48 protein-coding genes, 1 tRNA gene and 2 pseudogenes (1 of these 51 only partly in view) are annotated in these 56,889 nt (G+C 72.2%); 25 read left to right on the top strand and 26 right to left on the bottom strand.

The features are described from left to right. Positions 1-412: 412 nt before the first annotated feature. Positions 413-4,090, bottom strand: coding sequence for a DNA polymerase III subunit alpha (locus tag ACYQ02_RS10735; RefSeq protein WP_460040415.1), 3,678 nt, complete (start codon positions 4,088-4,090; stop codon positions 413-415). A 441-nt stretch (positions 4,091-4,531) separates the two neighbouring features. Here ACYQ02_RS10735 and ACYQ02_RS10740 point away from each other — a divergent pair, with 441 nt between their 5' ends. Beyond that, positions 4,532-5,422, top strand: coding sequence for a sulfite exporter TauE/SafE family protein (locus tag ACYQ02_RS10740; protein ID WP_460040416.1), 891 nt, complete (start codon positions 4,532-4,534; stop codon positions 5,420-5,422). Positions 5,423-5,650: 228 nt separating this feature from the next. On the opposite strand, the gene ACYQ02_RS10745 is transcribed toward ACYQ02_RS10740, so the two are convergent. The 5 genes from ACYQ02_RS10745 to ACYQ02_RS10765 all read right to left on the bottom strand — a co-directional run bounded on the left by ACYQ02_RS10745 (position 5,651) and on the right by ACYQ02_RS10765 (position 9,377). Further along, positions 5,651-6,115, bottom strand: a complete 465-nt coding sequence (locus ACYQ02_RS10745) for an OsmC family protein (RefSeq protein WP_460040417.1) — start codon at positions 6,113-6,115, stop codon at positions 5,651-5,653. 109 nt (positions 6,116-6,224) lie between these two features. Beyond that, positions 6,225-6,650, bottom strand: coding sequence for a BrxA/BrxB family bacilliredoxin (locus tag ACYQ02_RS10750; protein WP_460040684.1), 426 nt, complete (start codon positions 6,648-6,650; stop codon positions 6,225-6,227). Positions 6,651-6,832: 182 nt separating this feature from the next. Beyond that, positions 6,833-7,903: a uroporphyrinogen decarboxylase gene (gene hemE / locus ACYQ02_RS10755; RefSeq protein WP_460040418.1), complete on the bottom strand. Its 1,071-nt coding sequence runs from the start codon at positions 7,901-7,903 to the stop codon at positions 6,833-6,835. Positions 7,904-8,582: 679 nt separating this feature from the next. Continuing rightward, on the bottom strand, positions 8,583-9,017 hold the full coding sequence (locus ACYQ02_RS10760) for a type II toxin-antitoxin system VapC family toxin (RefSeq protein WP_460040419.1): 435 nt from the start codon (positions 9,015-9,017) through the stop codon (positions 8,583-8,585). Between the two features lie 3 nt (positions 9,018-9,020). Continuing rightward, a complete protein-coding gene (locus ACYQ02_RS10765) occupies positions 9,021-9,377 on the bottom strand; it encodes an AbrB/MazE/SpoVT family DNA-binding domain-containing protein (RefSeq protein WP_460040420.1) in 357 nt (118 codons plus the stop codon). 599 nt (positions 9,378-9,976) lie between these two features. Between ACYQ02_RS10765 and ACYQ02_RS10770 the strand changes: the two genes are divergently transcribed. Further along, the gene (locus ACYQ02_RS10770; protein WP_460040421.1) at positions 9,977-10,309 is read left to right on the top strand and encodes a hypothetical protein; all 333 of its coding nucleotides are present in this window, start codon (positions 9,977-9,979) and stop codon (positions 10,307-10,309) included. Between the two features lie 681 nt (positions 10,310-10,990). Here the strand turns inward: ACYQ02_RS10770 and ACYQ02_RS10775 are convergent. The 4 genes and pseudogenes from ACYQ02_RS10775 to ACYQ02_RS10790 all read right to left on the bottom strand — a co-directional run bounded on the left by ACYQ02_RS10775 (position 10,991) and on the right by ACYQ02_RS10790 (position 12,805). Next, positions 10,991-11,278: a PIN domain-containing protein gene (locus tag ACYQ02_RS10775; RefSeq protein WP_460040422.1), complete on the bottom strand. Its 288-nt coding sequence runs from the start codon at positions 11,276-11,278 to the stop codon at positions 10,991-10,993. Then, positions 11,275-11,589 (bottom strand): AbrB/MazE/SpoVT family DNA-binding domain-containing protein, encoded by a 315-nt coding sequence (locus ACYQ02_RS10780; protein WP_460040423.1) that lies wholly within the window; start codon positions 11,587-11,589, stop codon positions 11,275-11,277. Before ACYQ02_RS10780 ends, ACYQ02_RS10775 begins: the two co-directional genes overlap by 4 nt. Before the next feature lie 207 nt (positions 11,590-11,796). Then, a pseudogene (locus tag ACYQ02_RS10785) lies at positions 11,797-12,264 on the bottom strand (transposase); the annotation flags it as partial. Continuing rightward, the gene (locus ACYQ02_RS10790; protein ID WP_460040424.1) at positions 12,254-12,805 is read right to left on the bottom strand and encodes a VanZ family protein; all 552 of its coding nucleotides are present in this window, start codon (positions 12,803-12,805) and stop codon (positions 12,254-12,256) included. The pseudogene ACYQ02_RS10785 and the gene ACYQ02_RS10790, both read right to left, overlap by 11 nt. Before the next feature lie 756 nt (positions 12,806-13,561). On the opposite strand from ACYQ02_RS10790, the gene ACYQ02_RS10795 reads away from it, so the two are divergent. Continuing rightward, entirely contained in the window at positions 13,562-14,425 is an 864-nt protein-coding gene (locus tag ACYQ02_RS10795) for an aminoglycoside adenylyltransferase domain-containing protein (protein WP_460040425.1), read from the top strand. A gap of 118 nt (positions 14,426-14,543) precedes the next feature. Here the strand turns inward: ACYQ02_RS10795 and ACYQ02_RS10800 are convergent. Then, a pseudogene (locus tag ACYQ02_RS10800) lies at positions 14,544-15,203 on the bottom strand (transposase); the annotation flags it as partial. Positions 15,204-15,397: 194 nt separating this feature from the next. Further along, a complete protein-coding gene (locus ACYQ02_RS10805; protein WP_460040426.1) occupies positions 15,398-16,756 on the bottom strand; it encodes a winged helix-turn-helix domain-containing protein in 1,359 nt (452 codons plus the stop codon). Positions 16,757-17,161: 405 nt separating this feature from the next. On the opposite strand from ACYQ02_RS10805, the gene ACYQ02_RS10810 reads away from it, so the two are divergent. Then, positions 17,162-17,521, top strand: coding sequence for a YtrH family sporulation protein (locus ACYQ02_RS10810; protein WP_460040427.1), 360 nt, complete (start codon positions 17,162-17,164; stop codon positions 17,519-17,521). Between the two features lie 440 nt (positions 17,522-17,961). After that, positions 17,962-18,453 (top strand): hypothetical protein, encoded by a 492-nt coding sequence (locus ACYQ02_RS10815; protein WP_460040428.1) that lies wholly within the window; start codon positions 17,962-17,964, stop codon positions 18,451-18,453. Between the two features lie 28 nt (positions 18,454-18,481). Here the strand turns inward: ACYQ02_RS10815 and murD are convergent, their stop codons facing one another. From murD to ACYQ02_RS10835, 4 genes are all read right to left on the bottom strand, one after another. Further along, positions 18,482-20,236, bottom strand: a complete 1,755-nt coding sequence (murD, locus tag ACYQ02_RS10820) for a UDP-N-acetylmuramoyl-L-alanine--D-glutamate ligase (RefSeq protein WP_460040429.1) — start codon at positions 20,234-20,236, stop codon at positions 18,482-18,484. Next, positions 20,233-21,423: a pyridoxal phosphate-dependent aminotransferase gene (locus ACYQ02_RS10825; RefSeq protein WP_460040430.1), complete on the bottom strand. Its 1,191-nt coding sequence runs from the start codon at positions 21,421-21,423 to the stop codon at positions 20,233-20,235. Before ACYQ02_RS10825 ends, murD begins: the two co-directional genes overlap by 4 nt. Before the next feature lie 101 nt (positions 21,424-21,524). Beyond that, entirely contained in the window at positions 21,525-22,265 is a 741-nt protein-coding gene (locus tag ACYQ02_RS10830; RefSeq protein ID WP_460040431.1) for an MBL fold metallo-hydrolase, read from the bottom strand. Between the two features lie 42 nt (positions 22,266-22,307). Then, on the bottom strand, positions 22,308-22,982 hold the full coding sequence (locus ACYQ02_RS10835; protein ID WP_460040432.1) for an alpha/beta-type small acid-soluble spore protein: 675 nt from the start codon (positions 22,980-22,982) through the stop codon (positions 22,308-22,310). Positions 22,983-23,403: 421 nt separating this feature from the next. Between ACYQ02_RS10835 and spoIIP the strand changes: the two genes are divergently transcribed. After that, positions 23,404-24,324, top strand: a complete 921-nt coding sequence (gene spoIIP / locus ACYQ02_RS10840) for a stage II sporulation protein P (RefSeq protein ID WP_460040433.1) — start codon at positions 23,404-23,406, stop codon at positions 24,322-24,324. A 162-nt stretch (positions 24,325-24,486) separates the two neighbouring features. After that, complete coding sequence (locus tag ACYQ02_RS10845) at positions 24,487-25,689, top strand: SpoIID/LytB domain-containing protein (protein WP_460040434.1); 1,203 nt, start codon at positions 24,487-24,489, stop codon at positions 25,687-25,689. A gap of 88 nt (positions 25,690-25,777) precedes the next feature. On the opposite strand, the gene ACYQ02_RS10850 is transcribed toward ACYQ02_RS10845, so the two are convergent. After that, positions 25,778-26,344 (bottom strand): hypothetical protein, encoded by a 567-nt coding sequence (locus ACYQ02_RS10850; RefSeq protein WP_460040435.1) that lies wholly within the window; start codon positions 26,342-26,344, stop codon positions 25,778-25,780. A gap of 398 nt (positions 26,345-26,742) precedes the next feature. On the opposite strand from ACYQ02_RS10850, the gene ACYQ02_RS10855 reads away from it, so the two are divergent. The 3 genes from ACYQ02_RS10855 (at position 26,743) to ACYQ02_RS10865 (ending at position 29,553) form a co-directional block, all read left to right on the top strand. After that, a complete protein-coding gene (locus ACYQ02_RS10855; protein ID WP_460040436.1) occupies positions 26,743-27,348 on the top strand; it encodes a DedA family protein in 606 nt (201 codons plus the stop codon). 32 nt (positions 27,349-27,380) lie between these two features. Continuing rightward, positions 27,381-28,451 carry a DUF1002 domain-containing protein gene (locus ACYQ02_RS10860; protein WP_460040437.1) on the top strand — a complete coding sequence of 357 codons (1,071 nt, stop codon included), beginning with the start codon at positions 27,381-27,383 and terminating at the stop codon, positions 28,449-28,451. A 178-nt stretch (positions 28,452-28,629) separates the two neighbouring features. After that, entirely contained in the window at positions 28,630-29,553 is a 924-nt protein-coding gene (locus ACYQ02_RS10865) for an alpha/beta fold hydrolase (RefSeq protein WP_460040438.1), read from the top strand. A gap of 38 nt (positions 29,554-29,591) precedes the next feature. Here the strand turns inward: ACYQ02_RS10865 and ACYQ02_RS10870 are convergent, their stop codons facing one another. From ACYQ02_RS10870 to ACYQ02_RS10885, 4 genes are all read right to left on the bottom strand, one after another. After that, entirely contained in the window at positions 29,592-30,272 is a 681-nt protein-coding gene (locus ACYQ02_RS10870; protein WP_460040439.1) for a TIGR00266 family protein, read from the bottom strand. A 215-nt stretch (positions 30,273-30,487) separates the two neighbouring features. Further along, a tRNA-Sec gene (locus ACYQ02_RS10875) sits at positions 30,488-30,581 on the bottom strand. A 307-nt stretch (positions 30,582-30,888) separates the two neighbouring features. Beyond that, positions 30,889-31,350, bottom strand: coding sequence for a thioredoxin-dependent thiol peroxidase (gene bcp / locus ACYQ02_RS10880; protein ID WP_460040440.1), 462 nt, complete (start codon positions 31,348-31,350; stop codon positions 30,889-30,891). 246 nt (positions 31,351-31,596) lie between these two features. Further along, a complete protein-coding gene (locus tag ACYQ02_RS10885; RefSeq protein WP_460040441.1) occupies positions 31,597-32,814 on the bottom strand; it encodes a DUF309 domain-containing protein in 1,218 nt (405 codons plus the stop codon). A 221-nt stretch (positions 32,815-33,035) separates the two neighbouring features. Here ACYQ02_RS10885 and ACYQ02_RS10890 point away from each other — a divergent pair, with 221 nt between their 5' ends. The 6 genes from ACYQ02_RS10890 (at position 33,036) to ACYQ02_RS10915 (ending at position 41,674) form a co-directional block, all read left to right on the top strand. Beyond that, positions 33,036-34,025, top strand: a complete 990-nt coding sequence (locus ACYQ02_RS10890) for an AAA family ATPase (protein ID WP_460040442.1) — start codon at positions 33,036-33,038, stop codon at positions 34,023-34,025. 104 nt (positions 34,026-34,129) lie between these two features. Beyond that, positions 34,130-36,217: a DUF58 domain-containing protein gene (locus ACYQ02_RS10895; protein WP_460040443.1), complete on the top strand. Its 2,088-nt coding sequence runs from the start codon at positions 34,130-34,132 to the stop codon at positions 36,215-36,217. After that, positions 36,214-38,859, top strand: coding sequence for a transglutaminaseTgpA domain-containing protein (locus tag ACYQ02_RS10900; RefSeq protein ID WP_460040444.1), 2,646 nt, complete (start codon positions 36,214-36,216; stop codon positions 38,857-38,859). The genes ACYQ02_RS10895 and ACYQ02_RS10900 overlap by 4 nt, the downstream gene beginning before the upstream one ends. Positions 38,860-39,151: 292 nt before the next feature. Next, a complete protein-coding gene (gene hpt / locus ACYQ02_RS10905; protein ID WP_460040685.1) occupies positions 39,152-39,817 on the top strand; it encodes a hypoxanthine phosphoribosyltransferase in 666 nt (221 codons plus the stop codon). 97 nt (positions 39,818-39,914) lie between these two features. Further along, positions 39,915-40,148: a hypothetical protein gene (locus tag ACYQ02_RS10910; protein WP_460040445.1), complete on the top strand. Its 234-nt coding sequence runs from the start codon at positions 39,915-39,917 to the stop codon at positions 40,146-40,148. Positions 40,149-40,258: 110 nt separating this feature from the next. After that, positions 40,259-41,674 carry a tetraprenyl-beta-curcumene synthase family protein gene (locus ACYQ02_RS10915; protein WP_460040446.1) on the top strand — a complete coding sequence of 472 codons (1,416 nt, stop codon included), beginning with the start codon at positions 40,259-40,261 and terminating at the stop codon, positions 41,672-41,674. Between the two features lie 104 nt (positions 41,675-41,778). Here the strand turns inward: ACYQ02_RS10915 and ACYQ02_RS10920 are convergent, their stop codons facing one another. Further along, positions 41,779-42,294, bottom strand: coding sequence for a CBS domain-containing protein (locus tag ACYQ02_RS10920; protein WP_460040447.1), 516 nt, complete (start codon positions 42,292-42,294; stop codon positions 41,779-41,781). A 354-nt stretch (positions 42,295-42,648) separates the two neighbouring features. Between ACYQ02_RS10920 and ACYQ02_RS10925 the strand changes: the two genes are divergently transcribed. Next, on the top strand, positions 42,649-43,641 hold the full coding sequence (locus tag ACYQ02_RS10925) for a DMT family transporter (protein WP_460040448.1): 993 nt from the start codon (positions 42,649-42,651) through the stop codon (positions 43,639-43,641). A gap of 72 nt (positions 43,642-43,713) precedes the next feature. On the opposite strand, the gene ACYQ02_RS10930 is transcribed toward ACYQ02_RS10925, so the two are convergent. The 3 genes from ACYQ02_RS10930 to nrdR form a co-directional block, all read right to left on the bottom strand. Further along, the gene (locus ACYQ02_RS10930) at positions 43,714-44,460 is read right to left on the bottom strand and encodes an SDR family oxidoreductase (protein ID WP_460040449.1); all 747 of its coding nucleotides are present in this window, start codon (positions 44,458-44,460) and stop codon (positions 43,714-43,716) included. 176 nt (positions 44,461-44,636) lie between these two features. Beyond that, a complete protein-coding gene (locus ACYQ02_RS10935; RefSeq protein ID WP_460040450.1) occupies positions 44,637-47,180 on the bottom strand; it encodes an adenosylcobalamin-dependent ribonucleoside-diphosphate reductase in 2,544 nt (847 codons plus the stop codon). A gap of 101 nt (positions 47,181-47,281) precedes the next feature. Next, positions 47,282-47,908: a transcriptional regulator NrdR gene (nrdR, locus tag ACYQ02_RS10940; RefSeq protein ID WP_460040451.1), complete on the bottom strand. Its 627-nt coding sequence runs from the start codon at positions 47,906-47,908 to the stop codon at positions 47,282-47,284. 792 nt (positions 47,909-48,700) lie between these two features. Between nrdR and extP the strand changes: the two genes are divergently transcribed. The 8 genes from extP to ACYQ02_RS10980 all read left to right on the top strand — a co-directional run bounded on the left by extP (position 48,701) and on the right by ACYQ02_RS10980 (position 55,737). Further along, a complete protein-coding gene (gene extP, locus ACYQ02_RS10945; RefSeq protein ID WP_460040452.1) occupies positions 48,701-49,471 on the top strand; it encodes a selenite/tellurite reduction operon b-type cytochrome ExtP in 771 nt (256 codons plus the stop codon). A gap of 136 nt (positions 49,472-49,607) precedes the next feature. Continuing rightward, positions 49,608-50,387, top strand: a complete 780-nt coding sequence (locus tag ACYQ02_RS10950; protein WP_460040453.1) for a cytochrome b family protein — start codon at positions 49,608-49,610, stop codon at positions 50,385-50,387. A gap of 59 nt (positions 50,388-50,446) precedes the next feature. Continuing rightward, positions 50,447-51,280: a QcrA and Rieske domain-containing protein gene (locus ACYQ02_RS10955; RefSeq protein WP_460040454.1), complete on the top strand. Its 834-nt coding sequence runs from the start codon at positions 50,447-50,449 to the stop codon at positions 51,278-51,280. Positions 51,281-51,434: 154 nt separating this feature from the next. Next, complete coding sequence (locus ACYQ02_RS10960; RefSeq protein ID WP_460040455.1) at positions 51,435-51,563, top strand: hypothetical protein; 129 nt, start codon at positions 51,435-51,437, stop codon at positions 51,561-51,563. 30 nt (positions 51,564-51,593) lie between these two features. After that, on the top strand, positions 51,594-52,637 hold the full coding sequence (locus tag ACYQ02_RS10965) for a cytochrome c (protein WP_460040456.1): 1,044 nt from the start codon (positions 51,594-51,596) through the stop codon (positions 52,635-52,637). A gap of 178 nt (positions 52,638-52,815) precedes the next feature. Next, the gene (locus ACYQ02_RS10970) at positions 52,816-53,757 is read left to right on the top strand and encodes a hypothetical protein (RefSeq protein ID WP_460040457.1); all 942 of its coding nucleotides are present in this window, start codon (positions 52,816-52,818) and stop codon (positions 53,755-53,757) included. Positions 53,758-53,836: 79 nt separating this feature from the next. Then, positions 53,837-55,177, top strand: a complete 1,341-nt coding sequence (locus tag ACYQ02_RS10975; protein WP_460040686.1) for a cation:proton antiporter — start codon at positions 53,837-53,839, stop codon at positions 55,175-55,177. A 137-nt stretch (positions 55,178-55,314) separates the two neighbouring features. Further along, positions 55,315-55,737, top strand: coding sequence for a universal stress protein (locus tag ACYQ02_RS10980; RefSeq protein WP_460040458.1), 423 nt, complete (start codon positions 55,315-55,317; stop codon positions 55,735-55,737). 335 nt (positions 55,738-56,072) lie between these two features. Here the strand turns inward: ACYQ02_RS10980 and ACYQ02_RS10985 are convergent, their stop codons facing one another. Then, on the bottom strand, positions 56,073-56,889 hold the 3' portion of the coding sequence (locus ACYQ02_RS10985; RefSeq protein WP_460040459.1) for an NADH-quinone oxidoreductase subunit N. It continues 710 nt past the right edge of the window; 817 of the gene's 1,527 nt are visible here — the last part of the coding sequence; the start codon falls outside the window, past its right edge — the gene reads right to left on this strand; the stop codon is at positions 56,073-56,075.

Here is a 56,889-nt window from a genome sequence, read left to right on the forward strand (position 1 = left end):
CACCTTCGCCGCTCGCTCCGCCAACCCGTTCCCTCCTCTCCCGCCGCCCGGCCGGGCCGCCCCGCGGGAGACGGGGCGGTCACCGGCCGCCGGTTCGCATCCTGTGGTTCTGCCGCGCCAGCCTTCCGCTGGTTCTTCCACACCGTCCTTCCGCGCATGGCTGCGGGCCGGATCGTGCGCCGCTGCCCCAGGTCGCCCGGAGCCCCCACCCCGCGTCGCCCGCAGCCTCTCGCCCCAGACCGCCCGCGCCAGGCCGCTCGGATCCTTCCGCCCCGGATCGCTTGGGGCCCCGCCCCAGGTCGCCCCGGGGCCCCCCAGCCCAGGTCGCCCGGAGCTTCCCACCCCGGATCGCCCGGGCCCCCGGCCCAGGCCGCCACGAGGTTCAGGGGTTCTCAGGGGTTCTCGGGGGTACTCAGTGGTCGTCCAGGAAGAAGCCGTCGTCGCCCACCACCCGGGCCAGCTCCTGCAAGAGCTCCGCCCGCGGCGTCACCCAGTACTGGGCGTCGACCTGCAGGGCATGGCCGCGGCCGGGGAAGACCAGCACCACCGGTGACGTCCCCGGATGGCGCTGGCAGGCACCCCGCACCCGGGCCAGCACGCCCTCCACGGCGTCCGGGCCGCCGGCCGGCAGGGCGACCACCAGCCGCTTGCCGGTGACCAGCGGCCAGATCTCCTCCGCCACCACCTTGGGCGGGTCTTCTTCCTCCCGCCGGTCGACCCGGCCCCGCACGACGATCACCGCGTCCTCCTGCAGGGCCTCCGCCGCCTCGGCGTAGGTCCGGGGGAAGACCACCACCTCCACGGTTCCCTGCAGGTCCTCCAGCTGGACGAAGGCCATCAGCTCGCCGCCCCGGGTGGTGATGCGGCGGACCCCCTGGACCAGGCCGCCCACCTGGACGCGGGCGCCGTCCTCCTTCTCCGCCAGCTGGCGGGTCGTGGCCGTCACCCGCCGGGCCAGCTCCCGCTGGTAGTGGGCCAGGGGGTGCCCCGAGAGGTAGAGGCCGAGGACCTCCTTCTCCATGGCCAGCTTACGGTTGGGCGGCCACTCTTCCACCGGCGGCAGTTCCGTCGTCTCCAGCTCGCCCGCCCAGAGCAGGCCGGCCTCGGCGCCCGGCCCACCCCCGGCGGGCCCTCCCTCGGCCCCCTCGGCGGCCGGTAGCCGGGCGCCTGCCGCAGCCGCCGCCCCGGCCGGTTCCACCGCCGGTCGCCGGCCCCGGCCGCGCCCCGCCCCGCTCCGGCCCCCGCCGGTTCCGTTCCCGCCGGCAGCCCCGGCCAGCGCCGCCGAGAGGTCGAGCAGGGACACCTGGCCCGTCTCCCGCTCCTTCTGCCAGCGCTGGGCCCGGTTCATCACCTCTTCCAGGCCCGCCACCAGCCGGGCCCGGGGCTGGCCCAGGCTGTCGAAGGCCCCGGCCTTGATCAGGCTCTCCAGGGCCCGCCGGTTGACCTGGCGCAGGTCGACCCGCCGGCAGAAGTCGTCCAGGGAGCGGAAGGGTCCCCCCTCCTCCCGGGCCGCCACGATGGACTCGATGGCGCCGTAACCCACGTTCTTCACCGCCGCCAGGCCGAAGCGGATGGCCTGGCCGCCCGGCGCCGCGGGGTCGGGCACCACGGTGAAACGGGCCTGGCTCTGGTTGACGTCGGGCGGCAGCACCGGGATCCCGAGGCGCCGGCACTCGGCGATGTATTCGGCCACCCGGTCGGAGTTGCTCATCACGCTGCTCAAGGTGGCGGCCATGTAGGGCGCCGGGTAATGGGTCTTGAGGTAAGCCGTCACGTAGGCCAGGTAGCCGTAGGCGGCCGAGTGGCTCTTGTTGAACCCGTACCCGGCGAAGTACTCCATCAGGTCGAAGATGTGCTCGGCCAGCTGGCGGTCGATGCCCTTGGCCGCGGCCCCGGCCAGGAACTTCTCCCGCTGCTTCTGCATCTCTTCGGGCTTCTTCTTGCCCATGGCCCGGCGCAAGAGGTCGGCCTCGCCCAGCGTGAAGCCGGCCATCACGCTGGCGATCTGCATGACCTGCTCCTGGTAGACGATGGTGCCGTAGGTCTCCTTGAGGATCGGCTCCAGCCACGGGTGGGGGTATTCCACCGGCACCTGGCCGTGCTTGCGCTTGATGAAGTCGTCCACCATGCCGGAGCCCAGGGGGCCGGGCCGGAACAGGGCGACGGCGGCGATCAGGTCCTCGATGCTGGACGGCCGCAGGGCGCGCAGCATCTGGGTGAAGCCCGACGACTCCACCTGGAACATGGCGGCGGTGTCGCCCCGGCTCATCGCCTCGAAGGTGGCCGGATCGTCCAGCGGGATGTCGCGGACGCGGAAGCGAGGTTCGCCGGCCCGGGGGGAGGCGTCCCCGTCACCGGTCCCGGCCAGCACATCCCGCGCCCCCGTGGCGTGGATGATGGCCTCCGTCTCCTGGATCACGTGCAGGGTGCGCAGGCCCAGGAAGTCCATCTTCAAGAGCCCCAGCTCCTCCAGGGTCGTCATGGGGAACTGGGTGACGGTGGAACCGTCCTGCATCCGCTGCAGGGGCACGTGCTCCATCAACGGGTCACGGCCGATCACCACACCGGCGGCGTGGACCGAGGCGTGGCGCGGCATGCCCTCCAGCTTGCGGGCCATGTCTACCAGCTGCCGCACCACGGGCTGCTGGTCGTAGGCCTGCTTGAGCTCGGGGCTGGATTCCAGGGCCTGATCCAGGGTGATGCCCAGCTGGGCCGGCACCATCTTGGCGATCTTGTCGACCTCGCCGTAGGGCAGGCCCATCACCCGCCCCACGTCGCGGATCACCGCCCGGGCCAGCATGCGGCCGAAGGTGATGATCTGGGCCACCCGGTCGCGGCCGTACTTGCGCACCACGTACTCGATGACCTCGTCCCGCCGGTGGTCGTCGAAGTCGATGTCGATGTCGGGCATGGTGACCCGCTCGGGGTTGAGGAACCGCTCGAAGAGCAGGTTGTAGCGCAGCGGGTCGATGTCGGTGATGCCCAGCACGTAGGCCACCAGGCTGCCGGCCGCCGAGCCGCGGCCCGGGCCGACGGCGATGCCGTTGCGCCGGGCGTAGTCGACGAAATCCCACACGATCAGGAAGTAGGCCGGATAGCCCATCCGGGTGATGACCTCGAGCTCGTGGTTCAGCCGGTCCCGCACCTCGCTGCCGGCATTGGGGTAGCGCTCGGGCAGCTTGGTCTCGCACAGGTAGCGCAGGTAGGAGGCGGCGTCGTGCCCCTCCGGCACCTCGTAGTGGGGCAGGAGGAACCGGCCGAACTCGAACTCCAGCTGGCAGCGCTCGGCCAGCCGCACCGTGTTGGCCAGGGCCTCGGGCACGTCCCGGAAGAGGGCCGCCATCTCCTCCGGCGTCTTGAGGTAGAACTCCGGGCCGTCGAACCGCATCCGGCCGGGATCGTCCAGGGTCTTGCCGGTCTGGATGCAGAGCAGCACCTCATGGGCGGCGGCGTCGTCCCGGTGCAGGTAGTGGACGTCGTTGGTGGCCACCACGGGCACGTCGAACCGCTTGGCCAGCTCCAGGATGCGGTTGTAGGCGCGGCGCTCCTCCGGAATGCCGTGGTCCTGGATTTCGAAGTAGAACCGGTCGCCGAAGACCTCCAGGTACCAGCGGACGGCCTGCAGGGCCTCCTCCTCCCGGCCCTCCAGCAGGAGCCGCGGGATCTCGCTGCCGATGCAGCCGGAGGTGACGATCAGGCCCTCGCTGTACTCCGCCAGGAGCTCCCGGTCGGCCCGGGGCTTGTAGTAGAAGCCCTCGGCGTAGGCCCGGGAGACGATCCGGATCAGGTTGCGGTAGCCCGTCTCGTTCTGGGCCAGGGCCAGCAGGTGATAGGGCTGGTCGTCCAGTTTGGGCTCCCGGTCGTGACGGGTCCGCCGGGCCAGGTACAGCTCGCAGCCGATGATCGGCTTGATCCCGTGCTTCTTGCACGCCTTGTAGAAGTCGATGGCCCCGTACATGACGCCGTGGTCCGTCAGGGCCAGGGCGGGCATGCCCAGTTCCGCCGCCCGCGCGGCCAGCTCGCCCACGCGGGCGGCGCCGTCCAGCAAGCTGTATTCGCTGTGGACGTGCAGGTGGACGAAGGGTTGCATCGCCACCCCTCCGGTTTGCCGTTGGCCGCTCCCTGTTTCCACGTTCTCGCGCACGGCCCACGTTCGGTTTTGTTTCCCGCCGGTCCCTGTCCCCCTTCGCCACAGGGCAGAGCGGCTCCTGGTCGGCGGGGATTGCCCGTATCCTATAAAGTCAATTAGAATACTCGTCAATCGTGCGGCCTGGCGCCCGGCTTCCGGCCCCGCAGGACGTCGCCGCCTGCTCGGCGGGGCACCTCCCTCCGGCCCCGAAGGGGCGCCGGGACCGCGTTGGGCGCCACGGACACGCACCGCCCACCCGGGCGGTCCATAGGGTGGTCCGTGACACGCGCCCGGCCCGCCGGTTCTTCCCGCCCGGCCAAAGCGGGACGGGCGCCCGCGGGCAACGGGCGGCGGACGGACGCCATCCCGCCCGAAGCCCGTCGCCTCGGGAGGTGACACCCTTTGCACCGCTTGCTGGTCTTCGCCCTGGTCGGCCTGGTGGCCCAGCTGGTGGACGGGGCCCTGGGCATGGCCTACGGTGTGACGTCGTCGTCCCTGCTGCTGCTCTACGGCCTGGCTCCCGCGGCCGCCTCCGCCTCGGTGCACCTGGCGGAGACGATCACCACCGCCGTGTCGGGCCTGTCCCACTGGCGCATGGGCAACTGGCACCGGCCGACGGTCCGGGGTCTGGTGCTGCCCGGCGCCGTCGGGGCCTTCCTCGGGGCCGTGCTGCTGGCCTCGCTGCCGGCGGAGCGGGTGCGGCCCGTGGTGGCCGGGTTCCTCCTGATCCTGGGCGTGTACATCCTGGTGCGGTTCACCCTGGCCGCCATGCCCCGGAGCCAGCGGCCGCCCCGCCTGCGCCTGCGCTACGTGATGCCCCTGGGGTTCATCGCCGGGCTGCTGGACGCCACCGGCGGGGGCGGCTGGGGCCCCATCGCCACCCCGGCCCTGATGGTGCGGGGAACCCTGCCCCCCCACCAGGTGGTGGGTTCGGTGTCCATCGCCGAGTTCGCCGTGGCGGTATCGGCCACCCTGGGCTTCGCCCTGACCCTGGGGTGGCAGGGGGTGGCGTGGCTGCAGGTGGCCGCCCTGGTGGCCGGCGGGGCGGTGGCCGCACCCCTGGCGGCCTGGATGGCACGGAAGCTGCCGGCCCAGGTCCTGGGGGTGATGGTGGGGACCGCCGTGCTGCTGGTCAACCTGCGCACCCTGTTCGGCGCCGCCGGCATCACCGGCCTGGCCCGGCTCCTCGGCTACGGCGTGGTCGCCGCCGTCTGCCTGGGGCTGCTGATCCAGGCGGCCGTGCGCAGCCGCCGGGGCGCCATGACCCAGGTCCAGCACCCGGCCACGGACTGAACCGGAGGCCCAGAGCGCCAGGGCCCTGGGCCCCGCATTCTGAGCCCAGGGCCCCGGGCCCAGGCCCCGGGCCTCGCCGGCCGGGACGCCCTGCCCGGCGACACCGGCACGCCGCAACCCCGCCCATGGGGATCCCCCAGCGCCCGCTGCCTCCCCTGCACCGCCGAACCGGCCGCGCCCCGAGCCGGCCCCGCCGCCGGCCAGGGTGATCGCACCCCGCCCCTGGGCTCAGCCGGTGGTCGCCGGGGCGACGCCCGCCGTGCCCTCGTAGACCCGCTCGCCGTTCACCTCGACGGCGTAGTGGATGGCGGCCGTCTTGCCGATCATGGCGCTGACCCCGCAGTACTTCTGCTGGCTCAAGGTGACCGCCCGTACGGCCCGCTCGGGGTCGAGGCCATGGCCTTCCAGCCGGTAGACCAGCCGCACCCGGGTGAAGACCTTGGGGTGCTCCTCCGGCTCGTCGGCCTCCAGGTCGATGGTCAAGGCCCCCAGGGGCTGGCGCATCTTGTTCAAGATCTCCACCACGTCGATGGCCGTGCAGCCGCCGAGGCCCAGGAGCACCAGGTCCTTGGGCGACGGCGCCTCCCGGCGCTCCCCTTCCCGGGGCGCCCCCTGGAAGGGCACCTCCAGCCCCAGGTCGTTGGCGCCCACGTACCGGCTACCGCCCTTCCACCGCACCGTGCCGCGCTTCATCGCCATCGCCTCCTCGCCCTCGCCGTGGCCGCCACCCCCATCACCCGCCCGCCGCGGCGGCCGGCGGGTCCGTCCCCGGTCCGGCTCCCGGCCCTGCCGCCTCCGGCGCTCAGGCGCAGAAGCGGTCGAAGGCCGCCTTGAGCTCGGCCGCCACCTCTTCCGCCGTCTTGGTCTCGATGTCGCTGCGGTGCATCATGTAGACCAGCTGCCGGCCCTTGAGCAGGGCGATGGACGGCGACGACGGCGGCTGGCCGGTGAAGTACTCCCGCATGCGGGCGGTCGCCTCGCGATCCTGACTGGCGAAGACCGTCAGCCACCGCTGGGGCCGCCGCTCGTGCTCCAGGGCCATGGCCACCGCCGGCCGGGCGATGCCGCCGGCGCAGCCGCACATGGAGTTGACGACGACCAGGGTCGTCTCGTCCTCCCCAGCCTCGGCCATGGCCGCGTCGACCTCCTCCGGCGTCCGCAGCTCGGTGAAGCCCAGGCGGACCAGTTCCTCCCGCATGGGCGCGAAGAACATGTCGAGCATCTCCATGCTCACGGGGATCCCTCCCTTTCCCCTCATGGTCGTGGGCACCCGCTCCGGCGGCCAGCCGGCCGGCCGGGCGGGCGGGCTGTGCCCGTTCGTCCCGCGTCCCGCACGCCGAAGTTTTCAGATCTCACCGGCCCGCAGGCGGCCTGGCGGTGCCCGCCGGCGCAACCGCCACCCCGGCAGGCTTACGCCCCCGCCACCGGTTCCGGCTCCGGCTCCGCCGGCCGCTCCGTCACCCGGTGGACCAGCTCCACCAGCCGCCGCAGGTGGTCGACGGGCGTCTCCGGCAGCACGCCGTGGCCCAGGTTGAAGATGTGCCCCGGCCGGCCCGCCGCCCGGCGCAGCACCTCGCGGGCCTGTTCTTCCACCTGCTCGAAGGGGGCGAGCAGCACGGCGGGATCCAGGTTGCCCTGGATCGCCTTCTCCGGGCCGATGGCCTCCCAGGCCCGGTCCAGGTCGACCCGCCAGTCGACCCCCACCACTTCCGCACCGGCCTCCGCCATCAGGGGCAGCAGGGCCGCGGTCCCCGTGCCGAAGTGGATCCGCGGCACGCCCAGGCCGGCCAGCCCCTCCAGCACCCGGCGCGAGTAGGGCAGGACGAACCGGCGGTAGGCCGCCGGCCCCAGCCCGCCCACCCAGGAGTCGAAGAGCTGCACCGCCTGGACCCCCGCCTCCACCTGGGCGCGCAAGTAGTCGAGGACCGTCTCCGCCAGCCGCTCCATCAGCCCGTGCCAGAAGGCGGGATCGCCGTACATCAGCGCCCGGGCCCGGTGGAATTCCCGGGACGGCCGGCCCTCGATCAGGTAACAGGCCAGGGTGAAGGGCGCGCCGGCGAACCCGATCAGGGGGACCCGGTCGCCCAGGGCCCGCCGGACCAGCCGCACCGTCTCCAGCACCGGGGCCAGTTCCTCCCGCGGGTCGAACCGGCGCAGCCGCTCCAGGTCGGCGGCCGCCGCCAGGGGCTGGCCCACCACGGGCCCCACCCCGGGCTCGATGCGGTAGTCGACGCCCAGGGGCTGAAGCGGCGTCATGATGTCGGCGAAGAGGATGGCCGCGTCGACCCCCAGCCGCTCGACGGGCATCACGGTGATCTCGGCGCAGAGGTCCGGGTGCTGCATCAGCTCGACGAAGCCGTACTGCCGCCGGAGCGCCCGGAACTCCGGGAAGATCCGGCCCGCCTGGCGCATGAACCAGACGGGCGTGCGATCGACGGGCTGGCGGCGGCAGGCGGCGAGAAAGCGCTGGCTGGGCGTCAACGGAACCCCTCCTGGCTGCCGGCGGATCGACTGCCATTGGCGGATCTACTGCCATTGTAGCACCCCGCAGCCTGCTGCCTGCCGGACGAACCAGCCGGGGTCTCCCGTCTTCTGCTCTTGCCGGACCTGTCCTCCACGCTGGGCGCGCCCTTCGGCATGGAGGGCGGACCCATTGACCGACCCGCAATCACCAGACCAGTCCGGCGCGTTGCCTTGATCGTGCGCTTGGCGTCGAATTGGAGGGAACTGGAGGAAGCAGACTGATCCTGTCTACGTTGAGTGGGCTCGTTTCCATGCCACGACCAACTGGCGCGCAAGGAAAGCTTGTAGCAACAGGAACGAACCCCACACGATACCTAGGCGGGAAGTGTTCAGGTTGAACTCTACGTCTGGCAGCTCATACTCAGCCACGCCCACCGGTATACCGAAGAGGGTACGCCAGACGCCCACTCCTTCGGGTTCGATGGGTGGTTAGGGCCGATGACGTGGTTCAACTGCTACTCGTTTCCCATATGATCCAACAACCCTTCCCAAAAACACCGACTGTAAAGTCCCGGTCCCCACCGTCGTGCAGTGTACTGTGTTGTGTCCGCCGGGCCGATCACCCGCCCCGTGGCCATGCCCAAGCCCACCTTCTTTGCTGCGATTCCCGGCCATCAGGCTCGCCTCGGGACGGGGCCTACCACTGCACCACGCGGGCGTCCGTGAACCTCGCGATGGCGCGATCGTTGGTGAGCAGGGAAACGTCCTCGTCGGTCGTCCGGGCCGCCAGGTAGCCGTCCACGAAATCGAGCTGGCCTGCCGCATGGTGGCGGAGTCCGGCCAGGACGGCCTCTTCGTCTTCCACGTCCACCTCCGGGGCCCGGACAAACTGAAGGAGCGCTGCGACCGCCTCGGCAGGGCTGTAGCCGTACGCGCCTTCGAGGACATAGAGCGTCTCAGCCACGACGACCGGCGTGATCCGCAGCCGGTGCCCGGCGGCAATGACCCGCTCCAGGGCCCGGTCGAGGGCCTCAAGCCGCTCGTGCAGGTGCGCGGCTTGCGGGTTCGCCAGGATATGCTCCCGGGCCAGGCAATACACGACGACGTTGGCGTCGAGCAACCAGGTGCTCACGAGCTATTCCACCCGCTCCGCGGCCGGTTCCCCGCCTGCAGCCGCCTGCGCCAGGCCCTGCGTCCCCGCCTCTTCCAGGCCGTCCTTTTCGGTCCACCGGCGGGCCCGGTGCTCGCGAATGGCCTGCCGCGCCTCCGCTGGGCTGACGGGCCGGTCGATCTTGAGCACGCGGCCGAGCTCCTTGAGGCTCCGCGGCCGCGGCAGCGGGTAGAGCACGATCTCCCCCTGGCCGTTGACGTACACGAGCACGTCGTCCCCTTCCTCCAGCCCCACGCGCTCACGAATGGCCTTGGGCAGCGTCATCTGCCCCCTCTGCAGAATCTTCACGATGGCCACGGCACGATCACCTCGCGTCCCCATGCTACCACCTCCGCAGGATAAACTCAAACAATCCCCTTTGTGTTCGGAGTCTATGCATGTTCATCCGAATTTAATCTGCGGGAAAGGGCGACAGCCTCCATGGTCGGCACGCCGGCTCCGATGCGATAATGGGTCCAGCGAGGGGACACGGGTGAACATGCGGTCGGCCCGGGCGGCGATGGCACGGGCCCTGGCCGGCAGGGCCGCCAGGCCGGGCGCAAAGGGTTGAGCGGTCGCTGCGATGGCTGGAAGGAGGCGCTGGTCCTGTGACGCCACTGCCCGAACGAGCCGAGCAGTACCTCGAAACGAAGCGGGTGGAACGGGGCCTGCGGACTTCGAGCCTTGAGGAGCCCGCCGGGACCTGGCCGACTTCTGCCGCTGGCTCGGGGGCCGGCTCCGTAAGGACCCCGAGGCCTTGACCGACGCGGACCTGGCCCGGTTCGACCGGGACGGGGCCCGACGGTGGCCGGCCCACCTGGCCGATCGGGAGCTGGCGCCTGCCACGCGGGACCGGCGCTGGAGCACGGTAATGGTCCGGGCCCGTGCAACTGACTCCACCTCGTTGGGGGTGACGCAGAGGCATGGGAGGTGGACCCGAGATGCCGCTTGAGATGCTCCGGGAGGAAATCCGGAGCGGCTTCGAGCTGGATGAGCAGGTGACGTTCTCTGAACTCCGGTCGGCCGCCTGGATGAAGAAGCTGGCTGAGCGGGGCAAGTTGCGGGTTGCCCACCGCCAGGAGGTGGTGGGTGTTCTCCTGAGTCCGCAGGCCTGGGAGGCGCTGCGGCAGCTTGAGGCGTACGTCGAGGAGATTGAAGAGCGACTTGAGGAACTGGAGATTGAACGGCTCTGGAGCGACCGCCTCCACCGCGAACGCCGGCCGGCACCGATCGTTGCGGAACGCCTCCGTGCCCGCCTGCGGGGGGAGGAGTAACCGCAGGGACCCACACGCATCACCGCCTCAACAGCCTCCACTTTGTGGAACAGCTTGCGCAGTATGACTTTTTGCTCCTGAACGAGGCGGACGTGTGGAACGATCTTCGGGATCTTGAGAAGGCGTATCCGGACCCCGAAGACCATGCGCGGGCGTTGGCGGCCATTTTTCACCAGCTCAAGATGGTCCATCTGCATCAGCGGGGGATAAACCTTCGAGGACGCTTACACGGCTGGCGCCGGCATGCCTTCCAGAGTCGGCCGGCACAACGCACTCGGGCCGACCTTCGGGTCGTGTATCGTTGTCACGGTGCCTTACCGAAATTCTCGGATTCGGTCATCGCCATTTGCCAGAGGATTTCTACCAGCGATTGCAGAGACGACCGACCACGGGATCTGCACCGCCCTCGTCGTGACGGGAGGTTTGATGCTGACCCGGCCTGGGACACGACATCAGCAAGGCCTCAGCGCCTGAATGGCCCTCTTCACCCCATTACGCCTCGTCCACCCTCCGATTCGAAGGAGCTCGGCAATCGGCAACCACAGCATCTCCCCTTTCGCCTCACCATTCCGCCAGCCGCGCCGCCAGGCGCTTGAGGTCCCGGTCGTTGGAGACGACCCGGCATGGCTCGGCCTGGGACCGCGAGGCAAGATAGCCGTCCACGAAGTCGAGCTTCCTCGACTACCGGCTCAGGGCATACAGGACGTGCTCCTCGTCCTCACACTCCACCCCGGGCAAGGCGAGCACCCGCTCGACAAGGCCGGCTGCTTCACGGGGATGCAGGTCGAAGCCGGACAGCACGAGCAAGGTCTCAAACACCACGACGGGCGTCACGACCAGGGCCACCTCACCCCGGGCCACCCGCTCAAAAAGACCCCGCACCCGATCCCGCACCGCGTCGCTCGGCGCCTGATCGGGCGCAAGCAGGTAAATGATGAGGTTCGTATCGAGCAGCCACCGCTCCGTCACGAGACACCCCCTGCCGGCGCCGCGTCCCGCCATACGGTGGCCGCTTGCGGCTTGGGCTGGCTCTCGCGCCAGGCGTCGGCGTATTCGCCGGCCGCCCGCTCAAGGGCGTCATCCAGGGGCCGGCCCCCCTTCCCTTCCAGCGCCCCCGCCACCTCCTCGACGGACCGGGGTGCTGGAAGCGGGTGCAGGACGATGTCGCCGTCCTCGTTCACGTAGCAGACCATCTTTCGCCCTTCGGCAATGCCAAGCGCTTCCCGGATCCCCACCGGCAGGGTGACCTGCCCACGGCCGCCAACGCGGAGAATCGCCATGAGCCCCTCACCTCGCGCCCTCATTGTCCGCCGCCTTCCCCCCTTCATGTCAATCTGGTGCGATCGATTCCGATTTGACGACTCTCATGCGGAATAGTGCATCCCTATCGCAACCTCTATGCAAGGATGACTACAGTCATACAGGATCCGGCGTAGCCGTGCCGTCACCCTTCCGGCGGGAGGCGGATGTCATGGAATTGGTCGGTCTTCCTGGCGAATCGCATCGTGGTTCGGTTGGCCGCCAGCGGGGCGTGGGCCTTGACTTTCATCCCGTCCAGCGCCATCACACTCACCGTCCCGGGGCCCGCCCCGCCGCACAGCCGCAGCCCCTGGGTGAACAGCGCGGCCAGTTCCCGCTCGTGGCGCCGGCGGAAGCGGGCAATGGTCACGGGATCCGGCTTCTGGCTGCCAGTGATCACCCGGAAGGCCACGCCCTCGCGGCACAACCGCTCGAACCGCCGGCTCCACCGTTCGCCGACGCAGTCGGCGTACCCAGGAGCGTCACCATGATGGAAGGGGCGTCGCTCTCTCCATCCCAACCGTGGGCGCGGTACCACTCGCAAAAGGCCGCAGGTCCATTGACTCCACCGCATCGATCAGGAACCAGGCCAGACCGTCCTCGGGCAGCCAGTCGCGAAGGCTCGGTGGGAGCAGATACAGTGGGTCACGGTTCACCGGGCGGACGTTGTCTTGTCAATGCCAGATGGAAGTAACGCCATATCTTACCTTGATGCGGGGGTGCCTGCACCACGCCGCGGTATCTCCAGGAAAGCATCCAAAACACCGCGAAGCCAATCATGGCCCCGAGTACATTACACACAACGTCTCTAGAATCTATCTCTCGGAATGGAAACGCATAGCCAGATACGTTCAGGGCGAGCTGGGCAATCTCAATACCACTGGACAGTGTTAAAGACATAACAAGGACCTTTGTCGATGTTGCACCGACTGATGCAAATGGAAACAAAATTCCGAACGGAATACCCATGAGAATGTTGCCGATGCCATGACGGGCGCTCAAATAGGCAGAAAGACCAGACATTGAAATTGTTACGAAGTGCCTCCAGTTGACGCTTCTAGCCCATTCATTGTAGCCTTGGTCAATACGGATCGGAAGTAGTGTTAGGTTGATGATCAGTAGCGCATATATAAGAATAATTCCAAGAACAAATGTTCGGCCCGGGGGAGCACCCCTTTTGTGCAAATAAAAGAGCACGACGCACGCCACCACTATATATGGAAGTGCGAAGGTATCTATATCGACTAACACGTGGAGTAACCCCCTACTACACCGTTATTCTTTCCGTTGATGTAGCGAAGTTCCATGGTGTATGAGTATGACGCACTGTTTGCGAGGGCTGGCGCAGTCAATGAGGTAATAAGGACTATGACGAGCACTATTTGGAACCATCGTAGCCGCATCTCCGCATCCCCCTTACCGTAAGACTTTGGCGCCTACGTGAAGTACCGCTGTCAAGCTTACGGCTTCTTCAAGAATCTCCTGCAAGCAGTAGGATTTACTGCCTTCCTAGCATGTCATCAGCCCCCCTTCGGAACCCGCCGGACGCGACGATGCATATTGTACCGGATAATCAAGGGGAATGATGGCCTATGCAAGCGACGACGAGATCACGGGAATAGACGCAGAGATGCTGAACTGTTTCCTTCCCACATACTAGCGCTTTTGTCCTATTATTGCAGACTATTTGTGCAAAGGATCTGGTAGGGCCGGTTTACGACGCTTCAAGGCTGTAGCCCTGGGGTTGCCGGGGTGAATCCGGCCGGTGCGACATCCCCAGACGACCCCTGCCGGGCCCTCCTGGGTGTTGTCGTGGCCGAAATGGCCGGGGATACTGGGGACGAAGTGCCCCCGAGAAGAAACGCCATCTCAAGGAGTTGGGCCCTGGCCAACCCTGGGGCAGACGGCGCTGGTGGGGGTCCAGGCGAGTCAACAGAGAGGAGGAACCCTCGGGTGCGCGGCAACGAGGCCGATGTCCGGGGAATAAAGTCAGACGTACACACCAAGGATGCTTTCTGTCTTGTCGGTCGATGGCCGCACTGCCCGCCCGCCGTCCGTGAAGCCGTGAAGAACTTTGTAGACTTGGTACGGCGCCTGCTAGGCCCGGATATGGTGGGGGTCTACCTACACGGTTCACTAGCGCTCGGCGGTTTCAACCCCCGCCGCAGCGACGTGGATTTGTTGACGGTGAGCCGGCGGGATCCGGGTCCCGGCTTCCGCCGGGCCCTGGCAGCCTGGCTTCTCGAACGGTCAGGAAACCCGTACCCTTTCGAAGTCCATGTGCTACAGCTAGCAGATCTTGACCCCTGGAGACACCCCGCCCCGTTCACATTCCACTACAGTGAGCACTGGCGAGACCGCGTGCGCAACGTTTTGGCCAGGGGGCTTGATCCCCGGGCAATTATGCCCCTTGTCGACCCGGACTTGGCCGCCCATGTGACCATTGTCCGGGAACGGGGGATCGTCCTCGACGGGGAGCCAATCGATAAGGTGTTTCCACCCGTTCCGCCGGCCGATTACCGGGATGCCATCCTGTCGGACGTGGCCGGCGCACTGGAATCCGTCACGAGCGATCCCGTCTACGTCGTACTCAACCTCTGCCGTATTCTCCGGTATTTCGTCGATAGCAGCGTTACGGGTAAGGCCGAGGCCGGGGAATGGGCGGTGGGCACGCTGCCTGGGCCTCACAGGCAGGTGGTGGATCGGGTCCTGAAGGTGTACCGGGGGGAGGCGGATGCCCTGGACCTATCGTCCGAGCAGCTTGCCGGCTTCATACGGTACATGGCGCCGCGCTTGGGTTGGGGTATCGGTCACTAGACGGAGAACGCACACATAGCGGGAGGGGTGACAGTTGAGCCTGTTTCACGGACACTGACTTGATCGGGACGAGCTGGAAGGTACTGAGTCGATACAGCAACATCGCATGGGTTGGCGGTCAGCATCGCGTCGGTGAGAGGGCCCCGGTCGCTGCCCTTCTACGCGGCACCGCAGCCGGGCAACGAAAGGGTAAGGACGCGGACCCCTTGGTCACCCTCCGCCAGAGCTTCAGCAAGTTGTGGGTCAAGCAAAGCAGCTTCCACTCGCTGTCACACACCGCCAGCCCCCGACGCAGGAACCGGTCGGCCCCTCGCACGACCTTGATCTGCCCGAACACCGGCTCCACGGTCTGGCTCCGCTTCGCGTAGATGGCCTACCCTCGCCGGGTCCGCAGCTTGCGTTCCATCCGCTCCCGCAGGCTCAGCCCCTTGGGGATCCGGCCCCGCGGAGGGGGTGCGTCCTTCCAGACTTGGCGCTGCTTCCGCTCCTTGCTCGTCGCCAGGAACAGTTCCGGCCCATCCGCCGGCGCCTGCTTCACGTTCGCCTCGCTCCAGTACCCCGCGTCGGCCACGACGGCCCGGATGGGCTTGTCCACGCCCGCGGCCCGCAGGTTGGCTTGCGCCTGCTGGAGCATCGGATGCAGTTGGCTCACGTCGTTGGCGTCTTGCGTCACCGCCGCGGCCACGATGAGCTGTTCTTCGGTCACCACCGCCTGGGCGTTGAACGCTTGCACAAAGCCCTGCCGGGTCTTGAGGATCCGGCTGTCCGCATCGATCAGGAACCAGGCCAGACCGTCCTTGGGCAACCAGTCGCGAAGGCTCGGTGGGAGCAGATACAGTGGGTCACGGTTCACCGGGCGGACGTTGTAGGCCATCGGGACACCTCGGGCGACGGAGAATTCCAATCGATGGCTTCACTTAACCCTGCGTGGGGGCAACCGTGCGGAAATACCTGGGGTCGAGAAATAGGCTCCTAGGACGGCTTGGCCACGAGCGCCGTCCCCTCGAGGTTCGCCGCACCCAGATACCGTCCCAGTCGCTCTACCTCCGCCGCCACCGCCCGCTGGATGGACCGGCTCCAGCGCTCGTACGCCGGCTCGAGGGCGAGACGATGCACAACGAGGGTGCGGGTGACCTGCCGGAACTCCAGGTCGATGCGTCCCACCAGGCGGTTTCGGTACAACACCGGCATGGTGTACGGCCCGTAGCGCCGTTTGGCTGCCGGGACGTAGATCTCCCAGGTGTAGTCGAAGCCGAACAGGTCACGCACCCGGCTCCGGCGCCAGAGCAGGTTGTCCAGGGGCGGGAGGAACCTGGCTATGTGGGACTCCGGTAGCTCGCCGGCCGATATCAGCCGCTCGCGATCCTCTGCCGCCGCGTAGTAGAGCCGCTTCACCCCCTCGATCTCCACGCGAACCCACTCCCCGACGGCCACCCGCCGCTCCGCCTCCTCCCGCCGGCGAGGGGCGGGCCAACGCTGCCAGCCGAAATACGGGTCACCGGGGTCGAACAGGACCATGGCCTGGGCGTAGTGCCGGATCCTCTCCTCTGCCGCTTCGCCAGCGTCCAGTTCCCGGACCAGCACCTCCTTCGGCAGGACCCGCGCGGGGAGATCGTAGGTGCGCTCGTTGCCCCGCCGGGAGCGGACCACCAGCCGGCCTTCCTCCCACAGGTGCTGCAGGGCTTGGCTGACGGCGCGAGTGGCCGGCACGTCCCGGTCCCAGTAGCCGATGACCCGCTCATCCGAGTCGATCCGTCGCGGGGACACGGCGCCCTCCGTAGCCACCATCTCGAGGATGCGTCCCATCCACTCCCGCACGGCGGGGTCGAGCCGGTCGGCGGACACTGTCCGGAATGCCGGGCGGAAGGCGGGATACCAGCTCACGGGCAGGGCGCAGCGGGCGTGGCACCAGGCCTCGAACACCTGGCCCTCCTCGTAGAGTCGCTCGAACAGGGCCGGGCGGTAACCCGGCAGGCGGTTGAAGAAGACCAGGTGGTGGTTGCGCTCCACCACGTTGACCGGATCCAGCTGCACCGCACCGAGCCGGGTTAGGACAGCGAGAACGTCCCCGGTCCGGGCCTTGCGGCGACGGATCCCGGGCGCCGCATCCGAGGGTTCCGCCCCGCCCCCGGCGGGGCCACCGCCGCCGGCCGGATCGGGAGCCGGCGGCACCGCGGACGGGTGTCGAACCGCGGGCAACGGAGCCGGCGTGGCGCCCCCCAGCAAGCCCAGACGTTCCAGCAAGAAGTTGGCCGCCGCCTGCCGGCTGACCCGTACCACCTGCCCGTCCTGACCACCGGCGTGCCGACTCGCGGCCGGCGTCCGCCCCATCATCGCCCGCCTCCCGAGGCGCCGGCCCTAGCCGCAGCAGCGCAGCATGGGCGCCTCCCTGCCCGCTGGCGGCAGTGGTGCTGGCTGTCCATCAGGTCGGCACCTCCCATGCGCTTCCCAAACCCTTGTTCGGTGGGAAGGTTCGCAGGACCTGCCCGGTTGGGCCGTCGATCCGGCCGTGCGCACCGGCTCCTGAACGTCCACTGCGTCCGAGCTCCAAGCCTGACCCTCTTCCGCTATCCGAATCGCTCGGCGCCCGATCCCCGAACGGCTCGCCTTTCCCCCACCTGCACCTACCGAAACTTTAGGCAGTCACCGGCCGGAAGGGGGGCGCCCGCTGGGGCAGCCACGCCCAGCTTCTGGTCCGGCGCCCCCGGGCATAGGCTGGGGTGGAGGGATCCCACCGTGACGCGCCTGTCCCTCGGACATCTGATCTACGTTGCCTGCATCGCCGCGGGGATCGTAGTCGGCGGGTCCCTGGCAGGGGGGCTGGCGCGGCTGCTGTTCGTCCAGGTCCCGCTGGACGCGCCCAGCAGCCTGCCCGTGGGCTCACTGCCCGACCTGGCCAGCCGCCTCAAGCTGTGGGGCACATTCGCCGCCTTGGGCGGCACGCTGACGGCGCTGCAAAACTTGGAGTCGGGAATCCTGGGGCGGTCCTTCGGCGTGGCGGCGACCCAGCTGCTCCTCATCCTCAGCGCCTTCACCGGCGCCCACCTGGCCTACGTGGCCCTGCGTTACCTGGCCGGTTCGCCCCCCGGGTCCTGACCCCTCCGTCCCAGGCCATGACACCGCGGCCCCAGGGCTGGAAGGCCCGTTCCCCCGGCGGGCCGGACCGGCTGAAGCCGGCGGGTGCAACGGGGGCCAGTGCGAAGACCGCCCTGCGGCGGCTCGGCGGCGGGCCAGATCAACGGCCGACGGCGCCTCGGCGCCGGGCCAGGTCACCGCCTGCCGCACCTCAGCGGCAGGCCAGGTCACCGTCCCGCAGCACCTCGGCGGCGGGCCAGGTCACCGCCTGCCGCACCTCGGCGGCAGGCCACGTCACCGGCCAGCGGCGCCTCGGCGGCAGGCCAGTTCGCGCCGGCGGCCGGGATGGGCCGGCCGGGAGGCCCGGGCGCGACCTGTGGCCATACGGCAGGAAACGGCCTGGCCAAAACGGCCCGGCCGGGGCCGTGACAAGCCCGCCCCGCCCGGAGGGGGGGATCGCCGTGACCCCGTCGCCACGCCTTAGGCTGCTGGCCGCCCTGGCCGTCGGCGCCTTCCTGGGCGCCGGCCTCACCCTGCCCTTGACGGCCCGCCGGGTCGACACCCTCACCCTGTTGGCGACGGACCTTTTGCGGGAACTGGCCGAGGCGGAGAACGAGCTGGCCCGCCTGCGGGAGGAGCCGCCGGGCGCGGTGGCGGTGTACGAGACGAGGCTCGAGCTGGTGGACAGCCGCGGCCAGCGCCTGCCCCCAGCCACCGAGGTGGTCTTGCGCCGTGAACTCGAACCCCTGGCCCAGCGGCTGGTCGGCGAGGACGTCTACGACCTCAGCCCCGCCGTGGTGCGGGACCTGTTCGACGGGCGGCGCCTGCAGGTGGACGAGACCCTCTACCGGGTCACGGTGGAGAGCATGGTGCTGGGTCCCCGCACGCTCTTACGGTTGCGGATCGAGCCGGTCCCCACGACCCCGGGGGCCCCCAGCCGGGACGGCCGCTGAGACGCCCCAGAACGGGACGAACCGGCCCCTACGCCAGAGCCATCACCAGCTCCTTGAACCGCCGCCCCCGCTCGGTGTAATCGCGGAACATGTCGTAGCTGGCGCAGGCCGGGGAGAGCAGCACCACGTCCCCGGGCCGGGCCAGCCGCCGCGCCTCCGCCACCGCCTCCTCCAGCGACCCCACCCGGCGCACCGCGGGGCCCCGCCCCTCCCGGGCCGCCGCCTCCTCGATCACCCGCTGGATCGCCCCCGCCGTCTTGCCCAAGAGGACCACCGCCCGGGCCCGGCGGCAGACGGCCGGCCCCAGCGGGTCGAAGGGGATCCCCTTGTCGTATCCCCCGGCGATCAGGACAACGGGCTCGGTGAAGGCCTCCAGGGCCGCCAGGGTGCGGTCGGGCGCCGTGGCGATGGAGTCGTTGTAGTACCGGACACCGTCCAGCTCCCGGACGAGCTCGAGGCGGTGCTCCACCCCCCGGAAGGCGGCCGCCGCCTCCGCCATGGCCTCCGGCGGCGCCCCCGCCACCCACCCCGCCAGGATGGCCGCCAGGGCGTTGAGGCGGTTGTGGGCACCCCGCAGGATCATGGTCCGGGCATCGAGGACCGGGCGCTCGCGGTCCCCGTCCCAGACCACCAGGTGGTCGCCCTCCAGGTAGGCGGCCCGCACGGGCCCGCCCCGGCGGCCGGCCTCCTGCTCCGCCAGCCGCCGGGCCACCCGGCCGCTGGCGGCGAAGACGGCCACCCGGCCCGGGGCCCGGGGCGCCAGCCCGGCAGGGGCCGGATCGTCCCCGTTGAGCACGGCCCAGCCCGTCGCGGGCTGGAGCTCGACGATGCGGGCCTTGGCCGCCGCATAGGCCTCCATGGTGCCGTGGATGTCCAGGTGGTTCGGGCGGAGGTTCAGGTACACCGCCACCTGGGGCGCCCGGTGGCAGAGCTCCAGCTGGAAGCTGGAGAGCTCCAGCACCACCAGGGCCTCAGGCGGGATGCGGTCGACCTCTTCGATCAGCGGCCGGCCGATGTTGCCGCCGACGTACACGGGGCGGCCCTCCAGGGGGCCGCCCGGGGCGGCGGCCCGCCGCAGGCCCTCGCCGATCAGGGAGGTGGTGGTGGTCTTGCCGGCGCTGCCGGTGACGCCGACCACCGTGGCCCGGCACCGCTCGAGGAACAGGTCGATCTCGCCGCGGATATGCGCGCCCGCCGCCCGGGCCGCCCGGATCTCGGGCAGGTCCTTCTTCATGCCGGGGGTGAGGAAGACGGTGCCGAAGGGCCGCTCGGTCAAGACCCGCAGGTAGTCCGGACCCAGGTGGAGTTCGACCCCCGCCTCGCCAAGGGCCCGGATCTCGGGGTCGGCCTGGTCGGGTGGCTGGCGGTCGCAGCCCACCACCGGCACGCCATGGGCGAGGAGGTAGCGCATGAGGGCCCGGTTGCTCCGGCCCAGGCCGACCACGGCCACAGGACCGGGCACCAGGGCACCCCCGCCTCCCGTCGGCCCCGCCGCCCCGGTGGCGATCTTCGGGCCCACCGCCACGCTGCCGGTCCCCGGCGCGGCTGCCCCGCCGCGACCCCCGGGCCCGCCACGCCCCGCGCCGCCGCCCCCGGGTTCACCGCCCGCCGGGCCGCGGCTTCCGGCTTCCCCTGCCGTTCCCGCGCCGGCCCTGGCCGGGGCACCGCCCCCCGCCCCTCCCCGCGCCGGCAGGCGCAACGGGCCGGGGGCCGGCCGGTTCGTCCGGGCGGTGGGCGCCTCTCCCGCGGGCTGCGGCCCATGCCCCCGCTGGGTCCCCGTCATGCGGCTCCCTCCAGCAGCCGCCCCAGCCGCCGCAGCGCCTCCTCCAGGTCGGAGCGGGAGGTGGCGTAGGAAAGCCGCAGGAACCCGGGGGTGCCGAAGGCGGTCCCGGGCACCACGGCGATCCGGGTCTCCTCCAGCAACACCTCGGCCAGGACCAGATCGTCGGTGATGGTCCGGCCGGCCAGCCGCCGGCCGATCACGCCTTGAACCGACGGGTAGACATAGAAGGCGCCGGCGGGCCGCTGCACCTGGATGCCCGGCAGGCGGGCCAGGCCGTCGACCAGCAGGTCCCGCCGCCGCCGGTACTCCTCCCGCATGGCCGCCACGTCGTCCTGGGGACCCGTCAGGGCCGCCACCGCAGCCTTCTGGGCGATGGAGTTGACCGACGAGGTGGCCTGGGACTGGATGGCCGCCATGGCCTTGGCCACCGGCCGGGGCGCGGCCGCCCAGCCGATGCGCCAGCCGGTCATGGCATAGGCCTTGGAGACGCCGTTCACCAGGATCACCCGCTCCCGGTACTCGGGCCGCAGGGCGGCGACGGATACGTGCTCCCCTTCATAGATGAGATGCTCGTAGAGCTCGTCCGTCACCATCCAGAGCCCGGCGCCGGCCGCCACCGCCGCCAGTTCGTCCAGCTCCTGCCGGGTGTAGACGGTGCCCGTCGGGTTACTGGGGCTGTTGAGGATCAGCGCCCGGCTGCGGGGACCCAGCGCCCGCCGCAGGGCCTCGGGGGTCAACTTGAACCCCGTCTCCGGCCCCGTCTCGATGATCACCGGCTCGCCGCCGGCCAGGCGGACCATCTCGGGGTAGGAGACCCAGTAGGGCGCCGGGATGATCACCTGGTCGCCGGGATCGCAGATGGCCATGAAGGCGTTGAACAGGGCGTGCTTTCCGCCGGCGGAGACGACGATCTCGTCTTCGGCGTACTCCACCCCGTTGTCCCGCCGGTGCTTCTCGACGATGGCGCGGCGCAGCTCGGCGATGCCCGCCGCGGGCGTGTAGCGGGTGAAGCCGGCTTCGATGGCGGCCACCGCCGCCTCCCGCACGTGCCGGGGCGTAGGGAAGTCGGGCTCGCCCGCGCTGAGGTTGATCACCTGCTCGCCGGCCGCCTTGAGCTCCTTGGCGCGGGTGTCGATGGTGATGGTCACCGAGGGCTGGATGCCCCGGGCTCGGGCGGAAAGGTGCATCACGGTTCATCCTCTCCCTGGGTTGTCGCGCTCTCCCTGGGTTGTCGCGAACTGGGGCGCGGGACACGGTTCTCGGACGAACCCGCCATCCGGGCGCCCCCTCAGAGGTCGACGACCTCGCCGGGTTCGGCCAGGCGGGCCGCAGGGAAGACCTCCCGGGCCTCGGCCAGCACCTCCTGGGGATCGTACTCCGGGAGCAGGTGGGTCAAGAGCAGCACCTTCACCCCCGCCTCCCGGCCGATCTCCGCCGCCTGGCGGGCCGTCAGGTGACCGGGCGCCCGGTCCCCCCGCCGGGCCAGAAGGCTCGCCTCGATGAGCAGCAGGTCGGCGCCGCGGGCCAGTTCCACCAGCTCGGCGGCGGCCTGGGGTCCCGTGTCCCCCGTATAGACGAACCGGCGCCCACCGGCGCTCCAGGATGAAGCCAGGCAGGGCAGGGGGTGATCGGTGGCCCGCACCTCCACCGCGAAGCCGGCGATCTCGACCCGCTGGCCGGGCTCGAGAAAGCGGGGCGCGAAGACGTCCTTGTACGGCATGCGCCCCGCCAGGTCCGGAGGCTGGGCGGGCCCGAACAGGGGCAGGGGCCGGGCCAGGGGCCGCCCCAGGTACCGGGCGATGTCCAGCACGTAGCGCAGGACGAAGTGGTCGCTGGAGTGATCCGGATGGTAGTGGGAATAGAACACCGCCGCCAGGGCGGCAGGCTCGACCCGCTGCCGCAGCCGGGCCACGATCCCCGGGCCGCAGTCCAGCAGGACGGGGCCTTCCGGGCCCTCCAGGAGATAGCCCGCGCAGGCCCCTCCGGGCCCCGGGTACGGGCCGTCCCGCCCCAGGATGGTGAGGCGCATGCTCCCTCGCCTCCTCGGCTCCTCTCCCGCCGGTGCTGGTGGTTACGTTTCCGTGGAAGCCGGGCGAATCCTGCGCTGCTGGAGCAGTCGCTGGGCTTCCTCGGCGGTGAGCCGCCCCTCCTCCACCGCCTCCTTGAGCAGCCGCTGCATGTAGCCGCCGATGCGGCCGCTCTCCAGGGACGTCAGGGCGCCCCAGCCCTCGGCTTCGACCTTGGGCCACAGGCCCAGCTCCTGGGCGGCCTGGACCTTGAACGGGTAAAGGGGGTCGTCTTCGGGGTTGGGCTGCGCGATGCGCCGGCCGCCCCGGCGGCCCACCCCGCCCCGGTGGCCCCGCTTCCGGCGGCGGCGGGACGTGGCGGTCGGCGGAAGTTCGATTCCCGCCCAGGGCGACGGGACGCCCGTCTCGCCCAGGGGCCCGGCGCCGTTGCCGGGGGTGGCGCCGGCTTCGACGGGGGAAGGCTCCAGCGCCGGGGCGGACGGCGCCGGGTCGACGTCGAATCCGGCCGGCCCGCCGCCGGTCCCCCCACCGGTCGCGCCACCGGCCGCCGCGGATCCGGTGATGCTGCCCGGACCGGCCTCCAGGGTGGTGAAGCCGGCCGGGGCAGCCGGTTCGTCCGGTGCGGGTCGCTCGCCGGCCCCCGGTGCCCCCTGGGCGGGGCTGGCGGCCTCGTCGTCGTTCCAGCCCGCCGGCCGGCCGGCGGGTTCGAGGGGTTGCATCGGTTCCCACCTCCGGAGCCTTAGTTTGGCTTCAATGGAAGGCTGTAATCGGCGTGCTGCGGCGAGGAAGCGTTACGTCGACCCCTACGGAGGCTTGACGTCGAGGACGGGAGGACGGGAGCCGGCCGTGGGCCGGTCCGCCGCTTGGGCCCGGTCGGCCCCCGGTCTGCCGGCGCCCGGCCCCCGCTCGGACGGGTGGCCCCGCGGCAGGACGGGCTGTGACATGGCCGGCGCCGCAGCGGAATAGAGGTTAGGCGCGGACCCATCGCAGCCTGAGCCATCGCAGCCTGTGGCACCCCACTGCCTCCCGCCGCTTCCCGCGGCCGCCCGCGGCCGCCTGCGGTTCCCCCGGCGGCCCGGTCACCTTGGCGGGCCGGGCCGGTCCGGGGCGTGGCGGTGGGGCCGGCGCTGGGGTCCCGGTGTGGGGGTGCGGGAGATGGCCGGTTCGTCCCCGGGGCGGGGCGTCTCCATCCGCGGGCCGTGGGCCGGCTCCCTGGTCGGCCGGGGGAGCCGGATCGTCCTGTGGCTGGTGCTGGCCGTGGCCGTGGTCAGCGGCGTCGCCCTGTGGTGGCGCGGGCGCTCCGGCCCCGAAGTCCTGCAGTGGGGCGACAGGCCGCTGGTCCTGGTCTACCACACCCATGCCACGGAAGGCTTCTTGCCCGATCTGCCGGGCGGCCAGCGGCCGGACCGGGACATCCACCGGGACGCCTTCACCCGCGACGCGCGCCGGTCGGTACGCGCCCTCGGGCAGGCGGTGGCCCGCCGCCTGGCGGAACGGGGGCTCGACGTCATCTGGTCGGGCACCGTGTACGACGCCGCCGGCCGCGACGACGCCTACGAGCGGGCCCGGGCCGGCCTTGAGGACCTCCTGCGCCGCCATCCCAGCGTGCGGGTGGCCCTGGACATCCACCGGGACGCCACCAGCACCCGGGTTCAGGTGGGCGGCCAGCCCGCCGCCGGCGTGCTGCTGGTGGTCGGCGCGGGCCACCCGGGGTGGCACCAGAACCTGGCCCTGGCCCAAGCCCTGGCCGACCGCCTGAACCGGATCCACCCCCGGCTGGTGCGGGGCATCGCCCTCAAGCCATGGCATTACAATCAGGACCTGCTGCCGGGCGCGCTGATCGTGGAGATCGGCGGCGCGGAGAACACCCTGGCCGAGTCCCTGCGCACGGCCCGCTGGGTGGCCGACGCCCTGGTGGAGGCCCTGTCCATCCGCCCGGGGGAGGAACCGGCCCGCCCCACCTTGCTGCCGCCGCCGGGCAGCCCCCAGGCGCGGGGCGACCTCGGCGACATCGGCAACATCTTCATCCCCCTGGAGGCGCACGCGCCGGCAGGACCGTAACGGGTGCGATCCGCCCCTTCGTCCTGCCCGGGCCGCCACAACCACCGCAACCGGCGGGCGCCGGCAGGACCGTAACGGGTGCGCCCCGGCCCTTCCCCGCGGCGGCCGGCCCCGGGAATGGCCGCCGGCCCCCCGCGCCAGCTTATGGCCGGGGGATGATGGATGAACGAGCCGACGCACCTTGCCGGCACCGGCTTGGACGGAGCGCCGGGGGGCGGGGCCGGGGGTGGAACCGGCGGCGGAGACGCCGCCGGCGGAGGTGCCGCCAGCGGAGGCGCCGGCGGGACCGGGCGGTCCGCCACGCCGAAGCGGCAGGGGACGGTCAGCCGGTTCGGCGTCGCCGCCTGGGCCCTGGTGGCCGTCGTCCTGGTCCAGGCGCTGCTGGCCGCCGGCCCCGCCCCCTGGAGCGGTGCCCCGGCCAAACCGCCCTTGAGCGGCGCCCGCCCGGGAGACCGTCCCCCGGGACAGGAGGACGGCGCGGCCGGCAACGGCCCGGCCGCCGGGCTGGATCCCGCCCTGGCCCGCCGGTTCGCCCGGGAGCCCCAGATCACCGTCTTTGACCACGCGGCGGGCGGCCCGCGGGCGATGCCCATGGAGGAGTACGTCGCCCACGTGGTGGCCGGCGAGGCCGTCCCCACGTGGGATCCCGACGCCCTGCGGGCCCAGGCGGTGGCCGCCCGCACCTACACGGTGTCCCTGCTTTTGGCCGGGGAGCGGTCGACGCCGCGGCAGCTCTACGGCACCGACACCTCGACGGACCCCGCCGAGGCCCAGGCGTACAATCCCGTGGTCCCGCCGGCGGTGACCGCCGCCGTCCAGGCGACCCGGGGGGAGATCGTGGTTTACGATGGCAAACCCATCGTCGCCTTGTTCAGTGCCTGCGCGGGTCCCCGCACCGCGGGCCTTCGGGAATCCTTCCCCGGGGACGACCGGCGCGCCCCCTACCTGCGCCCCGTCCCGTCGCCCTGCGAGCGGGCGGCCCCGGCCTTCATCCGTCGCTGGGCCGTGGCCCTGACGGCCGGCGAGCTGGCCGGGGTCGCGGGCGTCGCCCCCTCCCTGGTCCAGGAGGTCGCCATCGCCCGCCGCGGCCCCTCCGGGCGGGCGGTCTTGATCCGCATCGGCCCGCGGCTAGTCCATGCCGCCGAGCTGCGCCGGCAGGTCGGACCCAACCGGCTGAAGTCCACCTGGCTGACGGAGATCGAGCCCCTGGAGGGCGGGGTGTGGATTTTCCGCGGCCGGGGCTGGGGGCACGGTGTCGGGCTCGACCAGTGGGGCGCCCAGGCCATGGCTCGCCAGGGCCGGAGCTACCGGGAGATCCTGGCCCACTACTATCCGGGAACCGCCCTGGTTCAGCTCTACCCGTGAGTGGGCCGGCCCACCCGGCGGAAGAAGCGCCGGCCGAAGCGCCCGCAAAGGGCCCCTCGCAAAGGGCCACCCTCGCAAAGGGCCCCTGTCAGGACAGGATCAGCTCGAAATGGGCCAGCCGGGAGAGGTAGGCGGCCACCACCAGGGGCCGGTTCAACCGGAAGGCGTGGGTCACCCAGACCCGGGTGACGGGGTCCTGCTCGATGACCTCGAGCACGTTGACGTAAGGGGAGTCGACCCGCTCGATGGCCGTGTAGGGGATGTCCAGGGCCGCGTCGCCGGCCGCGGCGCGGCCAGCGTCCCCGGCTTCCTCCGGATGGAAGAACAAGCTGTCCCGGCCCACCACGAGCCAGCCCCGGGCCCGGGAGGCATACCCGCCCTCGGGCCGTTCCTGCAACAGGGTGCAGCGGGCGGCGTAATAGGCGGGGCGGTCAGGAACCCCCTCCGGCAGGCGATCGAGCAGGGGCCACTGCTCGGGGGGCCGCTCCAGCACCCGCCGGGCCGCCTCCCGGTCTGCCTGGCGGTTGGCCTCCCACTCCCGCTGCCGGCGCATGGCCTCGAGCCGCGGCCGGGCCCGCAGGATCGACCGGCCCAGCAGGGCCACGGCCGCCAGCACCGCCACCGTCACCACCAGGCTCATCCAGCCGGCTTCCATGCCGGTCCCTCCCCGCGTGCGAAATCCGTCGCGCCCATTTTGCCATATCCGGCCTCGCGCCGAACCCTTGGGCCGGCCGGCTTGGCCGGGCCGCGTTCCTCCGCCATAATGAACGGGGCACGGTCCCCGGCACGGACAAGGCAGGCAAGAAACGGACTGGTTCCGCGTAGGATGAACCGGCGGCGTGGACAAGGGGGCGGAGGATCGCCACGTCCCGCCACGCCGGAACCGGCGGGCCCTCGACGGTGACGCGGGCCCCGCGCCGGTCACCGGCCGGAACGGCGCCAGGCCGTGGCACCGGCCCTGCCGGTGGACCAGCCGCCGGCGGGCCGGGCGTGACGCGGCGAACGACGGCACGGCACGGTACCGGCCGGCATGTTGGGCGAGGAGGTCGGGTCTTGGACTGGCTAACCCAGGTGGTGGAGCGCTGGGGCTACCTCGGCCTGGTGGCCGTGGTGGCCCTGGAGAACGTGTTCCCGCCGATCCCCTCGGAGGTGGTGATCCCCTTCGCCGGCTTCCTCACCACCTTCGGCGCCCTTACCCTGCCGGGGGTGATCGTCGCCTCGACGGTGGGCTCCCTCCTGGGGGCGATGGTCCTCTACGGTGCCGGCCGGGCCCTGGGCCGGCGGCGGCTGGAGGCGTTCACCCGCCGCTACGGCCACTACCTGGGGATTCACGTCGAACACGTTGAAAAGGCCGAGAACTGGTTCTCCCGCTACGGCTCGTGGGCGGTGCTGGCGGGCCGGGTGGTCCCCATCGTCCGCAGCCTGATCTCCATCCCCGCCGGGCTGGCCGAGATGCCGGTGGCGGTGTTCGTCCTCTACACGCTGGCCGGGACCCTGGTGTGGAACACGGCCCTGGCTGCCGCCGGCGCGGCCCTGGGGGCCGCCTGGCCCCTGGTGGAGGAGTGGGTGCGGGCCTACCAGCACGTCCTCCTGGTGGCGGCCCTGGCCGCGGCCGCCGCGTGGCTGGGCCTGCGCCTGGCGGGCCGCCCGCGACGGTAGGCGGATGATCCAGCCGAGGCGAGGTGATGGCCATGGCAGGGAACAAGCGGAATCCGCGACTCCGTTGGATCTGGCTCGTCCTGGTGGTGACCCTGGTCGCCTCCTTCGTCCTGATGACCCTGGCCCCGGCCCTGGCCGCGTCGGGTGCCGGCGCGGCCAGCGGTGACGATCCCGACACCCCCGTCTCCGACCAGGGGCCGGCGCCGGGGAATGCGGGATCGGCGCCGGCGGCCGGTTCGTCCGGAGGCGGAAGCGAGCCGGCCAACCCCGGCCAGGAACCGGCGGAAGCGGGAACCGGCCGGGCGGTGGTGGTGCTGGGGGCCGACCTGACCGAAGCCCAGCGCCAGGAGGTGCTGCGCCTGCTCGGCCTCGACCCGGCCACCTGGGACGGCGAGCCCCTGATTCTCACCCACCAGGAGGAAGTGGCCCTGGTGGGCGACTACGTGCCCCGGGAGCAGCTGGGCAGCCGCGCCATCTCGTCGGTTCGGGTCGAACCGGCCCCTCCGGGCAGCGGCATCCGGGTGGAGACGAAGCACATCACCTGGGTGGCCCCGGAGATGTACGCCGAGGCCCTGGCCACCGCCGGCGTGAAGGACGCGGTGGTCTACGTGGCGGCCCCCTTCGACGTCTCGGGCACCGCCGCCCTGGCGGGAATCTACAAGGCCTATGAGGTGGCCGCCGGGACGAACCTGGACGCGGAGCGCAAGGACCTGGGCGCCAACGAGATCGGCGTCATGGTGCGCATCGCCCAGGAGATCGGCAGCCCCGAGAAGGCCGGCCAGTTCCTGACCCTCTTGAAGGAGCGCATGGCCGAGCACCCGCCCACCAGCCGGGAGGAGATCCTGGCCCTGATCCGCGAGCTGGAACAGGAGCTGGGCATCCAGCTCAGCGACGCGCTCCGGGAAGAACTGGCCACCCTGGTGGAGAAGCTGCGGGACGCCGGCATCGACTGGCAGGCGGTGACCGCCCAGCTCCAGCAGGTGCGGGAGCAGGTCAACCGCTTCCTGGGCGAGGACACGCCGATCATCCGGGATTTCTTCAACCGCCTGTGGGATTGGGTCCTGGCGGCCGTGGACGCCATCCGCAGCTGGTTCGGCCAGTGACCCGGGCAGCCGGAGAGCAAGAGCCGGGGAGCCGGCCGCCTGCCCCAGGTCCTTCACCCGGGTTCCTTCGCCCGGGGTCCTTTGCCCGGGGTCCCCTACCCTTGGGGGCTTTGCCCCCTTTGCGGCTGGCCGGGATCCTGGGCTCGTACTGTCCACCGTCCGGAAGGAGCATGACGTCTTGCACGACGACCCATCGCACGATAACCCGATGCCCGGGAGGCCGCTAGAGGACGGCGCGTTCTACGTCACCGTGAACGGGATCCGCCACTGGTGCAGGATCGCCGGCGCGGGGAAAGGCACGACACCGCTGGTGGTGATCCACGGCGGACCCGGTGGCAACGTCTACAACTTCGAGCGCACCATCGGCCCTCTCCTGGAAGCCTTCGCGACCGTCGTCTACTACGACCAGCGGGGCTGTGGCCGGTCGGACCCTCCGGCCAGCCCCGCCGGCTATTCCTTGTCGCTGCTGGTGTCGGACCTCGAAGGGTTGCGGGCCCGGCTGGGCCTGGACTGCTTCATCCCCCTCGGCTTCTCCTTCGGCGGGGAACTCGCTCTGGAGTATGCCCTGGCCCATCCCGGCCGCGTGGAGCGGTTGATCCTCCAGGCCCCCACCTTCTGCGACCCGGTGCGGCTGGCATGGATCCAGCTGTACGGCTTCTACCACGTGGCGACGGGCGAACTGAAGGACCGGATCGCCCGGCTCCTTGCAGGGGACGAACCGGCCCCGGCCCGCCTGGAGCAGGCCTGGAACCTGGTGGATACGGAAACCGTGGACCGCTTCCTGTTCTTCGACCCCGCCGCCGCCCGGCTCAACCGCCGGCTCTGGGAGGAAAGCGGGCTCGTCAACACCGGCGACATGCAGCGCGCCCTGGCCGCCCAGCCCCAGCCTCCCAGCCGGATGGACGCGCTGTCCCGGATCACGGTCCCCGCCCTGGTCATGGTAGGGCTGCACGACCGCAACGTCGGGGTCGACGTATGCCGGGACATCAGCGCCAGGCTATCCCGGGGCCGGCTGGTGATCTTCGAGCGGAGCGCCCACTTCCCCGACATCGAGGAGCCCGAGCGCTACGCGGCGGAGGTGCAGCGGTTCCTGGGCTTCTAGCCCCTTCCCTGGTCCCTGGCGAGAGAGCGTGGGAACGGTCAGTCGCGCTTCGCCGGCAGTTTCGGAATCAGCCAGCCCAGGAAGGACTCTTCGGAGCGGGTCTGCATGTACACGGTGCCGGGCCCTTTGAATTCGCAGACGAAGCCCTCTCCGCTAGCCAGGGTGCTGAACCAGCCCGCGCCCGCCTTCCGCACCTGAAAGCCCATGCCGTCGCTGAACGCCACCACGTGGCCCGTGTCCACGACGTAGCGCTCACCCGGTCCCAGGTCCTTGCGGTGGAGGGCACCGTAGCTGTTGACGAACAATGGCCCGTGGCCCGCCACCCGTAGGAGGAAGAGCCCGCCGCTGCCGAAGAAGCCCCGGGCACCGCCCCAGCGGGCGTCGACGGTGAGGGTCGTGGCGCCCGCCAGGTACGCGCCCGACTTGAGGAACACGACCTGCCCCTGAAGTTCGAGCACGGTGACGTCGCCGGGCAGCGCGGGGGCCAGCAGCACCTCGCCCGGCCCCCCTTCCGCCCGGAACCGGCTGGTGAAAAAGGATTCGCCGCCCAGGAAGGATCGGCTGAGGGCCCCCAGCAGGCCACCCTTGGCCTCCGCCTGCAGGGCTACGTTCCCACTCATGGCCACCAGGGCACCCGGCTCGGCCTGGAGTTCCTCCCCCGGATCCAGCTGGACGATGGCCAGGGCGTAGCTGGGCTGGTGAAGGATGCGATATTGCAACAGGGTCCCTCCCCGTTCCCCCGCCATAGCGGCAGGTGGATGCCATTACCGGCAACTCTTCGGCAGCGGTGGCGGGCCCCCTGCCGCCGGTGGCGGACGCCACCCGGCACCGGAATGGCGACGGGTGTAATGGGGGGCTGAACACGGACGCGGCCCGGCCGCCGTGATAAAAAGGAGGGCCACACCCTCACCGGGCATAGCCCCTTCCACCCTTGCGGGAGCATGTGGGAATCGAACCCACCGGGGACGGTATCGCCGCCCCCCACTGGTTTTGAAGACCAGGGGCGACACCAGTCACCAGCTGCTCCCTTGACCGCCGAGCACCATCCTAGCAATCGACATCCTGCGCCAGCAAGGCCGGGGTCTCCGCCGGTGGGGTCGACACCGGTGGGGAGGTGCGCCGGTGGGGCGGCGCCGCTGGGCTTCTCCGCTGGTGGCCCCTGGCCTTCTCCGCCCGTGACGGCGACCCTCGTCCCGTGAAGGTGCCCCTCGGCCCAGGGCAGCGTCCCGCCGCCCGTGGCAGCGCCCTCCGGCCCGTGGCAGCATCCCGCAGCCCGGGGCGGCGCCCCCCGGCGGTCCGGCCGCAGCGGCACCCCTTGCCCCCGCAAGGCCGCGGTCACGCCACGCCCAGCGCCTTGAGCGCCCGCTGGGGGTGTTCCTCCGGCTTGACGCCGCGGATCACCGCCAGCACCTTGCCCTCCTCGTCCAGGACGAAGGTGGTCCGCTCGATGCCCCAGTAGGTCCGGCCGTACATCCGCTTCTCCTTCCAGACCCCATAGGCCTCGGCCACCTGGTGGTCGGGGTCCGACAGGAGCGGAAAGGGCAAGCCGTACTTCTCCCGGAACTTCACGTGGGATTCCACCGGATCGGGGCTCACCCCCAGCACCACCGCCCCAGCCTCTTGCAGGCGGCTGTAATCGTCCCGGAAGCTACAGGCCTCCCGGGTGCAACCGGGGGTGTCGTCCTTGGGGTAGAAGTACAGCACCACCTTACGGCCGCGAAAATCCGACAGCCGCACCGTCTCCCCGCGGTCGTTGACGGCGGTGAAGTCGGGCGCCGGATCGCCCACCTTCAGCATGGGCTTGTCCCTCCTCCTTACACGGAATCGCTGGCCCTCCTCCGCAGGCGCCCCGGAGCGACCTTGGACACCTGGGGGGCCCCCGCGGCGCCGGAACCCCACGCCGGAACCCGGCGCCGGCCCCCGATCCCGGCCAGATGCCCGGCCCCTTCCGGGCACCTTCCCGAACGCCCCTGACGCGACGCTTCCCAGAGCCCCGTCCACCACTTCCTGCCCGGACAGGGGACCCCTTCACGGCAAGCCCCGCTACCGGCCTCTCTCCGCCGGCTCGTCCTGCCACTCGGGCTCATCCCCCCGCACCCAGCCGGGATGAACCAGAAGGGGCAGGTCCGGCACCAGCCGGCGCAGGGCCTCGCCCTCGGGGTCGCCGGCCTGTTCCACCGCGGGGATCTGGCGGTCGATGAAGGCCAGGATGGCCTCCACGTCCAGCCCCAGGTAGTGGGGCCGGTACCTCTCCAGGTACCGCCGGGCCTTGGCCAGGTTCCGCCGCACCCCCCGCGGGGTCCCCCGGTCCCGCCGCACGAAGGCGGCCGCCAGGATGATCAGCCCGTGGTAGAAGTCGCTGCGGGTGCGGTGCCAGGCTTCCTCCAGCACCTCATGGCCCTCGAAGAAGCGACCGTCATGGTAGAGGCGCAAGAACTCCGCCAGCGCAGCCGGCACCAGGGCCCCCGGCGGCCGTCCCTCCACCCCGCCACCCCCTGGCCGGCCGGCCGCCGGCCGCTTGTGGCCCACCACCACCAGCCGCCGGCTCTGGGCCGACAGGGCGGCTCCCGTCTCGTCGTAGAACCCCTTGACCTCAAGCCCCGCCTGCTCGAAGAGGTTTGCCAGCTCGGGCGGCGTGTACAGACGGACGAAGAACTCTCCCCGCCGCACCTGCCCTGCCCGGCGAATGGTGCGCCGGGTGATGATGCGCCCTGTCACCGGATCCCAGCGGTGGGCGTCAATGAGGACGTCGTCCCCGCGTTCCACCACGTTGTACGGGGCGAACCGCCCCAGCAGGGCGTCGCGGTGCTGGGTCTCCAAGAGGAACCGGCCGCCCGGCCGCAGGGCCTGCGCCACCTGCCGCAGCACCTCTAGGTTCTCCGGGTCGCTGAAGTAGCCGAAGCTGGTGAACACGTTGAAGGCGGCGTCGAACCGGTCGCGCCAGGGCAGCCGGCGCATGTCGCCCTGCACCCACTCCACCTCGACCCCCTGGCGGGCGGCCGCCTTCCGGGCCCGGGCGAGGAAGCCCTCGCTCCGGTCCAGCCCGGTCACACGGGCGCCCAGGGTCGCCAGGGGCACCGCCAGCCGGCCGTGGCCGCAGGCCAGGTCCAGCACCCGCTCCCCCGGGCGGAGGCCAAGCAGGGTCCAGACCAGCGCCACCTCCCGCTGGGTGCGTTCGGGGGTCAGGATCGGCTCATAGAAATACAGATAGTCATCGGGGTCGAACACCGCGTCGAAGTCGAAGCGCGCCTCCCCGGCCACCGCCGGCTCACCTCCCCACCCGCCCGGCCCGGGCCGGCGGGGGTTTGCCATGGCAAACCCTCGCCGGCGCAGGGAATGGCTGTTCGCAAGTGGAAAGCTACCGCCAGGATCCGGCCGCCGGACCCCTGTCGTGCCGGGGGCGCCGGGACCCGGGCGAGCGCCGCGGCGGCAGCGCGGCCGGTTCGTCCCGACCCCACTTTCCCATCAGACCGAGGTGGCCCATGCAACGCGTACAAGAGGTCGCAGGACGGGTGCTGGCCAGCGTCGAGCGGGCCGTGGTCGGCAAGCGGGCGGAGATCCGCTACCTGCTGGCCGCCCTGCTGGCCAACCGCCACGTGCTGATCGAAGACGTCCCCGGCGTCGGCAAGACCACCATGGTCCGGGCCCTGGCCCGCTCCATCGATTGTACCTTCCGGCGCATCCAATTCACACCGGACCTGTTGCCGTCGGACATCACCGGCCTGTCGGTCTACGATCCGGCCACGCGCCAGTTCACCTTCCGGCCCGGGCCCATCCACAGCCAGGTGGTGCTGGCCGACGAGATCAACCGCACGTCACCCAAGACCCAATCGGCCCTGCTGGAGGCCATGGAGGAGGGCCAGGTGACGGTGGACGGGCAGACCTACCCGCTGCCCCGGCCCTTCTTCGTCCTGGCGACGCAAAACCCCATCGAGTACGAGGGCACCTTTCCCCTGCCCGAGTCCCAGCTGGACCGGTTCGGCCTGCGCATCCGCCTGGGGTACCCCCGCCCGGCGGAGGAACGGGCGATCCTGGACCTCCACCACGGCGGCCGGCCGGTGGATGCCGTCGAACCGGTCACGACGGCGGAGGAGATCCTGGAGCTGCAGCAGCTGGTCACCCAGGTCCACGTGGACGACAGCATCAAGGACTACCTGGTGCGGATCATCCAGGCCACCCGCGTCCACAGCGCCGTCTACCTGGGCGCCAGCCCCCGGGCGAGCCTCAGCCTGTACCGGCTGAGCCAGGCCCTGGCTGCCATCGACGGGCGCACCTTCGTCCTGCCCGACGACGTCAAGGAGCTGGCGCCCCTGGTGCTGGCCCACCGGCTGGTGCTCCAGCCCGAGGCCCGCTGGCAGGACACCGATCCGGAGGCCGTCGTCCGCGACGTGCTGGAGCACGTGCCGGCCCCGGTGGAGCGGCGGGCCGAGCGGCGGATCGGCGGGCTGCTGGGGCGGCTGGGCCCGGCCTAAGCGCCGGCGGCCCGGGCGGCGTTCGGCCGGCGGGAGGCCACCGCACCGGGGCGCCGGGCCCCGTTCAGGGTTCACGAGACGCGGAAAGCACCGGGAGGCTTGCCATGAGGCTGCAAAGCTGGGGGCTGCCCGCCTGGACGCTGGCGGCGCTCCTCTTCGCCGTGACCACCGGCGGGCCCGTCCCCTGGTTCCTGTTCAAGTTCCTGCTCGCCCTGCACCTGCTGGGCGCGGTCTGGGCCGCCCTCCTGGCCCGCGGCCTCGACGCCCATGCCCGGGTCGACCGGGCGTCGGCGACGGCCGGGGAGCGGGTGCAGGTGGAGGTCTTCGTCCACAACGGGTCGATCCTGCCCGCGCCGCGGCTCCGCCTGGCCCTGCCCGCCTGGGAGGCCACGGCCCACCCGTCCTACCCCACCGGACGAACCGGCCCCGGCGGGCCGGGCGCCCGGGGGCCAGGGGAGCGCGGCCCGGCCGCCGGCCACGGGCAGGGCCTCCCTGGGGGGCAGGCCCCCACGGGCGGGCCGGCCACGGAAGGCGCGGGGATGCCCGCCGGCGGGAGCCACCCCTCGGCCGCCGGTGCGGGCCAGGGCCCATCCGGCGGGCGCCGGGGGGCGGCCACCGGCAAGGGATGGCGCCTTGACCTCCGGCGCCGCGGCCGCCAGGCCCCGGCCGGTGGCCTGGGGGGCACCGTGCTCTACCAGAGCCTGGGACCGCTAGGCAACCTGGTCCACCGGGAGACTGTGATCCTGCCCCGGCGGGGGCGCTACACGCTCGGTCCCGTGGTCGTGGAGCTGCAGGAGCCCCTAGGGCTGTTCCGCGTCCGCCGGGTCATCCAGGCGGAGCCGGCGCTGACCGTCTACCCGCGGGCGGTGCCGGTGGACGACCTGCCGGTGCTGCCCCGCCAGCCCTTCGGCCGCCAGCGGGTCGACACCCGGGCGTGGCAGGACCCCTCGAGCCTGGCCGACGTGCGGCCCTTCCAGCCCGGGGACAACCCGAAGCACATCCACTGGAAGGTCTCGGCGCGCCTCGACGAGCTGCATGTGAAGGAGTTCGACCTCCGGGCCACCACCGACTGCTTTCTGTTCCTCGATCTCCACGGCGCCGCGGGCTCCACGGAACCGGTGCGGGAAGGGGTGGCGCCGGGCGGTGCCCTGGTGGACGAACCGGCGACCGGTTCGGCCGGCCAAGCGCCAGGGCCGGCTTCCCCGGCCGCGGCCCCGCCCCCTTCGCCCGCGGCCTGGCCCCGCCGGCCGGCGGCACCGGCCCCTTCGGGGGCCTCGCCGGGGCGGGAGGCGGCGGGCACCACGCCGCCGCCGGCTGCTGCCAGCCCGGGTGACCCCCCTCCCCAGGGACTCACAGCCGGCCTGCCGGCCGTGCACGGGGAACGTCCCGGCGCGGCAGCCCCCGCCGCCCCCGGCGTCGCCGCCGCCGCACGGCCGCCGGGCAGCCGGAACGGGCCGGACGACGGCGTCCTCGCCCTGGGTCTGGACGAAGGGGTGGCGGGGGTCGCGGCAGGCATCGGCGCGCTGGCCCTCCAGCGCGAGCTGGTGGTGGCGGCCGCGGCCCACACCGACCGGCCCCACCGGTTGCCACCGGGCCGCGGGCCCCAGCACGGGCGGCGCCTGCTGGAGTGGCTGGTCGATGTGAACCAGCCCGGCACCATGCCCCTAGCCGACTTCCTCACCGCCCAGCGCAGCTGGCTCACCCCCCGCTCGGCGGTGCTGGTGGTCACGCCCCAGCTTGATCGCCGGCTGGGACGGGTCCTGGTCCAGCTGCGCAGCCAGGGTCACGCCGTGGGCGTGTGGCTCGTCCACCCCGACCTGCCGCCCGGGACGGCCGTGGCCACCTCCCCCGCCCCGGCGGCGGGTTCAGCCGGCTCGCCCGGCTTCAATGGGGGAGCGGGGCCTTTCGCCGGCGGGCAGCCCGGTCCGGTGCTGCCCGGTATCGACCCGGCCCTGTGGCGCTGGCTGTTGACGGAGGGCATCACCGTCCATCCCGTGGCCTGGCCGCCGGCGGCAGCCGCCGGTTTCCCCGCAGCCGGGGTCGGCGGCGCCCGCTCCGGCCTGGAGACGACGGGCCCTGGGCGACCCGCCGTCTCCGTTCCCCGCCCCGCCCTCCCCCGCACCCCCGGCCTGCGGGGCGCCGCAGCCGGTGCCGCCGGCTCACCCCGCGGTCCCCGGAGGTGGTGGCGATGAACCTTGGGCCGCGTCTCCCCGGGCGGGCGGTGCGCGTTCGGGAGCGGCGAGCGAGTGGCGGGGCGGGACGCCCGGGACCGGTGCCCGTGCTCAGCGCCTGGTACCCTTTGCTGGTCGTCGCCGGCGTGGCCAGCACCATGGCCCTGATCCGGTGCCTGGCGCCCTTCCTGGGTTGGCCCGCGGGCGATCCCGAACCGGGCCGGATCGTCCTGCACCTGGCCCTGCTCCTGGGGCTTCCCGTGACCTTCCCCTGGCTGTTTCTGGCCCTGGCCGGCGCCGGCGCCGCCTGGGTGGGCTGGCTCGCCTTGCGCCGGCCCGACCACCTGGCCGCCTGGATCGACGCCGCCCTTCCGGCCCTGGGCGCCAGCCTGGCCGCCCGGTGGGCACCGGTCCTCCACGAGCTGTGGCTCGGGACCTACGAGGCGCTGCCCCCGGACCTGCTGGTGGCCGGCACGGCCCTGCCGGCGGCCGCCCACCTGATCCTGGTGTTTTTCGCTGCCCGGCGCCCCGCCCTGGCCCTGGTTCCTGCCGTGGGCGGCGGTCTGCTGGCCCTGCTGGCCTGGTTCTACGGCGACCTGCCGCGACCGGAGGGGCCGCTCCTGACCTACCTGAGCCTGGCCTTCACCTTCGTGGCCCTGGCCCGGGCGGCGGCCGAACCGGGCCAGCGGGTGCCCGGCCGGCTTGTCTTGCCCGTGGCGACCCAGGCCGTCGCGGTCATCCTGGTGGCCGCCCTGCTGGCCGGCGCCATCCCCTCCCTGGACGAACCGGCCGCCGACTGGGTGGCGGTGACCAGCGTGGCCAACCGGCTGCTGCCCTTCACCGTGGCGGACCGGGCCGGCGGCTGGGGCGCGGTGCCGGGGGCCGGCCGCGGCCTCGCGGTGGCAACCCGCCAGTTCCTGGGTGGCCCCTTCTTCCCCGACGCCACGCCGGTCATGATGGTCACCCTCTCCGGCGAGGACATCCCGGCCACCGTCTACCTGCGGGGGGCGACCCGCGTCGCCTACGACGGCCGCTCGTGGGGCCCGCCGGTGGACGTGCCCTGGGCCAGCCGCCAGGGCCTCGGGGGATGGCTGGCCGCCGGCGGTCCCGGCGGGGAGGTCTGGTACCGGGTGAGCGGCTACGGCGACCCGGAGGCACCGCTGCCGTTCATGGAGGGGGCCCGCCCCCTGGAGCAGGTCATCAGCCCCCAGGTGCCCGTTCATCCCTACCTGTACGGCGCCTTCGAGGTGCGGGAGGTGGACGGCCGGCCCCCCCACCCCCAGCCGCCCCAGCCGGGGCTCGACTACGACCCCGGGCAGGAGAACCCCGTGCTGCGGACCGCCGACAGCAGCCTGATGGTCCTGCACCCCGTGGGCGACGAGTACACCGTGCAGTCGCTGGTGCCCCGGATCGATCCGGAGGCGGCCCGGCGGGCGGCCGCCGAGGCCGAGGCGCGCCACCCCGGCTGGCGGGACGAACCCGGCCTGCGGCCCTACCTGCAGCTGCCGCCCGAGCTGCCCCAGCGGGTGCGGGATCTGGCGGCCCGGTTGACCGCGGGGGAGGACAACGCCTACGACAAGGCCCGCGCCGTGGAGGATTACCTGCGCCGCTTCCGCTACGACCCCAACATGCCCTATATGCCGCGGGACCGGGACTTCGTCGACTTCTTCCTCTTCGACCTGCAGCGGGGCTACTGCGTCGCCTTCGCCTCCGCCGCCGTGGTCCTGTTGCGCAGCGCGGGCCTGCCCGCCCGCTGGGTCGAGGGCTTCGTCGTGCCGGCCGGCGGGCGACCGGGGACCTACCCGGTGACCTATGCCCAGGCCCACGCCTGGCCGGAGGTCCTGATCCCCGGCTACGGGTGGATCCCCCTGGAGCCGACCCCGGCGTACCCGGAGGGGCCCCTGCTCCCGGCCGTCGCCCGGCCGGCCGCCCCGCCGGAGGACGACAACCTGCTGGCTCGCCCGGCGCCTCCGGTGCCCACCCCCCGGCCCCGCCCCGGCGACGATGGGGGCGAGGCGGCCACCCGTCCCCACCCCGCCGGGAGCGGCGGGACAGCGGCGCCGGCCGGGGCCTCCCCGTGGACGGTTGGCCTGCTGGGCGTCCTGGTGCCGGGCGCCGGGCTGGGGGCCGCCTGGTTCTGGTACTGGCGCCGCCGGCGCCGGCGGTTGCCGCCGGATCCGGCCCAGGCAGCCCGGGTGGTCTTCATGCGGGTCGAACGGTGGCTGGACCGCCTGGGTTACGGGCGCCCGCCGGCCCTCACCGCCCGGGAGTACGCCCGCTGGCTGGAGCGGCGGCTGCCCGCCCTGGCCCCGGCGTGGGACGAACTGGCCGGCCTCTACGAGGTGGCCCGGTACGCCCCGCCGCCGGTGGCGCTGGCGCCGGAAGCGGTGCATGCCGCTGCCCGCTCCCTCCGGCGGGCGCTGGAGGCCCATTTCGGCTGGCGGTTTCGGTGGGTGCGGCTGACCCCCGACGGTGCTGTCCTGGCGGCGGCGGTGGCGAGACGGTTGCGTGCCGCCGCCGGAGCGGTGGTGCGCCGGCTGCGGTCTGCCGCCGTACCCGTGGGACAACGGCTGCAGTCTGCCGCCGCGGCCCTGCGAGCCCCCCTTTCCGCCCGGCCCACCACCTCCGCCGGCCAAGGACGGGGACGCACCCGGGCACCTTGAGGGCGAGGGCTTCAATGGCGCCCCGCTGGCAGCGCCGCGGGCGGAGGCTTGGCAGGAAACCTGTTAACGGCGCCGCGGGCGGAGGCTTCGCAGGAGCCCCGTTGTCAGCGCCGCGGGCGGGCCCTGCGCAGGAGCCCCGTCCCCAGTGCCCGGCGGGTTCGGCGAGCAGGCCTTTGGCCGAACGGTGACCCGGGATCCCCTGCTTGCCAGGGGAATGTGGCTGGACTTCCACGGGCGACTCGTTCACAATCGTTCGTGTGTAGCCAGAAAGGGAGCGTGGACGATGGACGGGATGAACGGCAACCCACCGGGTGGCGCTCCAGCGACCGGCCCCCGCAGGGCCCGGATCGACCGGATCCTGTTCACCCGGGAGGCCATCGCCCAGAAGGTGCAGGAGCTGGCGCGCCGGATCGGGCAGGACTACGCCCAAGCTGGGGCCCTTTCCGCCAACGGCGCCGCCAGCGGCGCCCAAGCCCGCGGCGCAGCCACCGCCGGTGCCGCCGAGGGGGGGCTCCCCGCCCTGACGGTGGTGGGGATCCTCAAGGGGGCCTTCGTCTTCACGGCCGACCTGGTGCGGGCCCTGGGCGAGCTGGGCGTGCCCCTGCAGGTCGACTTCATGGCCGTCTCCAGCTACGGCTCGGCCACCCAGACCTCGGGGATCATCCGCATCTTGAAGGACCTGGACCGGCCCATCCGCGGCCAGCACGTGCTGCTGATCGAGGACATCGTGGACACCGGGCTCACCCTGCGCTACCTGCGGGAGCACCTGATGGCCCAGGGGCCCGCCTCCCTCAAGGCCTGCGTCCTGCTGGACAAGCCCGAGCGCCGGCTGGTGGACGTGCCGGTGGAATACGTCGGCTTCACCATCCCCGACGAGTTCGTCGTGGGCTACGGCATCGACTACGCCGAGCAGTTCCGCTACCTGCCCGACATCGCCTGCGTGCGGCTGGAGGACTGACCCCGCCCCGCCGGCGGCGCCCCAGTAAAAGGAAACCAGGCCCCCCATCCCGAAGTCTATACTGGCAAAGCCCGATTACCGGAAAGGGGGCGATGCCGTGTTCCGTCGCGGCCAGTGGGTGCGCCACCGCCGGTCCGGTGAACTGGGGATCATCGTCCGGCTTCGCAGCTCCCGCCAATCCATCCGCGTACGCTGGCAATCCGGTCACGAGCAAGAGTGCACCTCCGACGACGTGGAACCCTGGGATCCTCCGCCGGGCGTCGATCCCGCCCGGTTCCTGACCTCGAGCGGGGACGGTGCCCCCGGCCGGCGCAGCGCCTCAGGCGAGTGAAGCGACTCCCTAGACCGACCAAGACGCTGGACGAACCGGCGGGGCGGCGTGGCCCCATGGGGTCGCGCCGCCCCGTGCCGTCGTGGGCATCTTGTGGGCATCTTATGCCCGTGAGGGAACCACGCCCGCAGTCCCGCGCCCAGACGCGCCCCCATCCCCCGGCGGTGGTCGCCCGCCGGCTGCCGGCCACCGGCCGGCGCCTGGCCGCCGAGGCGGCGTTGCTGTTGGTTTACGTCACCTCGGTCCTGCCGGCCGTCGACCGGGCCCTGGGCCGGTGGGAGGCGCAGGCCGCCCGCATTCCGGACCCCGAGCTGCGGCGGCAGGCCCTGGCCAGCATCCGGACCAAACGCTTCCACTGCGAGGGCGGCGCCGTCTTCGCCGCCGCGGTGCCCCGCGCCCGCCGCCCGGCCCTGATCGAGGCCATCGTGGCCCTGCAGACCATCAGCGACTACCTGGACAACCTCTGCGACCGCAGCGAGAGCCTGGACCCCGCCGACTACCGGCAGCTGCACCAGGCCATGCTGGACGCCGTCACCCCGCCCGGGGTGGAACCCGCCGCCGCGGGAGCCACCGGCTTGCCCGGCCGGAGGGCCCGGCCCGCACCCCGGGCTGCCATGGCCGCCGGCCGGATCGCGATGGCGGGCGGCCGGACGGCCACGCCCCGCGACCCGGGCATTGCCCTCCCGGCCGGCGGGTCCCGCGGTCCTGCGACGGGCCGGGCAACGCTCCCGGGGGCCAGCCCGCCGGCCCCCACCGTCCGGCCCCTTTCCGGGGGCGGGGGCTACTATCGCCTTCACCCTCACCAGGACGACGGCGGTTACCTGGCGGACCTGGTGGCCACCTGCCGCCGGACCCTGGCGGCCTTCCCCGGTTATGCCCGGGTGGTGGAACCGGTGCGGCGCCTCGTCGCCCTCTACAACGACCTGCAGGTCAACAAGCACGGGGACCGGGCGGGGCGGCTGCCCCGCCTGGAAGGGTGGTACGGGCGGGAAGCCGGACCCTGGCGGGGACGCCTGGCGTGGTGGGAGTTCGCAGCCGCTTGCGGCTCGACCCTGGGGGTCTTCGCCCTGTTCCGGGAGGCCCTGCTTCACCCCGACCCGCCGCCCGAACGGGTGGCCGCCCTGACCGGCGCCTACTTTCCCTGGATTGGCGGGCTTCACATCCTGCTGGACTACTTCATCGACCAGGCGGAGGACCGCCTGGGGGGTGACCTCAACCTGGTGCGCCCCTACGGCGGGCCCGAGCGGGCGGCCCAGGGTCTGGCCGCCTTCGCCCGGGAGGCGGCCCGCCGGGCGGAGGCGTTGCCCGAACCGGCCCTGCACCGGCTGGTGGTCGACGGGTTGCTGGGCCTCTACCTGACCGATCCCAAGGTGGCCCAGCAGGGCCTGGAACCCGTGGCCCGGGCCCTGGTCGCCGCGGGCGGAGCCGGGGCACGCCTGTGCTTCGCCGCCAGCCGGCTCGTCCGGCGCTGGAGGAACCGGCCCCCGGGCAAGCGGCACCGGGGGATCCCGCCGGGTTCGGCCTAGGGGCCGGTTCGTCCCGATCGAGGCCGGCGCGGTCGAGGCCGCCCGGTCGAGACCGGCCCGACCCCGGCTGGAACCCCCCGGCAGGAACCGGCCCGCCCGGGAACCTATCCGTCCCCTGGGGGGTTGGGCGCGGGCCCGCTGCCGGAACGGGGCGGGCCGCCGCCCGCCCGCTGGCCCGGGTGCTCCTCCTGAACAGGCGCGCCGGGCAGCAGCCGGGCCCAGTGCTCGATGATCTCCCGGCGGCGCACGATGCCGATGAAGCGGCCGCGGTCGTCGACGACGGGGACGAAGCTCTGGGCGGCCGCCAGGCGGATCAGGTCGGCCACGTCGGCGTAGATGGACACGGGCTGGTAGCGGAACCGGCGGGGGATGTCGGCGACCCGGATGCGCTCGGCCTGCTCGAAGGTGAAGTCGCGGGTGCCCTTGATGTACCAGAGGATGTCGCCTTCCGTCAGGGTACCGGCGTAGCGCCCATCGTCGTCCACCAGGGGGACCGCCGAGTAGCGGTGGTGCTCCATCCGCTCCATGGCCTGGCGCAGGGTGTGGCGCGGGCTGAGCCAGACCACCTCGGCCTTGGGCAAAAGGAAGAAGGCCACGTTCACGGCCATCACCGCCTTCATCTTAGACCATCCCCGGCGGCGGTGCCCCTTGGGGTCGGGCCGGGTACCCCTTGGGGCTAGGGCGGGTGCCCCTTGCCCAGGCGCTGGTGCCCCTGGGGGCCGGCGCGAAGGCCCCTTGCCCAGGCGCGGATGCCCCTTGGGGCCGGGTGCCCCTTGGGCCGGGCCGGGTGCCCTTGGGCCGGACCGGGTGGCGGCGCCTGCCCGGGACCCTACCCCACGGCGACGGCCTGCGCGGGACTCGATGCCGGCCACGGCCGCTGGCCCGGCACCCGGCCGGCTCGCGGCGGCCTTGCCGCGGGCCCGGCCGGTCCGCGCATCGCCATCCCTCCGAATCCGGAAGGACTGGGGGCGTTCGTGCCGAATCCTGGTGCCATCATGGCCACGCCCCGCGCCCTTTCGTCCCTACGGATGCCACCCCCCGCCGCCCTCCCCGTGCGCCGGGCCATGGCGGGGGTCCTGATCGGCGCCACCCTCTGGGGCCTGTCGGGCACGGCGGCCCAGCAGCTGATGCAGGGGTACGGGGTGACGCCCCACTGGCTGGTGACCACCCGGATGCTGGTGGCCGGGCTGTTGCTCCTAATCACCAGCCGGCTGCAGGGGACCCCGGATCTGCTGGGGCCCTGGCGCGAGTCCAGGGGCCGCCGGCAGCTGGTGGTCTTCGCCCTGGGCGGGCTCGTGGGCGTGCAGTACAGCTACATGGCCTCCATCGCCCTGGGCAACGCCGCCACTGCCACCTTCCTCCAGTACCTGGGGCTGGCCTTCGTCACGGTGTACGAGGTGGTCCGCTGGCGCCGGCGCCCCCAACCCCGGGAAGGGGTCGCCCTCCTGCTGGCGTTGGGCGGCACGCTGCTGCTGGCCACCGGCGGCTCCCTCCACCGGCTGGTGGTGCCGGCCGGCGCCGTGGCGTGGGGGTTGATCTCGGCCCTGACCCTGGCCTTCTACACCCTCTCGGGAGCGGGCCTCTTGCGCCGCTGGCCGCCGGCCCTGGTCATCGGCTGGGCGATGCTGGTGGGCGGAGCGGCCATGGCCCTGGTGGCGCCGCCCTGGCGGCCCGGCCCCCAGCCGGTGGCGTGGGACGCCGGGGCCGCCGGCCTGTGGCTGTTCGTGGTGGTGGGCGGCACCCTGCTGGCGTTCACCCTCTACCTGGCCAGCCTGCGATATCTGCGGCCCTCCCAGACCAGCCTGCTGGCCTGCATGGAGCCCCTGGCCGCCGCGGCCTCGGCGGCCCTCTGGCTGGGCGTGCCCTTCACCGGCCCCATGGCCGTGGGCGGGGCGGCGGTGCTGGCGGCGGTGCTGATGCTCTCGGCCCGGGAGCCCCGGGGTCCGGGGACCTCCCCGGCCCTTTGACGCCGGGGACCGCAGTGGGACCCGGTCGCCTTGAGGCCTTCCGGGCCCCTGGGGGGCGTTACCTGGGGGCGGTTATGCCCCGTCGCCGTGCCGGTTCCCGCCGTCGTGCCGGTTCCGGCCCGGGTAGACCGGCAATTCCAGCAGGCGCCCGCCCGGCCCGCGGGTTGCGGCGAACCGCAAGGCGGCGGCGATCTCGCCGGGGTCGATCCAGCCGCGGGGATCCGCCTCCGGCATGGCCTGCCGGTTTGCCGGCGTGTCCACCACCCCCATGGGGTAGACCACCACCACCCGGATGCCCGCCTCCCCCGCCTCGGCGTCCAGGGAACGGAGGAAGGTGGCCACCGCCGCCTTGGCCGCCGCGTACAGGGCCGCCCGCGGACCCGCACCCCGCCAGGCGGGACCGGCGGCGAAGCCGGCGATGAACCCCCCGCCCTGCTCGAGCATGAAGGGCAACACCGCCCGGACGGCATGGAACAGGGTGCGGACGTTGACGTCGAAGAGGCGCTCGTACTGGGCCGGGTCGACCTCCTGGATCCGGCCGCCGGCGTAGGTGCCGACGGTGTGGATGAGCCCGTCGATGCGCCCCAGGTGCCGGTGAACCTGCCGGGCCATCGTCTCGGACGCGCCGGCCTGGGTCAGGTCGACCGGGAAGGCCACGGCCCCGACCTCCCGGGCCCGCGACACCAGGGCCTCACCGGGCAGGTCCGCCAGGGCCAGCCGCGCCCCGGCGCCGGCAAAGGCCCGGGCGATGGCCCCCGCGATGGCCCCGGCGCCGCCGGTGATGAGCCACGCCTGCCCTGCCAGGTCACCATCGGCCATGGGAAGCCCCCCTCACTTCCGCGTTCCCGGTTCCCCGCGATCCCGCTCCCCGCGGGCTGGGCCGGCCCGGGTCCGCCCGTCGCTTCCCGGGCCTGACCGGGCCCGCCCAGGGCGAACCGGGGGCGGGTCTCAGACCCCGCCCCCGGCACCCGTCTGCGGTTCAGATGGTGCCCCGGTCAGCACTCGCTGTAGCCACAGGCTAGGCACTTGCTGCAACCCTCTTCGTGGACCAGCGCGTGGCTGCCGCACTCGGGGCACAGGTTCATGCTCAGCTCGCGGCCGTTGCCGCCGGTGATCCGCGGGGCGGGGGTCTCCGCCGGCGGCCGGCCCGGCGTGCCGTCGATCACCAGCGACTGGGCGCCTGCACCGGCGATGCTCCGCGTGCCGTTGCCGTTGGAGCGCGGGGCCTCCCCGTGCCCCTCTCCGGCGACCTCGCTGGCCCCCGCGGCGCCGGCCTGGCCCGCCCGGGCCGCCGCCACGGCCTCCCGGGCCTGCTGGGCCGGATCGGCCGCGAAGACCGTCAGCTGCCCCGCGGCCACCTCGTCGACGGGATCCCGCTCGATCTTGCCGGCCAGGTAGTCGTCCAAGAACTGGGCGATAGCGTCGGGCACCGATAGCACCCGGTTGGGGCCGAAGCCCACCGAGCGGCTGCCGCCGATGCCGCGCAGCTGCTCCACCACCTCGTGGGGGTCGACGCCGGCCCGGAAGGCCAGGGAGACCAGCCGGGCGATGGCCTCGGTGAAGGCAGCCACGTCGGACCCCGCCTTGCCGATCTGGGCGAACAGCTCGAACGGATAGCCGTTGAAGGTGTTGAGCGTCAGGTACAGGTTGCCCAGGGGCGTGGTCCGCCGGACGGTGAAGCCGTTGAGCTTGCTCGGCCGCTCGATGGGCCGGATCTGCCCCCAGGTCACCTTGAGCCCGCCGGCGATGCCCGGCGCCCCCGCCACGGCGACGGCCGGAGCCGGGCCGCCCGCGTCCACGTCCGCCTGGCCCGCGGCGCCGGCCGGGGCGCCACCGGCCTGGGAGGCTCCCTGGCCCGCCTTGCCCTTGCCGCCCTCGTCCAGCTTGTGCAGCACGCCCTCGCGGCTACCGTCACGGTAGTAGGTGATGCCCTTGCACCCCAGCTCGTAGGCCAGGTTGTACAGGGTCCGCACCTGGTCGACGGTGTGCTCCCGCGGCGCGTTGACGGTCTTGGAGATGGAGGCGTCGACGTACTGCTGGATCACCGCCTGCATGCGCACGTGCTCCTCGGGCGTCAACTGGTCGGCGGAGACGAAGTAATCCGGCACCGGCTCGCCGGGGTGCTCGTCCAGCCACTTCTGGTACAGCTCGTGGTAGACGATGTGGGTGCCCGTGCGGTCCGTCCGCTTGAAGGAGAAGGCGAACACCGGCTCGATCCCCGAGCTGACGCCGGCCAGCAGGCTGGTGGTCCCGGTGGGCGCCTGGGTGAGCAGGAACCCGTTGCGGATGCCGTGCTCGGCGATCAGGCGCCGGATGTCCTCGGGTAGCCGCTGGATGAACCAGCCCTGCAGGTACTTCTCCTTGTCGAAGAGGGGGAAGGCCCCCTTCTCCTTGGCCAGCAGCGCCGACGTGCGGTACGCCTCGTCCCGGATCAGGCGGTAGACCTGGTCGCAGACCTCGAAGGCCTTCTCGCTGCCGTAACGGACCCCCAGCTTGATCAGCATGTCGGCCAGGCCCATGGTTCCCAGGCCGATGCGCCGGATGCCGTACCGCTGGGCCTTCTCGTTCTCGGGGAAGAAGTACTCCGTGGCGTCGATCACGTTGTCCAGGAAGCGCACGGCGATGGACACCGTCTCCCGGAGGCCCTCCAGGTCCAGTTCACCATCCTGGACGAACGCGGCCAGGTTGATGGCGCCCAGGTTGCAGACGCCCCAGGGGCCCAGCGGCTGCTCGCCGCAGGGGTTCACGCAGTTGATGGTCTCGCAGTACCAGGTGTTGGACCGCTTGTTGACCCGCTCCATGAAGACGACGCCGGGCTCGCCCGAGGCCCACGCCGACTCGCAGATCAGCTCCCACAGGTCCCGGGCCCGCACGGTCTTGTACACCTTGCCGTTCCACTTCAGGTCCCAGGGCTGGTCCTGCTTCACCGCCTCCATGAAGGCGTCGCTGATGCAGACGGAAAGGTTGGCGTTGGTGATCTTGGTCAGGTCCCGCTTGACGGTGATGAACTCCTCCACGTCGGGGTGGTCGTCGTCCAGCATCAGCATCAGGGCGCCGCGGCGGCTGCCGCCCTGGATCACGCTGCCCGTGGCGGTGCTGTACACCTCCGCCCAGGACACGGGCCCGCTGGCCGTGCCGTTGACCCCCTTGACGTAGGTCCCCCGCGGCCGCAGCGTCGACAGGTTCACCCCCACGCCGCCGCCCCGGGACATGATCTCGACCATCAGGGAGACGTTGTCCATGATCCCCTTGCGGCTGTCCTCGGGGGAGGGGATCACGTAGCAGTTATAATAGGTCACCTTGTTCCCCGTGCCGGCGCCGGCCAGGATGCGACCGCCGGGAACGAACTTGAAGCCGTCCAGCGCCTGGCGGAAGCGCCGCTCCCACTCCTCCCGCCGGTCCGGCTCCTCCACCTCGGCGATGGCCCGGGCGACCCGGTCCCACATCTCTTCCGGCGACGACTCCACCGGCTTCCCGTCGGGTCCTTTCCGGGCGTAGCGATCCAGGAAGACGGTCTTCCGGATACCCGTCAGTTCCATCGGCGGTCCTCCTTCTCCTGAACGCGATCAGGCCATGATACGGCGAGCGTCCATGAACGGCAACGGCTGAAAACTTAAGGCGGCCCAGCGATCCCGGGATCTCAGGGATCCAGGGCGGGGGCGGGCGGTTCGGCAGGGGCTTGTCCCCCCTGGGAACGCCGCGGGACGGCCTCCTCCCCCGGATCCGGGGCCGGCGCCGCGGCCGCGCCCTCCGCCGGGTCCGCGGCGGCCGCCCCGCCCGCCACCGCGGAGCCGCCCGGGGCCGGAGCCGGTTCGTCCCCGGCCAGGAGCCGGTCCAGCTCGCGCCGGAAGGTCTCGATGTCCTTGAACTGGCGGTAGACCGAGGCGAAGCGGACGTAGGCCACCTGGTCCAGGCGCCGGAGGCGCTCCATCACCATCTCGCCGATGACGCGGGATTCGACCTCCTTGTCAAAGCGGCTGCGGAGCTCCCGCTCGATCTCGGCGGCGATGGCCTGGAGGCGCTCCAGTTCCACCGGGCGCTTCTCGCAGGCGGTCAGCATGCCCCGCAACACCTTGTCGCGATTGAAGGGCTCGCGCCGGCCGTCCTTCTTGATGACCAGGAGGGGGGTCGCCTCGACCTTCTCGTAGGTCGTGAATCGCTCCCCGCAGACCTGGCACTCCCGCCGCCGGCGAACGGCCATGCCCTCCTCCGTCGGCCGGGAGTCCAGCACCCGGGTATCGGGTGCGTGGCAGCGCGGGCAACGCACCGGCTCACCCCCTGCCCCGAACCGGATCGGACGAACGCGGCTTGCCGGCGAGCCGGGCGGGCGTCCCGTCGACGCCGGCGCCGGCGCGGCCGGCCCCTGCCACCGGCAACGATGCGGCGCCCACACAACAACATCTAGGCGCCGCGACACGATCCAACACCATATGTAGGCGTTCGCCCACTTGGCCGGGATTCGCTACGGGTCGTCCATTTCCTGCCGGCCGGAAAGACACCCGGGGGCGAGTTGGGATCGCCCCCCTGCAGGTTGCGCCACCGCCGCCGGGGATGCAACCCCGCTGACAGGGCGTGGCACGGGATCCTGGCGCGGGAGGGAATACTATCGTCCTGGATCGGGAACCTTCGCCCCGGCACCCTTCACGGCTTTTGCCGGTCCCGGCGACGGAGGAACCCGGCCGGGCGGCCTGGCCGGGGCGCGGACGAGATCGGATGGCGACCGGAGCCGGTCCCGGCATAATCCGGTGTGCAACCCTTGCGGGTGGAAAGGCTCTTTGTGTAGTGTGAAGTGGTAGACGTGCGGGGTCCCGCCGCGAACCGGCTCGCCGCCGCGGTGGGCGCCGGGCCGCGGTTCGGCCCCAGCAGGACATCCGCCCTGCCGGCCGGATCACGCCCCGGTGCTGCAGCGGCCCGCCCGGTCCGGCCCCGCCACCGCGCCGCCGCGCAGCGCCCGTTCCTCCCGTCGCCGGGCGCTGCCCCCTGCCGGGGACCGGGTCCCCGTCGCCCCAACCCGCCCCGGGGGCGGCAAGACTTGTCGGGCGGAAGGAGGAGCTTCCCGTTGAGCCGGGTTGATACACCGGAGCAGCAGCCGCCGGCGTCCGGGGGGCGCAAGTCGCTGATCGGACGGCTTGCCGACTGGATCTTCAACAGCGCCCTCTGGAAGTCGATGTACATGAACCCGTACCCGCGGGACCGGCGCACCCGCGGCCTGGCGGTCCTGAACAGCCTCTTCTTGCACCTGCATCCGGGCCGGATCACCCGCCAGGCGCTGACGTTCCGCTACACCTTCGGTCTCGGCGGCACGTCCTTCTTCATGTTCATCCTGCTGACGGTCACCGGCGTCATCCTCATGTTCTACTACATCCCGTCGGTGCCCCAGGCCTACTTCAGCATCGAGGACCTGGAGACCACCGTCGCCTTCGGCCAGTTCTTCCGCAACATCCATCGCTGGGCGGCCCACGCCATGGTGCTGCTGGTGTTTCTACATATGGTACGGGTCTTCTACACCGGCGCCTACAAGCCGCCCCGGCAGTTCAACTGGGTGATCGGCGTCATCCTGCTGGTCCTGACCTTCCTGATGAGCTTCACCGGCTACCTGCTGCCGTGGGACCAGCTGGCCTACTGGGCCGTCACCGTGGGTACCAACATGGCGGGGGCGACGCCCTTCGTCGGTGACAAGCTGAAGTTCCTCCTCATCGGCGGTTACGACATCAACCAGAACACCCTGATCCGCTGGTACACGCTGCACGTCTTCGCCCTGCCGCTGGTGGCGGCCGTGTTCATGGGCATGCACTTCTGGCGGGTGCGCAAGGACGGCTTCTCCCGCTGACGGCGTATCCGGCCGGCTCGAAGCCGGCTCGAAGCCGCCTTGAGGCCGGCGGAAGGGCGGCGTCCTCCGGCCCCGGGCCGCGGGGCGCCGCCAGCGCGACACGGCATCACCGGTAGGGCATGAGGAGGGAAGTCCCGTGGCACAGCCACAACCGGCGACGACCGCGACCGGCGGGGAGCCGCAGCGGCCCAATCCCAAGGAGCAGGTCACGGTCTGGCCCCACCTGCTGCTGATCGAGTTCGTCGGGGCCCTGATCTACACCATCGGGCTGTCGCTGCTGGCCATCCTGATCAAGGCGCCGCTGCTGGAACTGGCGAATCCGACCCACACGCCCAATCCGGCCAAGGCGCCGTGGTACTTCCTGAACCTGCAGGAGCTGCTCCTGCACATGCACCCGAGCCTGGCGGGCGTCATCGTGCCGGGCCTGGCCCTGGTGCTGATCGCCGCCATCCCCTACATCGACACCGACCCGTCGGACACCGGCGTGTGGTTCTCGGGTCCCAAGGGCCTGAAGATCTTCAAGTTCTCCTTCGTCTACACGTCGCTGATCGTGCTGGGGCTGATCCTCTTCGACGCCTTCTTCGCGGTCAGCGTGGGCGGCGTCGACTACATCGGCACCCGCGGCCTGGTGGCCGCCATCATGCGGCTCTTCATGAGCCCCGAGGCGATCCACGCCAACGCCCAGATCGTCGAGTACATCGCCGGCGTGGTGGTCCCGCTGATCGTCATGGCGGCCGTGCCCGGCGGGCTGGCGGCCATCGTCCGGCGGCGCTACCAGGCCAACACCCGGGAGACCATCATCGCCCTGTTCACCGTCTTCGTCGCGTCCTACTTCGTCCTCACCATCATCGGGACCGGCTTCCGCGGCGAGAGCCTGCACCTGGTCTGGCCGTGGCAGCTGGAGCCGCCCCACTGACCGGCGGCGGGCGGAGTCGGCATTCGGTGGCATGTTCTTGGTGCTGGAGGGATTGACGGATGGCCGAGGATCGCGAGCGTAGCCCGGAGACCGGGGAGGGACAGGCCGAACCGGCCGGAGGAGCCCAAGGCCCCGCGCCGGCGGCCGAAGGACCGGCGGGTGGAACCGGCGCCGCCGGCGGCGCGCAGCCTGCCGGTGAGGGCGCTGCCCCCAAGCCCAAGGTCGATCCGGAGAAGCTGGCGGCCGCCAAAGCCGCGGCGGCCAAGGCGGCTGCGGCCAAGGCGGCGGCGGCCCGGGGTGCCGGAGCCGGTGCCGCGGCGGGCGCCGGTGCCGCTGCCGGTGGGGGCGCCGCCCGTCCTGCGGCCCGGGCCGGCGGCCACGGCGGTGCCGCGGCGGCCCGGCGGGAGGAACCGGTCACCCGGCGGACCTTCCTCCACTGGGCCCTGTGGGGTTCGGCCCTGCTCTGGCTGGGCCAGTTCGCCGGCCAGTTCGGCAACTACTTCTGGCCCCGCAAGGTCGGCTTCTTCGGGCAGAAGATCAACATCGGCCCCGCGTCCAACTACCCGGTGGGCACCGTCACCAAGGTCGACGCGGGCAAGTTCTACCTGGTGCACGTGGAGCAGGGCATGATCGCCCTCTACTGGCGGTGCACCCACCTGGGCTGCACGGTGCCGTGGAAGCCGGAAGAGCGGCCCGACGCCGGCGGCTGCTTCTGCTGCCCGTGCCACGGCTCCCAGTTCAACAAGGTTGGGGAGAAGATCGGCGGCCCGGCGCCGCGGCCCATGGACTACTTCCCCATCGAGATCGACGCCGCCGGCAACGTCTGGGTCGACACCGGCCGCGTTCAGCAGCGCACGGCCTTCAGCCCCGACCAGTTGACGCCGGTGTCCTGACGGCCGGGAGGCCGGAAGCCGTGCCGGCGGCTAGGGCCGGCCGCCGGCCGGTTCGTCCGGCGCGGCTGGGCCCGTGGGAGAGGCCACGCCGAGGCCGGCCGGTGGGTGGCAGGGGTCCCAGCCGGGACCCGGTGCGGCAAGGAGGTGCAGCCCGATGTTCGAGGTCCTCGAGTCCGTCGAGCTTTTGGCCGTCATGATCGTGATCTTTCTGTGCTTGTGGGCGGTCGACACCGTGGAGCGCTTCACGGGCCGCCCGCTGGAGAAGGCCGACGAAGACGACTGAAGCCCGCCCGCGCGGAAAGGAGTCGCAGCCTTGAGCAAGCGGAAAGTGGTCGCCCTGGCCCTCCTCTGGGCGCTGATCCTGATCATCCAGGGGTACTGGCTCATGGAGAGCCAGCGCATGAGCAAGGCGTCGGCCGCGGCGCGGGAGGAACAGGCCGCCCACGGCGCCCAGCTCTACGCGCAGAACTGCATGCTCTGCCACGGACCCGTCGGCGAGGGCATCATCGGCCCGCCCCTCAACCGGGAGGAGTTCCGGGCCGAGGGCAAGACGCCGATCCAGGCCGCGACGATCCAGGACTTCTTGACCAAGACCATCGCCCGCGGCCGCCCCGGGTTCGACCACAACACCTGGAAGATCGAAGACGGCAAGATCCACTCCTACACGCGGATGCCGACCTGGGCCACGTCGGACAACGGGCCCCTCAACGAGCAGCAGATCCGCGACCTGGTCACCTTCCTGATGTACGGCAACTGGTCCGAGCCCCAGAAGTACGCCGGGGCGCCGGAGGTGGCCCGGTTGACGGTCACCGAGTACGTGGAGAACCCGGACACCGGCCAGCAGGAGCCGCGGACCCGGCCCGTCACCGCCCAGGACCTGGACGTCAAGGCCGCCGGCTTGACCGACGAGGAGAACCAGCAGGCCAAGGAACTCTTCGTGAAGATGACGTGCATCCAGTGCCACACCCTGGGCAGCTACGGCGGCGTCATCGGACCCAACCTGAGCCGGGCCGGCGAGTGGCTGCCGAGCCTGGAGTTCACCGAGCGGTGGATCAGCGATCCCCAGTCCTTCGCGCCGGAAGAGCGGATGCCCACCGTCTGGCACGGCCAGGGCACCCCGGTGGATCTGACGGAGACGTATCGTAAGGAAGCCGAGAAGTTCCGCAGCATCATGCCCTCCTTCAAGGACGCCATGACCCCGGACCAGATCCGGTTGCTGGCCCGGTTCCTGATGGGTCTGGGCGACGTGGAGCAGCGCAACGCCCAGGCGGGGCCGGCCGCCGGTGCGGAAACGGGCCAGGGCCAGGGGCAGGGTGGTGGCTCGGGCGCCGCTGGCGGTTCGGGCGGCGGTTCCTGAGACCGGCGGAAGCAGGCGACATGGCGGTCCATGACACCGGCGAGGGGCACTGGGGAAGGACGGGTGCCCCTCGCCCTTTTTGCGGACGAACCGGCGCCCGGACCATCCTGACCGCTGCGGACCGGCCAATGCGGTATCCTGGTGCTGCCGGTTCCACCGCCGAGGAGGGACAAGCCGCATGGAGAGCTCGACCAGGGCGCTGACCGGGGAGGCGGAAGCCGGGGCGGCGGCCGGGGCCGCGATCGGCCCGTCCGGCTGGATCGGACGTCCGCCGGCGCCGCCGGGGATCCCCTGGACATGGGGGCTGGCCTGCCTGGCGCTGGGCTGGGGAGCGGGGTCGCTGTTCCGCCTGCGGCAAATGCTGGGGATCAACATCCTCGACATGTTCGGATTCTGGTGCCTGGTGGGGGCGGGCCTTGCGGCGGCCCGTTTCTTCACCCTCCTGCAGGTGGCCGACGGCCGGCGGCGGCTCTTGGAGGCGCTGGATGCCTTGCCCGGCGACCGGGTGCGGGTCGCCCTGCCGCCGCCCATCGCCGGGGGCCCGCCCGGGCGCGGGGCAGCGGAATTCCTGGTCTCCGGCCCACGCCGGGCCTGGGTGATCGGAACCCTGGACCTGTCGGCGGCGACCCGGCGCCGCTCGGCCCAGCGGGTCCTGGTGCGGGCCGCGGAGCGGCTGGCGGCCAAGACCCGCGCCGTGGCCGCGTCCTTAGCCGCCGAGGGCCTCCAATGGCCTGCGGGCGTCGAGGGGATCCTGGTCCTGACCCGGCGTCCGGTGGGCGGCCCCATTCTTGAGTACGGGGTCTGGCAGGTCAACCCGGAGCAGGTGTCCAAGGTTCTGGAAGAACGGGACCAGGCCGCCGGCGCCGAGCCTCCCGAGCGCACCGGCACCAGCCCGGGCACCAGCCCCGGCTCGAGCTCCGTTTTCGGCAACGCCGGCGCGGCCGCCCGGGGCGGCACGGCCGGTGGGCCCCATGCCGCGGGACTGGCGCGATGGTACGCTCAGGTCGAGGGGACAAGCCGGGCGGGCCGGCGGCGCCGGCCGCGCCGGCCCGCCCGCCGGGCCACGCCGCCCCGGCCGGCCCCCGGCGAGAACCAACCGCCGGGCGGTGGCGACGCCTGACCCGCCCGCTGGGGCGGCCGAGGCCTCGCAGGAGGCCCCTTGCCGGCAGTCCGTTCGTCCAAGGAGGCAAGGCGTGTCGATGCCCTCGTTCCTTCAGGTGGCCGTGCTGATGGCCGTGGTGATCACAGCGGCCAAGGGGGCCGGGGCCCTGTCCCGGCGCCTCGGCCAGCCCGCCGTGTTCGGCGAGCTGTTGGCCGGGATCCTGCTGGGACCGACCCTGCTGGACGTTCTGCACTGGCCCGTGTTCACCGACGCGGAGTACCTGGGCCGGCTGACCCGGGACCTGGCCGAACTGGGCGTGATCTTCCTCATGTTCATGGCCGGCCTCGAGACGGACCTCGGGGAGATGCGCAAGGTGGGGGCGGCGGCCTTCGCCGGGGCCACGGGCGGGGTGCTGCTCCCCTTCGCCGGCGGCACGGCCCTGGGCATCGCCTTCGGCTTTCCGCTGTACGAGAGCATCTTCATCGGCACGATCCTCACGGCCACGTCGGTGAGCATCACGGCCCAGACCCTGCTGGAGCTGGGGCGGCTGCGCTCCCGGGAAGGGACCACCATCCTGGGCTCCGCCGTCATCGATGACGTGATGGGGATCGTCATCCTCTCCGTCGTGGTGGCCCTCCACCAGGCAGGGCTCGCGTCGGGGACGGGTGGACCCGGTCTGGCCGCCGGCGCGCCGGAGGCCGGCGGGACGGCCACCGGCCACGGGGGGACGGGCGCGGGCCTCTTCCCCATCCTCCTGATCATCCTGCGCATGGCGGTCTTCTTCGCGGCGGCGGTGGCCGCGGGCCGGTGGGTGCTGCCCACCCTGCTCCGGCGGGCGGCGCGCTGGCCGGGTACCGAGCCCCAGTTCGCCATGGCGCTGGTGACCGGGCTGCTGCTGGCGGTGGCGGCCGAAGAGCTGGGCGGCGTGGCTGCCATCACCGGCTCCTACCTGGCCGGCGTGATGCTGACCCTGCACCCGGACCTCAAGGAGGCCCTGGAGGAGCGCCTGTCCGTCCTCGCCTACAGCTTCTTCGTCCCCATCTTCTTCGTCAACATCGGGCTGGAAGCGGACCTGGTGGACGCCCTGGCCGCCAGTGGTCCAGCCTTCGTCCTGCTGATCCTGGCCGTCGCCGTGGCGGGCAAGATCGTCGGCTCGGGGCTCGGCGTGCGCCCCTTCGGCTTCGGCTGGCTCGAGTCCCTGCGGGTGGGCATCGGCATGGTCAGCCGCGGCGAGGTGGCCCTGATCGTGGCGGGCATCGGCCTCCAGGAGGGCGTGATCTCCCAGGCGGTGTTCTCCGTCATGGTCGTCATGACCCTCTTCACCACCCTGATCACGCCCATCCTGCTGCGCTGGTCCTTCGGGCGGGCTTCGGGCTCGCCGTCGGGGGCCGCCGCCTATGCGCCGCTGCCGGGACCGCGGTCGGGCGAAGCCGATTGACGCCAGCCCCGATCCGGCCGGCGGGACGAACCGGCCCCTGGGCACGCCTCCCCCCTTGACCTGCCTGCCCGGGGGCGGTCGAAGATCGTGGGGCCGAGGGCCCTGCGGCGGCGGGCGAAAGGAAGGGGGCGAGCGCCATGCGGTTCCTGGTGGCCGTCGACGGATCGCCGCCGTCGGGCCGGGCGGTGGAGTGGGCCGGGCGGCTGCTGCGCGGCGATTCCGAAGCGGAACTGATCCTGCTCCACTGCGTGCCCGGCATGAGCGGCGACCTGTTCGTGGGTCCCGACGCGGTCGACCGGTTCCTTGAGGAGTCGGAGCGCCTGGGGCAGTCGATCCTGGAAGCGGCGGCCCGGCGGCTGCCGGCGGATGGACCCCGGGTCCAGACGGTGCTGCGCCGGGGCGACCCCGGCCGGGTCATCGTGGCCGAGGCCGAGGAGCTCCGTCCGGATCTGGTCGTCCTGGGACGGCGCGGCCTGGGCCGGCTTTCCTCGACGCTGCTGGGCAGCGTCAGCGGCTACGTCGTCCAGCACTGGCGCGGGCCGGTGCTGACGGTCCCCTGAGGCAGGGCTGGCGTCCGCAGCGGGCCCGGCGCCACCGCCGGGCTCACCGCCGGGCGCCCCACCCGCCGGCCCGTCACCGGCGACGGCGCCGTCCGGTCCTCGGAGCCTCCCGCCGGAGCCGGGCCGGCAGCCACAAGGGGCGGCAGTGGGCACAAGGGGGGCGGCGGCCTTCCTTTCAGGCCGCCGCCCCCCTTCCGTTCACCGCCATCGCCCGTTCCATTGCACCCGGCGCACGGCGCGCCCGGCCGTGGGCGCGGCCTTCCCCCGTGGCGCCGGGCGGGTGCACCGGCTGGACCGGCTGCCCCCCCAAGGCTCACCGGCTCACCGGTCCCGCATCAGAAGCTGCGCCCGCCCAGGGCCATCAGGGAGACCTCGGCCCAGCGCACGAAGGCTTCGGGCCACAGGCCCAGCACCAGGGTGAAGAAGACGCACACCACCAGCGCCGTCCAGATCGGTGCGGGCACCGGCACGGGCGTGTCGGGCACCGGCTCCTTCTCCGGCGAGACCACGTACATGTAGCGGACCAGGTTGTAGTAGTAGCCCACCGAGATCACGCTGTTGAGCGCCACCACCACCGGCAGCCAGTAGTTCCCCGCGGCGATCAGCGAGCGGAAGACGGAGAACTTGGCCATGAACCCGGCGGTCGGCGGCAGCCCGACCAGGGAGACCAGGAAGACGACCAGCAGCGCCGCCAGCAACGGCTCCCGCCGCGCCAGGCCGGCGAAATCCCGCAGCTCCCGGCCCTCCCCCTGCACCTGCAAGGCGGTGATCACCGCGAAGGCGCCCACGTTCATGAAGGTATAGGCCATCACGTAGTATAGCACCGCCGGCCGGCTCAGTTCGGTGGCCGCGGCGATGGCCGCCAGGATGTACCCCGCCTGGGCGATGGACGAGTAGGCCATCAGGCGCTTGACGTCGGTCTGCCGCAGGGCGGCCACGTTGGCCACCGTCATGGTCAGCACGGCCAGGATCACGAAGGCGATCTGCCAGCTGCCCTGGGCGCCGCCCAGGCCGCCGTAGAAGACCCGCAGGATGGCGGCGAAGGCCGCCCCCTCGGAGGCCACGGCCAGGTAGGCCGTGATGGGCGTGGGCGCCCCCTGATAGGCGTCGGGAAGCCACAGGTGGAAGGGCACCGCGCCCGCCTTGAAGGCC

The organism is Thermaerobacter litoralis (genome assembly GCF_054654595.1).

What these genes read in the sequence shown, in the direction of transcription:
- ACYQ02_RS10735 (WP_460040415.1), bottom strand. Translation starts at nt 4,090, where the DNA reads ATGCAACCCTTCGTCCACCTGCACGTCCACAGCGAATACAGCTTGCTG.
- ACYQ02_RS10745 (WP_460040417.1), bottom strand. Translation starts at nt 6,115, where the DNA reads ATGAAGCGCGGCACGGTGCGGTGGAAGGGCGGTAGCCGGTACGTGGGC.
- ACYQ02_RS10750 (WP_460040684.1), bottom strand. Translation starts at nt 6,650, where the DNA reads ATGGAGATGCTCGACATGTTCTTCGCGCCCATGCGGGAGGAACTGGTC.
- ACYQ02_RS10765 (WP_460040420.1), bottom strand. Translation starts at nt 9,377, where the DNA reads ATGGGGACGCGAGGTGATCGTGCCGTGGCCATCGTGAAGATTCTGCAG.
- ACYQ02_RS10770 (WP_460040421.1), top strand. Translation starts at nt 9,977, where the DNA reads ATGCCGCTTGAGATGCTCCGGGAGGAAATCCGGAGCGGCTTCGAGCTG.
- ACYQ02_RS10780 (WP_460040423.1), bottom strand. Translation starts at nt 11,589, where the DNA reads ATGGCGATTCTCCGCGTTGGCGGCCGTGGGCAGGTCACCCTGCCGGTG.
- ACYQ02_RS10805 (WP_460040426.1), bottom strand. Translation starts at nt 16,756, where the DNA reads ATGGGGCGGACGCCGGCCGCGAGTCGGCACGCCGGTGGTCAGGACGGG.
- murD (WP_460040429.1), bottom strand. Translation starts at nt 20,236, where the DNA reads ATGACGGGGACCCAGCGGGGGCATGGGCCGCAGCCCGCGGGAGAGGCG.
- ACYQ02_RS10825 (WP_460040430.1), bottom strand. Translation starts at nt 21,423, where the DNA reads ATGCACCTTTCCGCCCGAGCCCGGGGCATCCAGCCCTCGGTGACCATC.
- ACYQ02_RS10830 (WP_460040431.1), bottom strand. Translation starts at nt 22,265, where the DNA reads ATGCGCCTCACCATCCTGGGGCGGGACGGCCCGTACCCGGGGCCCGGA.
- ACYQ02_RS10835 (WP_460040432.1), bottom strand. Translation starts at nt 22,982, where the DNA reads ATGCAACCCCTCGAACCCGCCGGCCGGCCGGCGGGCTGGAACGACGAC.
- ACYQ02_RS10845 (WP_460040434.1), top strand. Translation starts at nt 24,487, where the DNA reads ATGAACGAGCCGACGCACCTTGCCGGCACCGGCTTGGACGGAGCGCCG.
- ACYQ02_RS10850 (WP_460040435.1), bottom strand. Translation starts at nt 26,344, where the DNA reads ATGGAAGCCGGCTGGATGAGCCTGGTGGTGACGGTGGCGGTGCTGGCG.
- ACYQ02_RS10860 (WP_460040437.1), top strand. Translation starts at nt 27,381, where the DNA reads ATGGCAGGGAACAAGCGGAATCCGCGACTCCGTTGGATCTGGCTCGTC.
- bcp (WP_460040440.1), bottom strand. Translation starts at nt 31,350, where the DNA reads ATGCTGAAGGTGGGCGATCCGGCGCCCGACTTCACCGCCGTCAACGAC.
- ACYQ02_RS10890 (WP_460040442.1), top strand. Translation starts at nt 33,036, where the DNA reads ATGCAACGCGTACAAGAGGTCGCAGGACGGGTGCTGGCCAGCGTCGAG.
- ACYQ02_RS10895 (WP_460040443.1), top strand. Translation starts at nt 34,130, where the DNA reads ATGAGGCTGCAAAGCTGGGGGCTGCCCGCCTGGACGCTGGCGGCGCTC.
- ACYQ02_RS10900 (WP_460040444.1), top strand. Translation starts at nt 36,214, where the DNA reads ATGAACCTTGGGCCGCGTCTCCCCGGGCGGGCGGTGCGCGTTCGGGAG.
- hpt (WP_460040685.1), top strand. Translation starts at nt 39,152, where the DNA reads ATGAACGGCAACCCACCGGGTGGCGCTCCAGCGACCGGCCCCCGCAGG.
- ACYQ02_RS10920 (WP_460040447.1), bottom strand. Translation starts at nt 42,294, where the DNA reads ATGAAGGCGGTGATGGCCGTGAACGTGGCCTTCTTCCTTTTGCCCAAG.
- ACYQ02_RS10930 (WP_460040449.1), bottom strand. Translation starts at nt 44,460, where the DNA reads ATGGCCGATGGTGACCTGGCAGGGCAGGCGTGGCTCATCACCGGCGGC.
- ACYQ02_RS10935 (WP_460040450.1), bottom strand. Translation starts at nt 47,180, where the DNA reads ATGGAACTGACGGGTATCCGGAAGACCGTCTTCCTGGATCGCTACGCC.
- ACYQ02_RS10955 (WP_460040454.1), top strand. Translation starts at nt 50,447, where the DNA reads ATGGCCGAGGATCGCGAGCGTAGCCCGGAGACCGGGGAGGGACAGGCC.
- ACYQ02_RS10960 (WP_460040455.1), top strand. Translation starts at nt 51,435, where the DNA reads ATGTTCGAGGTCCTCGAGTCCGTCGAGCTTTTGGCCGTCATGATCGTG.
- ACYQ02_RS10970 (WP_460040457.1), top strand. Translation starts at nt 52,816, where the DNA reads ATGGAGAGCTCGACCAGGGCGCTGACCGGGGAGGCGGAAGCCGGGGCG.
- ACYQ02_RS10975 (WP_460040686.1), top strand. Translation starts at nt 53,837, where the DNA reads ATGCCCTCGTTCCTTCAGGTGGCCGTGCTGATGGCCGTGGTGATCACA.
- ACYQ02_RS10980 (WP_460040458.1), top strand. Translation starts at nt 55,315, where the DNA reads ATGCGGTTCCTGGTGGCCGTCGACGGATCGCCGCCGTCGGGCCGGGCG.